This window comes from Dokdonella fugitiva (assembly GCF_004342425.1).
GTDB classification, from domain to species: Bacteria; Pseudomonadota; Gammaproteobacteria; order Xanthomonadales; family Rhodanobacteraceae; genus Dokdonella_A; species Dokdonella_A fugitiva.
On the sequence record NZ_SLWQ01000002.1, the window covers coordinates 396406 to 453314 of the forward strand.

Here is a 56909-nt window from a genome sequence, read left to right on the forward strand (position 1 = left end):
CGGACGAACCTGCTTGGGTATTGCGCCGGCGTTGCCACCGCCGGTTTGTTTCCATGGCGGCCGTCCCGGGCCGGTGGCTGCATCCCACCTCGCGATTCCGTTCGCCGTTTTCCTGCAAGCCGAATCCGCTCCGGCGGATTCGTCGAACCGGTCGTACCCGGGTGGTTCGATCCATCCCGGCAACCGCTTCGCACTCGATCGATGGTGGAGGGAGGTGGATTCGAACCACCGAAGGCGTAAGCCAGCAGATTTACAGTCTGCCCCCGTTGGCCGCTTGGGTATCCCTCCGTTCACGGAGCCGCGCATTTTCCTTGCATGGGGCTGCCAGTGTCAAGGCGCTTGGACACCGAAAGAGCGGGCGCCGCGCGAATCCGTCGAGCGCGGGCCGGCTCAGGGGGCGGCTGCCGGACGAAATCGCGAAACTTCGGCTTCCATCGACTTGGACAACGCGATCAGGCGCTGCGCGTAGTCGGCGAGCCGCCGATCCTCCTCGCTGGTCGGCTGCCAGGCCGGCACCGGGGCCGGCTTGCCGTCCGGCGCATCGAGCGCGACGAAGATGATCACGCAACTCGTCGCGACGCGTTCCGCGGCGGTCTTGAGGTCGCGCGCAATGACGTCGACCGCGAAATGCATGCTCGAGGTGCCGGTATGGATGAGCTTGCAACGGACCGTGACGAGGTCGCCGATGAGAATCGGCTGGACGAACTGGATGCCGCCGACCGCGACGGTCACGCAATAACGCCCACTCCAGCCGACCGCCGCGGCGTAACCGGCCTGGTCGATCCATTTCATGACCATCCCGCCGTGCACCTTGCCGCCGAAATTGACGTCCCCGGGTTCGGTCAGGAACCTGAATTCCACTTCGCGCTGCTGGCCCGGCATCGGCGTCTCCCCTCGCAATCCCGTTAGCCTACCGCCCCGCTGCGCGCTTGTGTGACCGGCGTCGCGCAAGGCGGTGCCGCCGATCCCTAAGCTGGACCGCAATCGCGGCGATCAGGGGAGCGACGATGCGCACGACGGTCTGGCTGGGTCTGGCCCTGGCACTCGCCGGCAACGCCGGCGCGAACGAAGTCACGATCAAGAACGATTCCCTCACCGACTTCGGCGGCGCCGCGATCATCTGGGGCTTCGTCAGCGGGGAGATGGCCGGCTCGTGGCTGACCAGCCCGTGCGACGGCAACCTCGTCGCGGTGCAGATCTTCTGGCGTTCGCCGAGCGGCACGAGCGCCGACGTGATCGGCAGTGCGATCCACATCTATCGCAGCGGCACATTCCCCAATCCCGGCATCGAGGCGCAGACAGTCGGCGGGCCGGTCCTGCAGGACAACGCGCTCAACGAGTGGCGCTACCTCGACGAGAACAACTCGATTCCACTGGTCGTGCCGGTCACGATGAACGAAACGGTGGTGGTGGCGCTCGAGTTCGCCGATCCCCCGGTGGCCGGGACGGATCCCAGCGTCGTGCGCGACACCGACGGCAACACCCCCGGACACAATACGATCTATGCGGACATCGGTTCGTCGTTCGTATGGTTCGACAGTGCGACGCTGGGGGTCACCGGCGACTGGGTCATCCGCGCCGTCGTCAATTGCACGACCGTCTCCACCGATGCGGACGTCTCGGTCAGCATGAGCGCGACGCCGGACGCGTATACCGCGGGCAGCGCGCTGCAATACACGATCGTCGTCGCCAACGCGGGGCCCGCGTCCTCGCCGAACACGACCCTCGTCGACACCTTCCCGGCCGCGCTGCAGGCACCCGCCTGGACCTGCACGGGCAGTGGCGGCGCGACCTGCCCCGCGGACAGCAGCGGCCACATCATCGGCCAGGCCGCACTGCCGGCCGGCAGCCATATCACGTTTACCGTCGATGGCACCGTCGCGCCGGGCACGACGGGCACCCTGACCAATTCGATGACCGCGGTCGTCAATGCACCGGCGACCGACCCCGCCGGCACGAACAACACCGCGACCCTCGACCTCGAGGCCGCCGTCAGCGACGTGATCTTCGCCAATGGTTTCGACGGCCCGCCCTTGCTCGTGCGTCCGCTGCCCGCCCGCGCGACGGGCCGGCCACGGCGTTAGCGCGCCGCGCGGCGCGTGAAGGTGATCGTGCCGAGCGGCACTTCCTTGCCGCTCCTGGGGCCGATCGCGGTCATCGTCAGCACGCGCGTGCCGCCGCGGAACTCCTCGGTCATGCGGTATTTCGCCGGCGGGTGCGGCTCGGGCTGGCGCAGTTCCGCCGTCCACGTCATCGTCTTCGAAGCGGCATCCCACACGCCTTCGTCGAGCCGGATGTAGTCCGTGTTGCTGTCGACCCAGATGCCGACGTAGCGCTGCTTCCTCGGGTCGTAGCCCCAGGTGCCGTGGCCGCCGTATTTCGCGTCGACCTCGAAATCGTTGCGGATCCAGCGCTTGCCGGTCACGAACGTATTGGTCTGCACGCCGGTCGCGCGCGTCGGCTTTTCACCCGGCTTGGCCGGCGGGAATTCGATCACCGCGTCCCAGACGCCCTCTTCGAGCGCGAGCACGTCGAGTTCGGGGGCGCTGGCCGGCGCGGGTTCCGCTGCCCGCGCGCCGGCGGCGGCGAGCATCAAGGTGACAGCAAGGACGATGCGCATGGATTCTCCGACAGCAGCCGCGGATGCGGCGCTCGTCCAGGAGAACGCGATCGGGCGCCGGAACCTATCAGGCCCGCCGCCGGCGCACGATGCATGCGCCGGACGATCGCCGGTCAGACGTTGAAGCGGAAGTGCAGCACGTCGCCTTCCTGCACGACGTACTCCTTGCCCTCGAGGCGCAGGCGGCCCGCATCGCGCGCACCGGCTTCGCCCTTGTACTTGATGTAGTCGTCGTAGGCGATCGTTTCGGCGCGGATGAAGCCGCGTTCGAAGTCCGTGTGGATCACCCCGGCGGCCTGCGGCGCGGTCGCGCCCTTCTTCACCTGCCAGGCGCGCACTTCCTTCTCGCCGGCGGTGAAGTAGGTCTGCAGGCCGAGCAGCTTGTAGCCGGCGCGGATCACGCGGTTGAGGCCGGGCTCGTCGAGGCCGAGGTCCTTGAGGAATTCGTCGCGGTCGGCGTCCTCGAGCTGCGCCATCTCCTCCTCGATCGCGGCGCACACCGGCACGACCTCGGCGCCTTCCGCGGCCGCGCGCTCGCGCACGCGGTCGAGGTGCGGGTTGTTCTCGAATCCGTCCTCGCGCACGTTGGCTATGTACATGAGCGGCTTGAGCGTGAGCAGGAACAGGTCGCGCACGAGCGCGCGTTCCTCCGCATCGAGGCCGAGACTGCGCGCGACGCGGCCTTCGTTGAGGCCGGCGGCGAGCTTCTGCAACACCGGCCGCTTCGCCAGCGCTTCCTTGTCGTTCGCCTTCGCCGCGCGCTCGACGCGGTTGAGCGCCTTGTCGACCGACTCGAGGTCGGCGAGCGCGAGTTCGGTGTCGATCGTCTCGATGTCGGCAATCGGGTCGACCTTGTTGGCGACGTGCACGATGTCCGGGTGCTCGAAGCAGCGCACGACGTGCGCGATCGCGTCGACTTCGCGGATGTGCGCGAGGAACTTGTTGCCGAGCCCTTCGCCCTTCGACGCGCCCGCGACGAGCCCGGCGATGTCGACGAACTCGATCGAGGTCGGGATGATCTTCAGCGGCTTGGCGATGCCGGCGAGCGCGGCGAGGCGCGGATCGGGCACCGGCACGACGCCCACGTTCGGCTCGATCGTGCAGAACGGGAAGTTCGCCGCGGCGATACCCGCCTTGGTCAGCGCGTTGAACAGGGTCGACTTGCCGACGTTCGGCAGGCCGACGATGCCGCATTTGATGCCCATGGACGCGTAATTCCGTGATTGGTGATTCGTGATTGGTGATTCGGACGCATCGGACCTGGAGGGTGCAACCGGCTCGAATCACCAATCACCAATCACGAATCCCTGCCGTTGGTGTGCAACTTCTTCATCGCCGCCTCGAACTCGCCGGCCACCGCGAGCGGCAATACGTCGAGCGAGCGCGCGATCGCGTCGAGCATGAGGTCCTCGTCGACCTTCGACGGCCGGCCCAGTACCCAGCCGCTGACGCGGTCTTTGTGGCCCGGATGGCCGATGCCGATCCTGAGCCGGTGGAACCTGCCATGGCCGATGTGCGCGAACAGGTCGCGCAGGCCGTTCTGGCCACCGTGGCCGCCGTCGAACTTGAGGCGCGCGGTGCCCGGCGGCAGGTCCAGGTCATCGTGCACGACCAGCATCTCGTCGGGCTCGATCTTCCAGTAGCGCAGCGCCGCGCCGACCGATGCGCCGCTCGCATTCATGTAGGTGACCGGCTTGAGCATCCACAACGGCTTGCCGCCGAGTACGATCTTCGCAGTCTCGCCGCGCAGCTTCGATTCCATGCCGAAGCGCGCCGACTCGCGCCCGGCGAGCGCGTCGACGAACCAGAACCCGGCGTTGTGCCGGGTCCTCAGGTGTTCGGCCCCGGGATTGCCGAGGCCGACGATGAGGCGCAGGCCGGCCATGTGGCGGATACGCACGCACGCTGCCCGCGCGGACGCGGGCAGCGAAACGCAGCCTCGTTACTTCTTCTCGTCCTTCTTCGCCGGTGCCTTGGCCGGCGCGGCAGCGGCAGGAGCCGCGGCGGCCTCGCCCTCGGCCGGAGCCGCTTCGATCTCTTCCCTGACTTCCTTGGCGATGACGATCGCGTTGTCGTGTTCCTTGCCCAGGCGCAGCTCGGGGATCTCGACGCCCTTGGGCAGCTTGAGGTCGGACAGGTGCACGATGTCGCCGGTCTTCAGCTCGCCCAGATCGACCTCGATGTATTCCGGCAGGTCCTTCGGCAGGCACGAGACTTCGACTTCGTTGAGCTCGTGCGTGATGACGACGCCCGACGCCTTGCCGGCCGGCGACGATTCCTGGTTCAGGAAGTGCAGCGGCACGCGCAGGCGGATCGCTTCGTTCTCGTTGATGCGCTGGAAGTCGAGGTGCAGCACGATCTGCTTGAACGGATGACGCTGCATGTCGCGCAGCAGCACCTTCTGCACGTCACCGCCGAGGCTGAGGTCGAGGATCGACGAGTAGAACCATTCGTTCTGGCTCGCGTGCCAGACGTCCTTGTGCTGGATCTGGATGCTGACCGGCTTGAGTTCGCCGCCGTAAACGATCGCCGGGACGTAACCAGCGCGACGCAGGCGGCGGCTCGCACCCTTGCCCTCGTCGTTGCGCTTTTCGACGTTGATGATGTGTGTGGTTGCCATTTGTGTGTTGCCTTCTTGCAATGATGCCGCCCTGCGGCGGCGATGGCCTCTCCCGCGACCAGGAGAGGGTGAAAAAGCGGGGAATGGGGAATGGGGAATGGTAAAAGCAGGTTCGCGTCGCCTATTCCCTATTCCCTATTCCCTATTCCCTATTCCCTATTCCCTATTCCCCATTCCCGCTCTAATCCACATACAACGAACTCACCGATTCGCCGTAGGCGATGCGGCGGATCGTCTCCGCGAGCAGTTCCGCGACCGACAGCTGGCGGATGCGGTTGCAACCGCGCGCCGCGTCCGACAGCGGGATCGTGTCGGTGACGACGAGTTCGTCGAGCGCGGAGCCCTCGATGTTCCTGATCGCCGGTCCCGACAGCACCGGGTGCGTGCAGTAGGCGACGACCTTGCGCGCGCCGTTCTTCTTCAGCGCCGCCGCCGCCGCGCACAAGGTGCCCGCGGTGTCGACGATGTCGTCGACGAGTACGCAGACCTTGTCCTTGACCTCGCCGATGATGTTCATGACGGTCGCCTCGTTCGCCCGCGGACGACGCTTGTCGATGATCGCGAGGTCGGCGTCGTCGAGGCGTTTGGCCAGCGCGCGCGCGCGCACCACGCCGCCGACGTCGGGCGACACCACGATCAGGTTGTCCGCCGCGTAGTAGCGCCAGATGTCGGCGAGCAGCACCGGCGAGGCGTACACATTGTCGAGCGGGATGTCGAAGAAGCCCTGGATCTGGTCCGCGTGCAGGTCGACCGTCAGCACGCGGTCGGTGCCGACCACGCCGATCATCTGCGCCGCGACCTTCGCCGTGATCGGCACGCGTGCCGAGCGGGGCCGGCGATCCTGGCGCGCATAGCCGAGGTACGGGATCACCGCGGTCACGCTCGCCGCCGAGGCGCGCTTGAGCGCGTCGACGAGGGCGAGCAGTTCCATGAAATTGTCCGCGCTCGGCGCACAGGTCGGCTGCACGACGAACACGTCCTGCTTGCGCACGTTCTCCTCGATCTCGACCTGCACCTCGCCGTCGCTGAACCGGCCGACGAGCGCCTTGCCGAGCGGCACGTTGAGCTCGGCGCAGATGGAGGTCGCGAGCGCGCGATTGGCATTGCCGGCGAAGACCAGCAGGCCGGACGTATCCATGTTGGGATCCACGAGTCTGCTCCGCTGCGCCATGCCGGCGGACACCATGCTCGCCGGACCCTGCATTCCTTCAACCGAACCCGCGCGCGCACGCGCCACGCGGAGTGGCTGGGGCGGCAGGATTCGAACCTGCGAATGCCGGGATCAAAACCCGGTGCCTTACCGCTTGGCGACGCCCCACCATGAGCCAACTGGCATCCCGCCCTTCTGCACGAAAACCGTCGCAGCCAGGCCGCGCCGGGTTTCCACGCCGCGTCGCTCCGCGACGCGCGGCGGTGCGTCCTGCACGCCGAAAGGCCGATCTCAGGTGCCCCGCCCGTCCCAGCCGCGGCGCTGCGCGAGCAGTGGCGATTCCACCACGCCTTGCGCAGGCCACGCCCGCATTCCCGGCGGGCATTCCCTCGCGATCGCTTCCGCGGCTTCGCGCGACGGCGTGGCGACGAACACGCAACCACCGCTGCCGCTCAAGCGCGCCCTTCCGTGGCGCGCCAGCCAATCCAGCGCGGACGCGACCGCGGCATGGCGTTCGCGCACGACCGGCTCGAACACGTTGACCGTGGTGGCGCCCGAAAGAAAGAGCGGGATTGTCAGATGTGCGGCATCCCGTGTCAATTCAGGCGCCTGGAACAGCGCGGCGGTCGGCACGCTCACGCCGGGGTCGACGACGACGTACCAGCTGGGCGGCAGGTCGATCGGAACGAGGCGCTCGCCGACGCCTTCCGCCCAGGCGCTTCGACCCCGCACGAACACCGGCACGTCCGCACCGAGGCCAAGGCCGAGCGCGGCGAGACGGTCCTCGCCGAGCCCGCAACCCCAGAGCGCGTCGAGCCCGACCAGGGTGCTCGCCGCGTCGGAACTGCCGCCACCGAGCCCGCCCCCCATGGGAATGCGCTTGTCGACGGCGATGTCCGCGCCCAGCCGTGTGCCGGTCGCGTCCTGCAACGCACGCGCCGCGCGCACCACGAGGTCCTGCTCCACCGGCACCCCGGGCAGCGGGGCGACGCGGCGGATTTCGCCGTCGCCGCGCAAGCGCAGGCGCACCGTGTCGCCGCGGTCGAGCAGTTGGAACACGGTCTCCAGCAGGTGGTAGCCGTCGGCGCGGCGGCCGACGATGTGGAGGAACAGGTTCAGCTTCGCCGGCGCCGGCCATTCGCTCCAGCCGGCTGCGGCGGCCGCTGGCGCCGTCATGGCAGGGACCAGTCGCGAATCGCGAGGCGCACCTTGTAGTCACCGCGGCTCGCGAACACCTTGCTCGGCAGTGGCGGATCGTGCGTGGTGTCCCAGGCGAGGTAACGGACCTTCCAGCCGTCCTGCTCGATCTGCGCGGGCAGGCCGTCAGCGCGGAATTCGATGCGCGCCTCGCCGGGGGTACGCAGGCCACGCGCCCAGTACGGCAATTGGGCCAGGGGCACCTTCCAGCCGAGTTCGCGCTCGAGCAGCGCCGTCGCGTCGTCGCCCTCCACCGCGTGCTCACGCAGGCCTTCGAGCACGGCGTGGCCGCGCCCGCCGCTGAGCACCCAGGTCTTGCCGGTGACCGGCGCATGCACGCTGAAGCGGAAATCCTCGCCCCGCTGGCGCCACTCGAGCGAACCGCTGCCGCTGTCGCGCGCGTCGGCGACGCCGAGGCGGCCGTGCAGTGTCCAGCCGGGGGACATCGCGAGCGCAGTCTCGCGCGCGGCCTGGCGCGCGAGCGCGTCGGCATCGGCGGGCGGCGGTCGCACGCGCGGACCGGCGCACGCGGCGAGGACGAGCAAGCCGCACAGTAGCGCGAGGCGCCGCAGGACCGGCGCGCTCATTGCGTCATGCGCCGGATCGTTTCGAGCAGAGCCTTGTTCTTCGCGTCCTTCTTGCGCCCTTCGTCCCAGATGCGCCGTGCCTCGTCGTGCTGGCCCTGCGCCCACAGCACTTCGCCGAGGTGCGCGGCGATGTCCGCGTCGGGCTGCTTGGCGTAGGCGCGACGCAGTTCCTGCACCGACGCATCGAGCTGGCCGAGCCGGTAGCGCACCCAGCCGAGGCTGTCGATGATCGCCGGCTCCTCCGGCTTGAGCTTGAGCGCGCGCTCGATGAGCTCCAGCGCCTCGCGCTGGCGCGGATCGCTCGCGGAGCTGCGGTCGGCGAGCGTGTAGCCGAGTGCGTTGAGCGCCTCGGCGTCGTCGGGCCGCAGCTCGATGACGCGGCGCAGGTCGCGCTCGCCTGCAGCGAGGTCGCCCTCGTCCACCGCGAGCAGGGCGCGTGCGTAGAGCAGGCGGGCATCGTCCGGCAGGTTGGCGAGCGCGCGGTCGTAGACGGCCAGCGCATCCTTCTGGCGCTGCCGTCGCACGAGCAGCTCCGCCTCCGCGAGCCAGGCCGTACGCTGCTGCTCGCTGTCGCCCGCAGCCATTTCGACGAGCCGGTGCAACTGGTCGAGCGCCTTCGGCAGGCGGTCGAGCTGGTCGAGCACGAGCGCGACCCGCATCTGCGCATCGAAGCCGTGCTCGTCCTCGAGCGGCACCTCCCGGTACCAGCCGAGCGCCGCCTCGAGCTTGCCCGTCAATTCGGCGATCTGGCCGAGCAGGTAGAGCCGCTTGGGCGTGCGCTCCGTCTTGTCGGATTCGACCTCGCGGTAGAGCGCGGTCAACGCGGCCTTGTCGACGGCGCGCGCGGCATAGGCTGCGCGTGCCGCGTAGGTCGTGTCGTCCTGCGGCCCCGCCACGAGTGCGCGCGCGGCGGCGGCGTTGTCGCCGCTGTCGGCGAGCAGCGCGGCGTAGCCGCTGCGCAGGCGCAGGCTTTGCGGTTCGCGTTCGAGGCCCTCGGCATAGATCCTTCGCGCCATTGCCTTGTCGCCACCGTCGATCGCGAGGCGCGCGCTCCAGGCGTAGGCGTCGACGCCGTGGAAACGCGCGACCGCCGCATCGACGATGCGGCGCGCGAGCGCCTTGTCACCGAGCTTGTATGCGAGCTGGCTGAGCGCGACCTGGTTCGATTCGCTGGCCACCGCCGCCGCCGATCCCAGCAGGCCATCGAGCAGCGACAGAGCCGCGGGCTTGTCGTCGGCGTTCAGCAACAGCTGCGCGACCAGGCGCCACGACGCGTCGCCACCGCGCATCGCCAGCGCGGACAGTTCGCTGCGTGCGGCGTCCATGCGCTTCTCGCCGAGGGCGATCCACGCGCGCGCCTGTACGACGCCGGCGTCGCCGGGGGCGAGTTGCTGCCAGCGTGCGAGCGCGCGCGTCGCGAGCGGCCAGTCCTTCTGCGACAGCGAGAGGCGGGTCGCTTCCTCCGACAGCGCCGGATCATCCGACAGCAGTGCCGCATCGGCGAACCCGCGCGCCGCCGCGGCGAGGTCGTTGTCCTGCAATGCGAACTGCGCCGTCAGCAGTTTCAGCATGAGGTCGTGCTCGGGAGCGACCGGCGCCACCGACCCAGTCGCGGGCAGGGGTGCGACAGCATGCCGCGGCGGCGGCGCCGCGCACGCCGCGAGCCCGGCGCACAGCATGAAAGGAAGCGCCGCGCGCAGCGCGGGAAGTCGATCGATGGACATCGTGAATCGCATGCAAAGCCTTGTCTTGCTTGATATCGCGGTAACGCGCCCGCACAATTCGCGGCGCGCCAACGCGGCGCAGGCCGCACCGGGTTAGCTTAGCCGATCCTGGCGCCTCGTTCGGGACGCAGACGACCCTTTCCGAGGCGGAAACCGCGAACCCTTCGACCCTTCCACCATGGCGCTGATTGCCCTCGGACTCAACCACCTGACCGCGCCGGTCGCCCTGCGCGAACGCGTCGCCTTCCCGCCGGAAGCGACCGCAGGCGCCCTGGCCGGACTCGCGGCGGAACCGGGCGTGCGCGAAGCGGCGATCCTGTCCACCTGCAATCGCACCGAGCTCTATTGCACGGTCGAACCCGGTGCCGAGCACGTACCGGCCGGCTGGCTGCACCGCCACCGTGAGTTGACCAGCGCTCGCGTGGACGAGTTCCTTTACCGGCACCATGACGCGGACGCGGTGCGCCACCTGTTCCGCGTCGCGACCGGGCTCGAGTCGATGGTGCTCGGCGAACCGCAGATCCTCGGCCAGGTCAAGGACGCGTATGCGTATGCGCGCGACGCGCACACGCTCAAGGCACCGCTCGAGCGCCTGTTCCAGAACACCTTCGCGGTCGCCAAGCGCGTGCGCTCGGACACGCGCATCGGCGCGAACCCGGTATCGGTCGCGTTCACCGCCGTGCGCCTCGCCGAACGCGTGTTCGCCGACCTCGGCGAGGCCTGCGTGCTGCTGATCGGCGCGGGCGAGACGGTCGAGCTCGCCGCGCGCCACCTCGTCGAAGCCAAGGCGCGTCGCCTGATCGTCGCCAATCGCACGCTCGACAACGCGCAGGCACTCGCGACGCGCTTCGGCGGCTACGCGATCTCGCTGTCGGACATCGAGAAGCATCTGGCCGAAGCCGACGTCGTGATCGCTTCGACCGCGAGCCGCGAACCGGTGCTGCTGCGCGACCAGGTCGCCGCGGCGATCGCGGCGCGCAAGCGCAAGCCGATGTTCATCGTCGACATCGCCGTGCCGCGCGACGTCGAGCCGAGCACGGCCGAGATCGAGGACGTGTACCTCTACACGATCGACGACCTGCGCGAGATCATCGACGACAACCTGCGTTCGCGGCGCGAGGCCGCGCGCGAGGCCGAGGCGATGATCGAACTGTCGGTCGAGCACTTCATGGGCTGGTGGCGCGCGCTCGACGCGCGCAATCCCGTCGTCGACCTGCGCCGCGTCGCCGAAGCGAACCGCGACGAAACGCTGGCGAAGGCACAGGCGCTGCTCGCGCGCGGCAAGTCCCCCGAGGAAGCACTCGCGTTCCTCGCCAACACGTTGACGAACAAGCTGCTGCACGCGCCGAGCGCGAATCTGCGCGCGGCCGCGCTGCGCGGCGACGACGAGCTGCTGCGCGCGGCGGAACGGCTGTTCGACACCGCCCCCGCAGCGTCGGCCGAGCGCGAACGTTAGCTTCGCGCGCCACAGGCGGCCCCCGCCGCCGCTTCCCGCTCACGCGCCATCCGCCCGCCGGGTTGCCGCGCCACCCCCACCGAACCGCCAGGCCCCATGCAAGCCAGCATCCGCCGCAAGCTCGAACAACTCGTCGAGCGCCACGAAGAACTCGAACACCTGCTCGCGAGCGCCGAGGTGCTCGGCGACGCCAGGCGCCTGCGCGAGGTCTCGCGCGAACATGCGCAGCTCACCCCGCTCGCCGACGCGCTGCGCGCGTACGACGAGAACGCGAGCGCGCTCGAATCGGCGCAGGCGATGCTGCGCGACCCGGACCTCAAGGGCCTCGCCGGCGAAGAGATCGAGCTGCTGCATGCCGAACGCGCCCGCCTCGAGGATGAACTCAACCGCCTGCTCATCCCCGGGGATCCGCGCGACGAAGGCAACCTGTTCCTCGAAATCCGCGCCGGCACCGGCGGCGACGAGGCAGCCATCTTCGCCGGCGACCTCCTGCGCATGTACCTGCGCTACGCCGAGCGCCGCCGCTGGAACGTGGAAATACTGTCGGCGAGCGACGGCGAGCACGGCGGCTACAAGGAGGTGATCGCGCGCGTCGAAGGCCACGGCGCGTACTCGCGCCTGAAGTACGAGTCCGGCACGCATCGCGTGCAACGCGTTCCGGAAACCGAATCGCAGGGGCGCATCCACACCTCGGCGGTGACCGTCGCGATCCTGCCCGAACTCGACGAAGTCGACGAGATCGAACTCAAGGACGCCGACCTCAAGATCGACACGTTCCGCGCCTCGGGCGCGGGCGGCCAGCACGTCAACAAGACGGACTCGGCGATCCGCATCACCCACCTGCCGAGCGGCATCGTCGTCGAGTGCCAGGACGAGCGCAGCCAGCACAAGAACCGCGCGCGCGCGCTGTCGCTGCTGAAGGCGCGCCTGCTCGACGACGCGCAGTCGAAGCAGGCCGCGGCGCAGGCCGAATCACGCCGCCTGCAGGTCGGCTCGGGCGACCGCAGCCAGCGCATCCGCACCTACAACTATCCGCAAGGGCGCGTGACCGACCACCGCGTGAACCTCACGCTGTACCGCCTGCCGGAAATCGTCGCGGGCGACCTCGACGAACTCGTCGACACGCTCACGCGCGAGGACCAGGCCGACCAGTTGCAGATGCTGACCGCCGCGGGCTGAGTCAGAGCACGCTGCCGATCACATCGCTGTCGAGCCGTGCGACCGGATCGAGGGCGACGGCGTCGCTGCTGCCCTTGGCGCGGTGCGCAGATTCTTCCATTCGCAGTCCCGCGGGTTCAGGCCATTGAGCCGGAAGCACAGCGGTATCGCGGCTTTCCCTGCGAGCGGGTCGAGGCCACCGGCAGGATGCCACCACGCGACGATCGCCTTCATATGCCCGTTCCAGCCGGAATCACAGTGCGTGTCCGATCACGTCGCTGAGCAGCTTCGCCGCAGGCTGTAGCGCGTACGCGCTGCCATCACCGACGCGAGTGCGCGTGCCTGCCGGCGTCCATGTGCAGTCGAAATCGGGCGCGTGCAGGCCACGCGTAACCGTGAAACAGATCGGCACCATGACGCTCGAAGCGACGCCATGGCCACCGACGCGCTCGGGCACGACGGTCCAGCGCTTGACTGCGTTCACCGTCGCCCGCTCGAGCGACGGCAGCGAATTGATGCCCTCCTCGCGTTGCGGCTCGACCGAGACGATGCGGCCGTCGCCGTCGTACTCGGCCTTCACCACGACCCGCGCGACGAGCCCGATGCGCACCGCATCGCGCGGGATGCGCGGCGGTGCCATCTTGCCGGGCTTGAAATCGATCGTGCCGCCGACGCGGGGCGTCGTCGACATGCGCGACGTAGTTGCCGTCGGGGGCCGCATGGAAGGTGACGTCGAGGGTGAGCGTCGTTTCGGTCGGCGCGGGTTCGCCCGCGACACGGCCGGGCTCGAACTCCCACCGCCGGATCGCCTGTTCGAGCGGCACGCGGATGGCCGGGTCCAGTTCCCGATCGCCGTCGAGGCTGGCGACACGCCCGGCCGCGTCGAGCGACAACCGCCACGAACGCGTGAGGTGCAGCGGCTTGCCGGTTTCCTCGGCGCAAGCCTGCCCACCCAGGAGGGCAAGCAGCAGGATGGGAATCGATCGACGCATGGAAGCCCCTCCTTGTGCACAATGCGCCCAACGTATCGCACACCCGGCGCGGCGTCAAAAGCGCTCGAAACTAGCGACCGCCCAGCATCCTCGCTGCAATCGCCCCGTACAGCGCGGGCAAGCGCTCGAGTTCGTCGAGCGCGACGTGTTCGTCGACCTTGTGGATGCTCGCATTGCACACACCCAGTTCGACCACTTCCGCGCCGAGCGGCGCGATGAAGCGGCCATCCGAGGTACCACCACCCGTGCTGAGTTCGGGTTCGGCGCCGCACGACTCGCGGATCGCCGCGAGCGCGGCCGCGCGCAGCGGCCCGGCCGGCGTCGCGAAGGGTTCGCCCGAGAGCCACCAGTCGAGCGTGCCCGCGCCGGCGCCGAGGTCGACGCCGTGGCGGCGCAGGATCGCTTCGGTGCGCTCGCGCAGTGCCTGCGCGGTACTCGCTGTGCCGAAGCGGAAGTTGAACACCGCGTGCAGTTCGCCCGGGATCACGTTGTCGGCACCGGTGCCCGCGTCGAGGTTGGACAGCTGGAACGAGGTCGGCGGAAACGCGTCGTTGCCTTCGTCCCAGCGTTCCGCGACGAGTGCGGCCAGGGCGGGCGCGAACGCATGGATCGGATTGTTCGCCTTTTCCGGATAGGCGACATGTCCCTGCACGCCGCGCACGGTGAGCCGCCCGGTCAGCGAGCCGCGTCGGCCGATGCGCACGAGGTCGCCGAGGCGCTGCTTCGACGATGGTTCGCCGACGACGCAGGCATCGATGCGTTGGCCGCGGCGGCGGAACTCGTCGGCGACGCGGCGCACGCCGTCGATCGACGCGCCCTCCTCGTCGGACGTCACGAGCAGCGCGATGGTGCCGGCATGCTGCGGCTGCGCGCGCACGAATTCCTCGAGCGCGACGACCATCGCCGCGACGCCGGACTTCATGTCGGCCGCGCCGCGTCCGTACAGGCGATCGTCCCGCACGACGGGTTCGAACGGCGGCGATGTCCAGTTCGCGGCCGGTCCGCTCGGCACGACGTCGGTATGTCCGAGGAAGACGAGCACGGGCGCGCCGTCGCCGTGCGTCGCCCACAGGTTGTCGACGTCGCCGTAGCGCAGGTGCTCGATCGCGAAGCCGGCGCGGCCGAGGCGCTCGCCGATCAAGGCCTGGCAACCGGCGTCGTCGGGCGTCACCGATGCGCGGCGCATCAGCTCGCAGGTGAGTTCGAACACCGGCGACGGCATCGTCACGCTTCCGCGAGGAAGAGGCGCTTGAACAGCGCGTCGCTGAATCCCTGGTACACGCTGCCGTCATCCATGACGATGAGCGGGCGGCGGATCAGCGCCGGATATTCCCTGATGAGCAGCGTCCATTCGGCGGCGCTCCCCGGCGACTTGCGCGCCTCGGGCAACGCGCGCCACGTCGTCGACGCGCGATTGACGAACTTCTCCCATCCGCCGAGCGCAGGCGCCCACTCCTTCAGCAATGCGGCCGGAATCGGCTGCGCACGGTAGTCGACGAACTCGTAAGGCTCCTTGAAGCGGTCCAGCCAGTTGCGTGCCTTCTTGCACGTGTCGCATTTGTCGAGGCCGTAGATGCGGGTGGTCATGGCGAGGTCTTTGGGCTGTGGCTGTGGGCTGGAGCGTAACGCGGCGCGACCGCATTTTCCGGGGGAGCAACTGTGCCGGAATGCGCGACATGGAGCACGCGAAGCGGCGGAGTCGAAGCGCCCCTCGAGGACGACGGCCCTTCGACTCCAGTCCGCGGCCTGCGTCCGGGGCGAACGGATGAGGTATGTCCCTCCCCCACACGCCAGACTACGCGCGCAGCAGTTCGTTGATGCCGGTCTTCGCCCGCGTCCGTGCATCGACCTTCTTGACGATGACGGCAGCGTACAGGCTGTGGCTGCCGTCCGCCGCGGGCAACGTGCCGGCGACGACGACGCTGCCCGCGGGCACGCGCCCGTACGAGACCTCACCGGTCGCGCGGTCGTAGATCTTCGTCGACTGGCCGAGGAACACCCCCATGCCGATCACGCTGCCGCGCTCGACGACGACGCCCTCGACAACTTCCGAACGCGCGCCGATGAAGCAGTCGTCCTCGATGATGGTCGGATTCGCCTGCAGCGGCTCGAGCACGCCGCCGATGCCGACGCCGCCGGACAGATGCACGCGCGCGCCGATCTGCGCGCACGAGCCGACGGTCGCCCAGGTGTCGACCATCGTGCCGGCGCCGACATGGGCTCCGATGTTGACGTAGCTCGGCATGAGCACGGCGTCCTTCGCGACGTGCGCGCCGCGGCGCACGAGCGCGCCGGGCACGACGCGCGCGCCCGCGGCCTGGAACGCGGCTTCATCCGCGCCGGCGAAACGCAGCGGCACCTTGTCGAACGCGGCCATCGGACCGCCGTCCATGACGCGGTTCGCGTTGATGCGGAAATACAGCAGCACGGCCTTCTTGAGCCATTGATGCACGTGCCAGCCGCGGCCGTCGGGTTCGGCCACGCGCGCGCGGCCCGCCTCGAGGTCGTCGAGCACCTCTTCGAGCGCGGGACGCAGCGCGGCCATGTCGGCGTCGGTGAGTGCAGTGCGACGCTCCCAGGCGTCGTCGATCCGGGCTTGCTGGGAAGGCATGGGTCTACTCTCGAATGGTCAGGGCGAATCGGCGCCGAGTCGTTCCAGCAGGCGCGCGCGCAGTCGCTGGCGCGCCGCCTCGGTGAGCACGGCGTCGGTCTCGTCGGTCAGGACGAAGAAGTCTTCCACACGCTCGCCGAATGTCGCAATGCGCGCGTCGTGCACGCGCACGCGTGCCTCGCGCAGTGCCTGCGCGACTTCGGCGAGCAGGCCGGGACGGTCGCTGCAGACGAGCGCGAGCTGGGTCGCACCCTCGACGTCGGCGAACTCGACCTGCGGCATGCGCTGGAAGTGGCGCAGCCGGCGCGGCAGGGTGCGACGCGCGACGCGCGTGACCAGCTCGCGCGCCTCCAGCACGCGCCGCAGCGCCGTCTCGAGTTCGCGCGCACGCGCCGGCGCGAGTGCATTGCCGGACCGCTCGTCGAGCAACTGGAACGTGTCGAACACCCGCCCGCCGGCGCCGACGAGCAGGCGCGCGTCGACGACCCCGAGGCCCTGGCGATCGAGCGTCGCGGCGATCGCGGCGAACAGGCCGTCGCGATCGGGCGCGCAGACGAACAATTCGCTGCCGCCGCGCGCCGACTGGGGATTGACCGCGACGACCACGCCGTCCGGCCCGGCCGCGGCGATCGCGCGCGCCTGGCGCGCGAGCTGCGCCGGCCGGTGGCGCAGGAAGCTCGATTGCGGGAACGCATCGAGCCAGCGTTCGGCCTCGGCGGGACCGGCACCGCCCTCGACGAGCAGCTCGCGCGTGCGCGCGCGACAGTCGGCAGCGCGCTCGCCGGCATTCGAGGGCCGGCCGAGGTCCGCGCGCAGCACGTAGCGCGCCGCCATGTGCAGGTCGGCGAGCAGGCGCGCCTTCCATTCGTTCCACAGCTTCGGATTGGTGCCGGCGATGTCGGCGATCGTGAGCAGGTAGAGGTGATCGAGATGCTCGCGGTCGCCGACTTGCACCGCGAAACGATGCACGACGTCGGGGTCGGTGATGTCCTGGCGCTGCGCGGTCACGCTCATGAGCAGGTGCCAGCGCACGAGCCAGGCAACAAGGTCGACGTCGGGCTCGGGCAGGCCCAGGCGCGCGCAGAACGCGCGCGCTTCCACCTCGCCCAGCTCGGAATGGTCGCCACCGCGACCCTTGGCGATGTCATGGAACAGCGCCGCGAGCAGCAGCAGTTCGGGCTTGTCGAGCGAGGCGAAGACCTCGGCGGCGAGCGGCATCGCCGCCGCGCCTTCGGGGTCCGCGTAGCGCGCGATGTTGCGCAGCACGCGCAACGTGTGTTCGTCGACCGTGTAGACGTGGAACAGGTCGTACTGCATGCGGCCGACCACGCGGCGGAACGTGGGCAGGATCGCCGCCAGCACGCCGTGGCGGTTCATGCCCGCGAGCGCCTCGACCGCCCGCGCACCGCGACGCAGCAGCGCGAGGAAGGCGGCGAGGACGTGCGCATCGGCGGCGAAGCCGTCACCGTAGTGGGCGAGCGCCTGCTGCAGGCGGCGCATCGTCTCGGCCGAGAGACCACGCAGCTCGGGATGGTCGAGCGGCACGACGAACACGTCGACCATCGCGCGCGGCCGGCGCAGGAACAGGTCCGGGTCGCGCAGTTCGATGCGCGGACCGAGCGCGATGAAGTCGCGGTCGAGTTCGCGCGGCGGGCCTGCCGCCGGCTCGAGCGATTCGGTGCATCGTTCGAGGAACTGCACGCCGAGCCGTTCGGCGATCGTCGCGGCGCGATAATAGGCCTGCATGAACTGCTCGACCGCGAGGTTGGTCGCGTGTTCGTCCCGGTAGCCGAACTCGCCCGCGAGCCGGCGCTGGTAGTCGAACAGCAGGCGTTCCTCGGGCCGGCCGGCGGCGAGGTGCAGCGCGTAGCGGTAGCGCCACAGCGTCGCCTGCGCGCGTTCGAGCGCGGCGCATTCGGTGCGGTCGAGCAGACCGCGCCCGGCCATCGCCTCGAAGTCGCCCGCGCCGGCGACCCGCCGCCCGAGCCAGCACATGAGATCGAGCGTGCGCAAGCCGCCCGGCCCGTCCTTGAGGTTGGGTTCGAGGTTGTAGGCGGTGTCGTCGTAGCGCGCGTGGCGCGCGCTCTGCTCGGCGCGCTTGGCGGCGAGGAATTGCCCGGGCGGCCACAGGGCGGGATCGGCGACGAGCGCGGCGAGGGCGTCGGCCAGGCCCTGCTCGCCCGCGAGCAGGCGGGCATCCATGAGCGACGTGTAGACGCTCACATCCGCGGCGGCGAGCGCGCGGCAATCGGCGGGCGTGCGCACCGCATGCCCGGGTTTGAGGCCGATGTCCCACAGGCAGGCGAAGAACGCTTCGAGCGCGCGCGCCTGGCGTGCGAGCGCATCCATGCCACCAAGCACGAGCAGGTCGACGTCGGACTGCGGAAACAGCACGCCGCGCCCGAACCCGCCGACCGCCAGCAGCGCGCACTCGCCCGCTTCGCCCACGCACGATCGCCAGGCGTGCACGACGATCGCGCCGACCGCACCTGCACGCAGTTGCACGAGCGCGGCGACGTCGGCGCCTGCATGGAAGGCGTGGGCGAGCGCGCGCTCGTTGTCGCCGAGGACCTGGCGCAGCGCGAGGCGCGCTTGCGCCGATACGCCGCTGCGTGGCAGTGCCGCGGGAAGCCGCGGCAGGTCGGGCAGGCGCGCGTCGATCGCGTCGCGCGCGTCCATCGGACTAGGCGGCGCTCGGCCAGGCCGTGAGGATCTCGTAGCCGTCGTCGGTCACGGCGATCGTGTGCTCCCACTGCGCGGACAGCGAATGGTCCTTGGTGACGACGGTCCAGCCGTCCGGCAGCAGGCGGGTGTGCGGCTTGCCGGCATTGATCATCGGCTCGACCGTGAAGGTCATGCCCTTCTGCAACTTGAGGCCTGCGCCCGGCTGGCCGTAGTGCAGCACCTGCGGGTCCTCGTGGTAGATCCGGCCGATGCCGTGGCCGCAATATTCGCGCACGACCGAGAACCCCTGCGCCTCCGCATGCTTCTGTATTGCATGGCCGATGTCGCCCAACGTGGCGCCAGGGCGCACCTGGGCGATGCCGCGCAGCATCGCCTCGAGCGTGGTGTCGACGAGGCGCTTGGCGAGCACCGACGGCGTGCCGACGCAGTACATGCGGCTCGTGTCACCGTGCCAGCCGTCCTTGATGACGGTCACGTCGATGTTCACGATGTCGCCGTCCTTGAGCACCTTGCCCGGATGCGGGATGCCGTGGCAGATGACGTGGTTGACCGAAGTGCAGAGCGTCTTCGGGAAGCCCTTGTAGCCGACGTTGGCCGGCACCGCCTTCTGCTTGTGCACGATGTGCTCGTAGGCGAGCTGGTCGAGTTCCTCGGTGCTGACCCCGGGCTTGACGTGCGGCACGAGCATTTCCAGCACTTCGGCGGCGAGCCGGCCGGCGACGCGCATGTTTTCGATCTGCTCGGGGGTCTTGACGGTGACGGGCATGGTATCCGGGTAGTTGACTGGCGTGGACGCGCGGAGCGGGCTATAATTCTATGGTTTCACCAGCCGACTTTCGTAAGTCGTTGGCGGTGAAACGAAAATATGCGGCCGACCGGGCAATCCGCAAGGCCGCTACGGCAATCGTGCCGAATCCGCACACGTATCGTCACCGCGTTCGGGGTGCTCCGCAAGGAGTCGCACGCGGCGGGTACGTGGAGGTCCAACCCCGGAATTGGTTCGCGAGTCCGCTCGCGAGGGCCGGCACGTTCGCGTGCAGGCTGCTCGTGGCGAAACGCGCCCCGGTTCCCTTCTTCGCAAGGAATACCTGCAATGCCTCAAGTCACGATGCGCCAGATGCTCGAAGCCGGCGTGCATTTCGGCCACCAGACCCGTTACTGGAACCCGCGCATGGCGCCGTACATCTTCGGCGCGCGCGGCAAGATCCACATCATCAACCTCGAGAAGACGCTGCCGCTGTTCAGCGACGCGATGAACTTCATCTCGGCGATCGCGCAGAAGCGCGGCACGATCCTGTTCGTCGGCACCAAGCGCTCGGCGCGCGAGGCGGTCAAGGAAGAAGCGGCGCGCTGCGGCATGCCGTACATCTCGCAGCGCTGGCTCGGCGGCATGCTGACCAACTTCCGCACGGTCAAGCAGTCGGTCGCGCGCCTGAAGGAACTCGAGACGATGGCGACCGACGGCAGCTACGAGCGCCTGGTCAAGCATGAAGTGCTCGGCCTCGTGCGCGAGCGCGAGAAGCTCGAGAAGTCGCTCGGCGGCATCAAGGACATGAATCGCCTGCCCGACGCGCTGTTCGTGATCGACATCGGCCACGAGGACATCGCGATCAAGGAAGCCAAGAAGCTCGGCATCCCGGTCATCGCGGTGGTCGACACCAACTACGACCCGGCCCTCGTCGACTACGCGATCCCCGGCAACGACGACGCGATCCGCGCCGTGCAGCTGTACGCCAGCGCCGCGGCCGACGCCGTGCTCGAGGGCAAGGCTGCCGCCCCGGCGATCGTCGCCAGCGAGAAGGACGACTTCGTCGAACTCGACGCCGACGGCAACCCGATCGCCAAGAAGGACGCGCGCGAGCGCGACGACCGCCGTCGTCCGTCGGGTCCGCGCAAGCCGGGCGGCGACAAGCGTCCGCCGGCCGGCCGCCGCGGCGCCGCGCCGCGTGGGGGCAAGGGCGAAGCCCCGGCCGCCGAGTAAGCCGCATCCGGGCCGCGTCCGCGCGGCCCGGTTCCGGATGCGTCGCGACGCGCCTGCAGGGCGCGCGACCGACGTACGGGCCCGCCCCGGGCCCCGCATTGCGGGCATCCACTGATTTGCCGCGCGCGCCTGCGCGCGGCGATCGCAGTTTCAACGGGCGGCGCGATCACGCGCCGCCGCAGCAGCCATCGAGGACACCATGGAAATCACCGCTACCCTGGTCAAGGACCTGCGCGAGCGCACCGGCGCCGGCATGATGGAGTGCAAGAAGGCACTCACCGAAAACAAGGGCGACATCGACGCCGCGGCCGAATGGCTGCGCAAGCAGGGTCTCGCCAAGGCCGACAAGAAGGCCAGCCGCGTCGCCGCCGAAGGCCGCATCGCGATGGCGCAGGACGGCGGCAAGGCCGTGCTGGTCGAGATCAACTCCGAGACCGACTTCGTCGCCAAGGACGAGAACTTCCTGAAATTCGCCGACGCGGTCGCCAAGGCCGCGCTCGCCTCCGGCGCGAAGGACGTCGAAGTGCTCAAGGCAGTCAAGCTGCCGAGCGGCGAGACCGTCGAGGAAGCGCGCGCGGCGGTCATCGCCAAGGTCGGCGAAAACGTGCAGGTGCGCCGCCTCGTCGCGTCCGATTCGGCCAACAACGTCGCGGCCTACGTGCACGGCGGCCGCATCGGCGTGCTGGTCGAGGTCAAGGGCGGCGATGCCGACTTCGCGCGCGGCGTCGCGATGCACGTCGCGGCGATGAACCCGCCGTACAACAAGGCGGCCGACGTGCCGGCCGATTTCCTCGCCAAGGAGAAGGAAATCGAACTGGCGAAGATGAGCGAGAAGGACAAGGCCAAGCCGGCCGAGATCCTCGAGAAGATCATCGGCGGCAAGGTCGCCAAGATCGTCAACGAGGTCACGCTGTACGGCCAGCCCTACGTGCTGAACACCGACCAGACGGTCGAGGCCGCGGCGAAGGCCGCCGGCGCCGACGTCGTCGCGTTCCAGCGCATCGCGGTCGGCGAAGGCATCGAGAAGGTGGTCGAGGACTACGCCGCCGAAGTCGCCAAGGCGATGCAGGTCTGAGGACCTCGCGCCATCGGGATCGGAACGAGGCCGCGGTTTTCCGCGGCCTTTTTCTTTGCGTGGGCACCGCCCGTCTCCGACGCGCGCGCCCGGCACCGATGCGCCGAGGCGAACGGTGGCCGCGCCGCGCCGAGACGCGCCTGCACGGCGCCGAATCATCCTATGATCCCCGGATGGGTCCGAGCCGCCGCCGCCAGCCGCATCGATGATGAACCGCCAGCGCCAGTTCTGGTTGCTGCAAACCGGGGCGTGGACCGCCTATGGGCTCGAGAGCTTCCTGTCCGAGATCGGCTACGGCCGGCCGCTCGACATGTGGCGGCTCAACGCCTACGACGCGCTGTGCGGATTCCTGCTCACGCTCGGCATCCGTGCCGTGCTCAAGGCGACTTGGACGCACGCGCCCGCCCAGCGCGTGCGCTGGGGCATCGGCGCGCTCGTCGTCGCCTCGATCGTCGGCGGCTACCTCTGGTGGATCGCCGTGTCGAACATGTGCGCCGAGTGCAAGCCGCCGAAGAGCTGGCTCGGCTACCTCTCCTATTTCTTCGGCTGGCTGCAACTGCTCGTGGCGTGGACCGGTGCCTACGTCGGCATCAAGCTCGCGCGCCAGCTGCAGCACGAGAAGGAGACCGCGCTGCAGGCGACGGCAATGGCGCACCAGGCGCAGCTGCGCATGCTGCGCTACCAGCTCAATCCGCATTTCCTGTTCAACACGCTCAACGCGATCTCCACGCTCGTGCTCGACGGCCGCGCCGAGCAGGCGAACGGCATGGTCGGAGCGCTGTCCGGCTTCTTGCGCTATTCGCTCGACAGCGATCCCGAGCAGAAGGTGTCGCTGGACCAGGAGATCGGTTCGATCCAGCGCTACCTCGCGATCGAGCAGGTGCGCTTCGGCGACCGCCTCAAGGTCGGCATCCTCGTCACGCCGCCGGCCGGCGAGGCGCTCGTGCCGAGCCTGATCCTGCAGCCGATGATCGAGAACGCTGTCAAGTACGGCATTTCCAAGCGCGAGGAAGGCGGTCGCATCGAGATCATCGCGCGCGTCGTCGACGAGGGCGTGCTCGACATCGTGCTGCGCGACAACGGCCCCGGCAGCCTCAGCTATCGCCCCGAGCGCGCCGACGGCCAGGGCGTCGGCATCACCAATACGCGCGAACGCCTGCGCGTGCTGTACGGCGACCGCCAGCACTTCGAGATCGTGCGCCTGCAGCCGCAGGGCACGGAAGTGCGACTCCAGTTCCCGTTCGAAACCGCCAGCGAAAACCGCAACCGATGAGCATCCGCACCCTGATCGTCGACGACGAACCCCTCGCCCGCCGCGGCATCGCGCTGCGCCTCGCGCGCCACCCCGACATCGAGGTCGTCGGCGAGGCCGCCAACGGGCGCGAGGCGTTCTTCGCGATTTCCGAACACCTGCCGACCCTGATGTTCCTCGACGTGCAGATGCCGGGCGTCGACGGCTTCGAGCTGCTGCGCGCGGTCCCGCTCGCGCAGCTGCCGCTGACGGTGTTCGTGACCGCCTACGACCAGTACGCGCTGCAGGCGTTCGAGGCCAACGCGATCGACTACCTGCTCAAGCCGATTGAGGACGCGCGCCTCGACGCCGCGGTCGAACGCGTGCGCCGGGCGCTCGCCGCGCGCGACGCGGATGACCACTGCGCGCGCCTGCTGCGCCTGCTCGGCAACGTCTCGGGCAAGCCCGATCTCACTCTCGACGAAGCGCTCGTCGATGCCGACCGCCTGGCGCAGCCGGTCGAGGAGCGCCTCGCGATCCGCGACGCCGGCCGCATCCTGCGCGTGCCGGTCGAGGAGATCCTGTGGATCGATGCGGCTGGCGACTACATGTGCGTGCACACCGGCAAGGACACCCACGTGTTGCGCGCGACGATGCGCGAACTCGAAAGCCGCCTCGACCCGCGCCGCTTCCAGCGCATCCACCGCTCGACGATCGTCAACGTCGGCCGCGTCAAGGAACTGCGCGCGCACCTCAACGGCGAGTATTTCCTCATCCTCGACTCCGGCCAGCAGCTCAAGCTGTCGCGCAGTTACAAGGACAAGGTGCGGTTGTTGCATTGATTGAGGGCGACGACGGCGGGAGTCGCTGCCGGGCGGCTCGACCCGCCCCGCGGGTGTAGGGCTGAGGGGCCGGGGCCGAAGAGCGCGGAGCGCAGGTGCCGGCCGCAAACGCCATGCCTCGAAGGCGAAGGCAACGCTGGCCGCGCCGACAACCTGCTTTTCAGCCCCGGGCCCTCAGCCCGGGGTACTCGAACGAAAGCCGTCACGCCTCGTCGCCCCGTACGCACGGTTCGCCGAAGCCGACGCAACCTTCGTTACTCCTGGCGCATCCATTGCGCACGACGACGGCGCACGCTGGCGTCGAGCCGGGAGCCCGCCATGCGCCTGATCCAAGCATCGATCCGCAATCCCATCGCGGTCTGCGTCGCCGTCCTGCTCGTCTGCCTGTTCGGCGGCATGAGCCTCGTCAAGCTGCCGCTGCAGCTGTTCCCGGACATCGACCGGCCGAACATCACGATCTTCACGAACTGGCGCGCGGCCTCGCCCGAGGAAGTCGAGGCGCAGCTGCTCGAACCCGAGGAACAGGTCCTGCAGGGCCTCGCCGGCGTCGAGCAGATCGAAGGCAATGCGAACACCGGCGGCGCGTTCATCAACCTCGAATTCGCGATCGGCACCGACATGCGCTCCGCGCTCGTCGACGTGATCGGCCGCATGAACCGCATGCGCCCGCTGCCGCAGGACGCCGATCGCCCGGTGATCCAGCTCGGCGGCGGCGGCAACGACTCGAACAGCTCGCTGTCCTGGTTCTTCGTGCAGCTACTGCCCGGCACGCCGGGGCCGATCGAGAACTACCGCCGCTACATCGAGGACGTGATCCGGCCGCGCATCGAGGCCGTGCCCGGCGTCGCCTCGGTCAACGTCAACGCCGGCCCGCCCGACGACGTGCGCATCACGGTCGATCTCGCCAAGGCCGCCGCGATGGGCATCGCGATCCCCGACATCGCGCAGAAGGCGGCGAGTGCCAACGATGTCTCGGGCGGCCAGGTCGAAGTCGGGCGACGCCAGTATCAGTTGCGCTTCACCGGGCGCTACAAACCGGAGGACCTCGGTGACCTCGTGCTGGCCTGGCGCGATGGCAGGCCGATCAAGCTCGGCGACGTCGCGACGATCGAGCGCAAGCCGCCCGAGCAGCAGTTCTTCGTCTACCAGAACGGCAATCCGGCGATCGGCCTGCAGGTACTGCGCGCACCGGGCGCGAACGTGCTCGGCACGCTCGAACAGGTCAAGAAGGTCGTCGCGGAACTGCGTGACGGGCCGCTCAAGTCGCGCGGCCTCGGCATCGAGCAGAGCTTCGACTCGGCGCTGTTCATCCACCGCGCCGTGAACCTGCTCACCGAGAACCTCATCGTCGGCGCGCTGCTCGCGCTGCTGTGCGTGTGGTGGTTCATGCGCGACTGGCGCGCGACCATCCTGATCGCGAGCGCGATCCCGATCTGCCTGCTCGCGACGTTCGGCGCGCTCGACCTCGGCGGCCGCAGCCTCAACGTGATCTCGCTCGCCGGCCTCGCGTTCGCGGTGGGCATGGTGGTCGAGGGCGCGATCGTCGTTTCGGGCAACATCATCCGGCTCAAGGAAGCCGGCATGACGCCGCTCGAGGCCGCACGCGAAGGCACGGCGCAGGTCGTGCCCGCGCTCGTTGCCTCGACGATCACGACGATCGCGGTGTTCCTGCCGGTGCTGTTCCTGCGTGATGTCGAAGGGCAGATCTTCGCCGACCTCGCGCTGACGATCTCGATCGCGGTTGCGTTGTCGATCGTCGTCGCGATCACCGTGCTGCCCGCCGCGGCCGGCGCGCTCAAGGCGAAGAAGCTCAAGTCCGGCTACGGCGACGGCTGGCCCGCGCTGACCGAACGCATCCTGCGCTGGACCGACACGCGGGCCAAGCAGCTCGGCTGGGTCTTCGGCCTGCTCGTGCTGCCGCTCGCCGCGAGCTGGTATTTCCTGCCCAAGCTCGATTACCTGCCACCGGTGAAGCGCGCGGCGATCGACGCGTTCTTCAGCTTCCCGCCCGGCATGAGTCCGGAGAAGGTCAACGACGAGATCGGCGGGACGCTGATCGAGCGCCTCACGCCGTACATGAAGGGCGAGAAGCAGCCGGCGCTGAAGAACTACTACATCTGGCTGTGGCCGGGCGGCGGCACGATCGGCGCGCGCGTCGTGGACGAGACGCGCATCGGCGAGCTCGAGCGGATCATGCGCGAGGAGATCACTGTCGGCTTCCCGGACACGCGTGCGTTCGCCACCGAAGGCGAGCTGTTCGGCGGCGTCGGCGGCTCGGCGCGCTCGGTCGCGATCCATCTGCAGAGCGACGACGCGGAGACGCTCAACCGCGTCGCCGAGGACGGCCGCAAGCTGCTCGAGCAGAAGTTCCCCGGTGCGAACGTGCAGGCGAACCCGGCGACCGACCAGACGACGCTCGAACTGCATGCGATCCCCGACGACCGGCGCATCGCCGAAGCGGGCTGGGATCGCGCCTCGCTCGGCACGATCGTGCGCGCGCTCGGCGACGGCGCCTGGCTCGGCGAGTACTTCGACGGCCAGACGCGCCTGCCGATCATCCTGCGCGCGGACCGCCGCGAGACACCCGAGTCGCTCGCCGAAGCACCGCTGGTGACGCCGACGGGCCAGGTCATCCCGCTCGGCGACGTGATCCGGCTCGAAACCGCGCTCGGCCCGAACCAGATTCGCCGCCTCGACCATCGCCGCACGGTGACCCTGACGATGGATCCGCCGCAGACGCTCTCGCTCGAGGACGCACTGAAGACGATCCAGCAGGACGTCGTGCCGGCGCTGCGCGCGAAACTGCCCGCCGACGCGAACATCCGCCTCGCCGGCAGCGCGGACCGCCTCGAGGCGACCGTGTCGACGATGGCGAAGAACTTCGTGCTCGCCCTGCTCGTGCTGTTCCTGCTGATGGCGGCGATGTTCCGCTCGGTGCGCGATGCGCTCGTCGTCGTGCTGACCGTGCCGGTCGCGCTGGTCGGCGGCGTGCTCGGCCTGCGCGTGCTCGGCTTCGTCGCGTTCCAGCCACTCGACCTGCTGACGATGATCGGCTTCATCATGATGGTCGGCGTGATCGTCAACCACGCGATCCTGCTCGTCGACCGCACGCGCGATGCCCAGGACCATGGCCACACGCTCGAGGAATCGATCCGCCTCGCGCTCAACCAGCGCCTGCGCGCGATCCTCGCGAGCACGCTGACCGGTGCGCTCGGCGCACTGCCGATGGCGATCAATCCCGGCCCCGGCAGCGTGATCTATCGCGGCCTCGCCGCGGTGAATGTCGGCGGCGTCGTCGTCGCGATGGTGTTCTCGCTGCTGCTGTTGCCGAGCCTCATGCGCCTGACCACGCGCGAGCGCAAGGCCGATGTGCAGGCGGGGCCGACCCCGTCGGGCGAGCAGCACCCCGCCGTCGCGCGCGCGGCATGAATCCGACGGAATCCACTCGCAATCGCATACGACCGGAGGTCACCATGCACCGCCCGCACCGGACCCGCTTCCTTCTGCTCGAGCTCGCGCTCGCCCTGCCCGGCTTCGCGACCGCGCAGGCGCCGGCCGCGCCGGCGACGATCGTCGAAGTCGCCAAGGCGGACGTGGCCGAGATCGCGCCGCGCCGCTGGGTGCCGGGCAGCGTCGTCAGCCGCGACGACGCCAGGCTCGCGACGAGCGCCGCGGGCCGGCTCGAGTACGTCGCCGAAGTCGGCACGCGCCTCGAGGCCGGCGAGCGCGTCGCCAAACTCGAGGACGAAGCGATCCGCCTGCACCTCGAAGACGCGCGCAGCGAAGTCGAGCGCATCAAGGCGCAACGCACGCTCGCGCAGCGGCAGAGCGAGCGCTACGAGCGGCTCGCCGAGAACCGCAGCATCGCGGCCAACCAGGTCGACGAGGCGCGCGCGCAGGTCCAGCAATACAGCGCGCAACTGCGCCAGGCGGAGGCGCGCGTGCGCACCGCGCAGTACGAGCTCGGGCAGACCGAAGTGCGCGCGCCGTTCCCGGGCGTGGTCACCGAACGCCTCGCCCAGCGCGGCGAGTTCGTCGCGACCGGCGCGGCGATCGCGCACCTCGTCGACACGGGGCGCCTCGAGGCACGCGTGCAGGCGCCGCTCGCGCTCGCGGAGATGCTGAAGGCGGACATGGAATTGCCGGTCCGCATCGGCGACGAGACGTCGAAGGCGCGCGTACGCGCGGTCGTGCCGGTCGGCGAGGAACGCTCGCGCCAGTTCGAACTGCGGCTCGCCCTGCTCGGCACGCAGCCGCTGGTCGGCAGCGCGATCGAAGTCGCCCTGCCCGAGCGCACGCCCGTGCGCGCGATGGCCGTGCCGCGCGATGCGCTCGTCGTGCGCGCCGACGGCAGCTACGTGATGCGCATCGGCGGCAACGGCACGAGCGAGAAGGTCGCCGTACGCACGGGCGCGAGCGACGGCGAGTTGACCGAAGTCGAAGGCGCGCTCACCGCGGGCGACCTCGTCGTCGTGCGCGGCGCGGAGCGCCTTGGCGACGGCCAGAAGGTGCAGGTCGCCTCACGCAGCCAGGTCGTCGCCGGCGTCACCTCGACGGCTGCGAAACCACCAGGTTGATCCCCGGGGCGGAGCAGCTTCAAAGCCGAAGATTGAAACACGGAGCACACAGAGGAAGAGCTTTTCAACGTCTGTTGCTCTTCCTTCTCCGTGTGCTCCGTGTTTCAGGATGTTGTCCGATGCGACCGCGCGAAATCAGTCGGTGAGGACGCGGTAGCACGGCACGTAGCGCGAGCCTGGCAGCTTCATGCGCTGCTGCACGACGAAGCTCGCGAGCAGGGCGTCGAGGGCCTGCATGATGTCGCGGTCGCCGTGGATCTCGAACGGGCCGTGCTGCTCGATCGCACGCATGCCCTCCTCCTTGACGTTGCCGGCGACGATGCCGGAGAACGCCCGGCGCAGGTCCGCGGCGAGGCGGTGCGAAGGCTGGTCGCGGTGCAGGTTGAGCGCGCGCATCGCCGCGTGGGTCGGCTGGAACGGCACCTGGAACTCGCGCTCGATGTGCAGCGCCCAGTTGAAGAAGAACGCGTCCTGGTTGTCGAGGCGGAACAGACGCACGCGCTCGATGCCCTTGCGCACCTGCCGCGCGACCTCGGCGGGGTCGTCGACGACGATCGAATAGTGCCGGGCGACATCGTCGCCGAGCGACAGGCGCAGGAAGCGGTCGATCTGCTCGAAGTATGCAGCCGACTCGGCCGGACCGGTGAACACGAGCGGGAACGGCAGCAACGCGTTCTCGGGGTTCAGCAGGATGCCGAGCAGGTAAAGGATTTCCTCGGCCGTGCCGACGCCGCCGGGGAACACGATGATCGCGTGGCCGATGCGCACGAATGCCTCGAGTCGCTTCTCGATGTCCGGCATGATCACGAGGTTGTTGACGATCGGGTTGGGCGATTCGGCCGCGATGATCCCTGGCTCGGTGATGCCGATGTAGCGATTGCTGTGGCGACGCTGCTTCGCGTGCGCGATGGTCGCGCCCTTCATCGGCCCCTTCATCGCGCCGGGTCCGCAGCCCGTGCATATGTCGTAGGCGCGCAGGCCGAGCTCGTAGCCGACCTTCTTGGTGTACAGGTATTCGTTGCGGCCGATCGAGTGGCCGCCCCAGCAGACGACCAAGTTCGGGTCGGTGTTCGGGCGCAGCACGCGCGCGTTGCGCAGGATCTCGAACACCGCGTGCGTGATGCCCGGGGAACTCTCGAGGTCGAACGCGCCCGCTTCGATCTGGTTGGACACGTAGACGATGTCGCGCACCACGGCGAACAGCAGCTCGTTGACGCCATGGATGAGGTGCCCGTCGACGAACGCTTCGGCGGGCGCATTGTTGAGTTCGAGCTTGACGCCGCGGTCCTGCTGCAGGATCTGGATGTCGAAGTCCGGATAGCGGTCGAGCAGCGCGCGTGCGTCGTCACTGCCGCTGCCCTGGGTCAGCACGGCGAGCGCGCAGCGGCGCAGCAGCTCGTGCAGGCCGCCTGCCCCGGCGTCGCGCAGGCGCGCGACCTCGTGGCGCGACAGGACGTCGAGCCCCGCGACCGGCGAGATGCGTGCGCTGAAGGTGGCGGACTTGGTCGGGACAGGCTCCATGCTCGTTGTTTCCTCGTTTTCGTCTTTCGTTGGATCGCTAGCAATGCCACCACGCGCCGCCGCGGTCAAGCGATCCCGCAAAAGCGAACGGCCGGCGCAAGGCCGGCCGTTCGGTGCAGCGGTGCAGCGTTGGTCAGAACGTGTAACGCAGGGTGACGAGCACCGACCAGCGCGACTGCGCGACCGCGTCTTCCCTGATGTACTGCGGCGCATTGAAGTGGCCGTCGCTCGTGGTCGGCAGCGAGTAGATGTACTGGCCCGTCGCCGGATCGATGCCACGGAAGTTGGCGATGCTGCGGGTGAAACCACCGGCGCTCGCGAACGGCACGTCGTAGATCTGGCCCCACTTCTTGTTCAGCATGTTGCCGAAGTTGAAGATGTCGAAGCGCAGCTCGCCCTTGTGGTCCTTGAAGAAGCCCGGGACTTCCTGGCGGAAGCTCAGGTTGATCTGGTTGATCCACGGCGAGGTCGCGCCGTTCTGGCCGACGACGCCGCCCTGGTGGTGGCGCAGGTAGTCGTTGCCCTTGATGAACGCGTAGAACTCGTCGATCGCGGTCTGCGAGGCACCGACGAACTGCACGTCGCCCGGCTTGGGCACGAACAGCAGGTCGTTGTTGGCGATGCCGTCGCCATTGGCGTCGTTGCCGTAGACGAAGCTGTACGGCTGGCCGCTGTGGCCGTCATAGAACGCCGACACGCTGGTGACGTAGTCACCGAAGAACTTGTGCTGCCAGGTCAGCGTGCCGAGGATGCGCGCCTTGACGTCGTAGTTCGAGCGGTACGCGACCGCCTCGTTCGGGTTGTACGTCGCGCGGCCGCTGAAGTTGCTCGAGGCCTGGCTCGACGTGCCCGGATTGACTTCGGTGGCACGGCCGATCGTGAGGCTCGTGCCGCCCGAGAAGCCTTCTTCCTTGAACGGCGTCTGCAACGACAGGGTCAGCGAGTTCGACTCGCCCTTGCCCGTGTTGGTCAGGTACGTCGAAGCGCCGCCGAACGCCGGGTTGTTGCCGAAGCGCTGGAGGCCCGAATATCCGGCCGGCGTCGTGCTGCCGGCCCACGCGGCCGGATCGGTGCTGCGCCAGTAGCTGATGCGACCATCCGGCAGCGTGCCGTTGCCCGGGCCGAGGTTGATTTCCTGGTACCACAGGCCGTGGCGCACGCCGACGTGGGCGAGTTCCGCGGTCGCGACGAGGCCCCACCACGGCAGCTCGCGGTCGAACGCGAGGCTCGCCTTGAGCACGGTCGGCAGCTGGAAGTTCTTGTCGACGGTGTCGACGGTCTGCTGCGCGTTGGGTGCCGTGTTCGGTGGCACCTGGTGGTACGGATCGGCGATGAAGCCCGAGCCGTTGGTGCCGAAGTACGTCAGCGTGCTGAGGCCGTTGTTCGAGTACGGGTTGCTCAGCCACACGCCCGGCGTCATGCCTTCGCTGATGCCCATGCCACCGCGCAGCTGCGTCTTGTACTCGGTGTCGAACGTGTAATTGAACGACGCGCGCGGCTCGAGCACGCTGTTGCCGTCGATCGTGCCCTGGTTGGAGTAGCCGAACGCCTGGCGGAAGGACGCGTTGTACGGCGGCTTGTCACCCGTCTTCGGGATGTCCCAGCGCAGGCCGTACTGCAGCGACAGCTGCGGGGTGACCTGCCAGACGTCCTGCGCGAACAGGCCCCACTGGTCGAGTTCCCAGTCCGCGGCGATGCTGTTGATGTTGCCGTTGGCCGGCTGGTACAGGCTGTACGAGGCCCAGTTGCCCTGCGCGAAGTCGTCGATCGTGTTGAACTGGTAGGCGCCGAACTCGGTGCGGCCGAACAGGTTGAAGAACTTGTCGCGCTGGAAGTCGAAGCCGGCCTTGACCGTGTGGTCGCCGAGGAACCAGTTGCCGGCGAAGAACGCGTTGTACGTCTTCACGCCGAGCACGTTGTAGTGGCGGAACTGGTCCGTGCCGAGGAACAGCGACGGCTTGTTCGAGGCGCAGCCGTCGATGCAGACCTGCACCTGCGGCTGGTCGGCGAGCGTCTGCGACACCGCGTCATACTTGCCGTACGACACCGACGCTTCGGTCGAGAACGTATCGGTCCAGTCGTCGTACAGGTTCAGCACGTAGCTCTCGAGGTTGCGGTTCTGCACGTACGAGTAGCTGGACAGGCTCAACGTGTTCGCGTTGAACGTCTGGATGATCGGCTGGTCGCTCTTGGTCTTGTTGTAGCGGAAGCTCGCGCGATGGCCATCGGCGATGTTCCAGTCGAGCTTGCCGAGGTAGAGCTTGTTGTCCTGGTTCGCGTCGGACGCACCGAGCGTGCCAGGGGTCATGCCGTAGTCGCGGGCGATCTGCGTGATGCGGTCGATCTGCTCCTGCGTGATGTTGACCGTGTTGGTCGCGCCGGAACCGATCGGGCCGAAGGTCGGGCCCGGGGCGAGCGTCTTGGACTCTTCGTAGCTGAGGAAGAAGAACAGCGTGTCCTTGATGATCGGGCCGCCGAGCGTCGCGCCGTAGGTCTTCTTCGCGTCGTAGCCCTTGAAGTCGTTGGGCTCGTCGCTCGTGAGGTCGTCCGCGTTGGTGTACGCGTAGTAGACGTCGCCATGGAACTCGTTGGTGCCCGACTTCGTCACGATGTTGACGTTGGCGCCGACGGCGCGCTTGTTCGTCACGTCGTAGTTCGCGGTCGAGATGTTGTATTCCTCGATCGCGTCGAACGACAGCGGCTGGTTCAGCGAGGGCAGGCCATTCGGCTCGAGGCCGAACGAGTCGTTGGTCGGCACGCCGTCGATCGTGATGTTGTTGTAGCGGCTGTTCTGGCCGAGCGCGGAAATCTCGCCGCGCGCGACGTTGGTGATCGTGATGTGCGGATCGGTGCGCGCGATGTCCTGGATCGAACGACTCGGGTTCGGCAGGACCTTGAGCTCGCGCTGCGAGACGTTGCTGCTGAGGCCCTTGTTGTCCGCCTGGAAGGTCGCGCCCGGCGCGATCGCGGTGACGGTGATGCCTTCGAGGGTCGACGCGGCGGCGCCGACCGTCAGGTTGAGGGTCGTTTCCTCGGCGAGCTTGAGGTAGACGTCCGGCTTGTCGGCGCTTTCACCGTGGTCACCCGACGCCTTCACTTCGAACGGGCCGCCGACGCGCAGGCCCTGCGCGCTGTAGCGACCGTTCTGGTCGGCGATGACCGTGCGCGACGTGCCCGACGGCACGTGGATGATCTCGACCGTCGCGCCGGCGACGGGTGCGCCGCTCGCGTCGACGATGCGACCGCTGATCGACGACGACGTGTTCTGCGCGAAGGCGCTCGACGCCGCGAAGAGCGAACCGATCACCCACGGCAACAGCCGCATGCGAAGTTGCTTGTTCATTGCTGCCTTTCCCTCGTAACGTGCGAAATGTCGGACATAAAAGGCCGCGGCGCACGTCCCGCGGGACGTTGCGGATGCGGCTGGGCGTTTTCTTGTATGGGACCGCCCCTGGACGGCCAGGACCCGCCGGCCATACGGTCGCGCATCCTTAACCCTAGTTTAACAGGGTTCGGTGACGGATTTGTAACATCGCGTCAAGGCGGCCCCCTGCCATTTCGCCGCAGGCGGCGGGCTGAGTGCCCGGGGTGGCCCGTCGAGTTGCAGCCAGCCGATCCGGCGCCGCGGGACGCGCCCGTCCGGTTCAGCGAACGGGATGCAGGTAGGCGACGACGCCGTCGAGGAACATCTGCACCGACAAGGCCACAAGCAGCATGCCCATCAGCCGCTCGATCGCGGTCAGCACGCTCGAGCCGAGCCAGCGGTAGAGATAGGTCGAGGACAGCAGGATCACCGCGGTCGCGAGCCAGGCGACGAACAGCGCGACGCTCCAGTCGACCGTGCGGCCCGGATTGCTGTTGGCGAGCAGCATCACCGCCGCCATCGCCGACGGGCCGGCGACGCCGGGGATCGCCATGGGCACGATGAACGGCTCGCCCTGGCTGTCACCGAACACCCCGCCTTCCTTCGGCGGAAAGATCATGCGCACGCCGATCAGGAACAGCACGATGCCGCCGGCGATGCCGACCGATTCCTGCTTGAGCTGCAGCACGTGCAGCAGGTACTGGCCACCGAACAGGAACACGAACAGCACGACCAGCGCGATGATCATCTCGCGCACGAGCACGAGACGGCGCCGCTCCGGCCGCACGTTGCGCAGCAACGCGAGGAACAGCGGGATGTTGCCGAGCGGGTCCATGATGAGGAACAGCAGCATCCCCGCCGAGACCGTGCTCATCGAACTTTCCATCGGGTTCCCCTGGACTGGCTGCTGCTGGCGAAAAAGCTACGGACAGAAGCGCAAAGATCGAAACACCGGGCACACCGGGCACACGAAGAAAGACAAGGACTGCCCGGGCCTCCCTGCCCGGACTCCGCGCCCGGTGTTTCAGCGCAGGTCGAGCACCTTGCCGCGCACGCCGATCGCGGCGGCGCCGAGCAGCCAGGCCACCGCCTGCGCGGCGCCGCCCGGATCGGGGCGGGCCATCGTGTCCTCGCCATAGTACGCCGCGCGGCGCAGGGTGGTGCGCATCGGCCCCGGCAGCAGCGCATGCGTGCGCACGGTGGAGCTCTCCGTTTCCTCGTGCACGATCGAGGCGAGTCCCTGCAGCGCGAATTTGGAAACGCCGTAGCCACCCCAGTACGCATTGCCGACGCGCGCGCCATCGTCGAACACGAATACGAGCGCGGCGTCCGGCGCGCGCCGCAGCAGCGGCATGCACGCCCGGGTGAGCAGGAATGGCGCGGTCACGTTGACCTGCAGGTTGCGGTTCCACTCATCGGGCGCCTGCTGCTCGAACGGTTGCAGCGAATCGAAGTGGGCGGCCGCGTGGACGATGCCGTCGAGGCGGCCGCATTCGCGTTCGACCGCGGCGGCGAGGTCGGCATGGTCCTTCGGCGTCGCGCCCGCGAGGTCCATCGGATAGATCGCCGGCGCCGCGCCGCCGAGGCGTTCGATCTCGTCGTACAACGCTTCCAGCGGCCGCACCTTGCGCCCGAGCAGCACGACGGTCGCGCCGCTGGCGGCAGCGGCGAGCGCGCTGGCACGGCCGAGCCCGCCGGTCGCGCCGGTGACGAGCACGACGCGCTCGCGCAGCGAATCGGCGGCCGGCACGATGGCCCCGGCCGCGGGTTGCACGGGAGCGAGCATCTCAGGCCTTCCGCGTGTCCTGCACCAGGCGCTCGAGTTCGCCCGACTCGTACAGTTCGAGCGTGATGTCGCAGCCGCCGATGAGCTCGCCGTGGATGAACAGCTGCGGGAACGTAGGCCAGTTGGAGTAACGCGGCAGGTTCGCGCGCACTTCCGGATCCTCGAGCACGTTGACGGAATGGAAGTCGGCTCCGACCGCCTTCAATGCCTGCGCCGTGCGGCTGGAGAAGCCGCACATGGGAAATTGCGGCGTGCCTTTCATGAAGAGCACGATCGGGTGATCGGCGAGGGTACCCTTGATGCGTTCGATGACGTCCATTGCTGGCCTTCGGATGGATCGGCGCGTGCTGCGCGCAATCCCGTATGGTACCACCGCGCTCCCGCCGGTTCGGCGAGCGACGCCTGCGCGGCGTCGCGCGGCAGCGGCCTGCAGCGGGCCGCATCGGGGTGGGGATTCAGGACATCCTGCTAGACTGGTGGGCCCTACCCCATCGGCAAGGAGTGTTCCATGGCGATCGAACTGCCCCCGCTTCCGTGGGCGCGTGACGCGCTGGCCCCGCACATCTCGGCGGAGACCATCGACTATCACTATGGCAAGCACCACCAGACCTATGTCACCAACCTCAACAACCAGATCAAGGGCACGGAGTTCGAAAACCTCCCGCTCGAGGAGATCATCCGCAAGTCGTCCGGCGGCATGTTCAACAACGCCGCCCAGGTCTGGAACCACACGTTCTACTGGAACTGCCTCAAGCCGAACGGCGGCGGCGAGCCGACCGGCCGCCTCGCCGACGCGATCAACAAGGCCTTCGGCGGCTTCGCGCAGTTCAAGGACGAGTTCACGAAGACCAGCGTCGGCACGTTCGGCTCCGGCTGGGGCTGGCTCGTGCAGCGTCCGGACGGCAGCCTCGCGCTCGCGAGCACGGCCAACGCGGGCACGCCGATCACCGGTGCGGACCGCCCGCTGCTGACCTGCGACGTGTGGGAACACGCGTACTACATCGACTACCGCAACGCGCGCCCGAAGTATGTCGAGGCGTTCTGGAACCTCGTCAACTGGGATTTCGTCGCCAGCCAGATGGCCTGAGCCCACGGCGATCACGCAAAGAAAAAGCCGCTCACCCGAGCGGCTTTTTTCATGCGCGGATGCCGGTGCCCGGCCCGCTCAGCCGAGCGCGGCGATCACCGGCGCGACCTGTGCCTCGCGGCCGAGCGCGGCGCCGATGCGCCGGAGACGGTCGCGCATCTCCGCCGCGTCGTCGGCGCAGAACGTCGCGTGGCCGACCTTGCGACCGGCGCGCGGACTCTTGCCGTAGTCGTGCCAGTGCGCGCGTGGCTCGGCGAGCACGGGATCGGCGGGCGGCAGTTCGCCGACCCAGTTGAGCATCGCGTTGATGCCGAGTGCACTGGTGTCGCCGAGCGGCATGCCGAGCACCGCCCGCACGTGGTTTTCGAACTGGCTCGCGGGCGAGCCTTCGATCGTCCAGTGGCCGGAGTTGTGCACGCGCGGCGCCATCTCGTTGCCGAGCAGGCGGCCGTCGCGCACGAACAGTTCGAGCGCGAACGTGCCGACGTAGTCGAGCGCCTCGGCGATGCGCCGCGCATGCGCGAAGGCGATCGGCGCGAGCGTTTCGGCGTGCGGCGCGGGCGCGAGGCTCGCCGACAGGATGCCGTCGGCATGCCAGTTCTGGGTCAGCGGCCAGGTGCGGAATTCGCCGTCGCGCGCGCGCACCGCGACCACCGACAGCTCGCGCTCGAACGGCACGAATGCCTCGAGGATCGATGGCGCGCCGCCGAGCGCCTCCCACGCCGCGTCGACGTCGGCCACCGACTTGAGGCGGAACTGGCCCTTGCCGTCGTAGCCGAGGCGGCGCGTCTTGAGGATCGACGGCGTGCCGATCGTTTCGACCGCGCGCGCGAGGTCGTCGCGCGAATCCACCGCGGCGAACGCGGGCGTGTCGAGGCCGATTTCGCGGAACAGGCTCTTCTCGGCGAGGCGATCCTGCGAGGTCGCGAGCGCACGCGGGTTGGGGAATACCTTCGTGTGTTCGGTGAGCCAGTGCGCGGTGTCGGCCGGCACGTTCTCGAAATCGAAGGTCGCCACGTCGATGCGCCGCGCGAAATCCGCGAGTGCGTCGAAGTCGCGCCAGTCCGCGCGCAGCATCGGCGCGACCTGCGCCGCACACGCGTCCTCGGCGCTGTCGACGACGAGGAAGCGCAGGCCGAGCGGCGCACCCGCGAGCGCGAGCATGCGCGCGAGCTGGCCGCCACCGAGCACGCCGATCGTTCGTCCGGAGTGGTTCATCGGCGTGCCACGCAGACAGGTGCGCGGCGCTGCGCGCGCGGGGAGTCGTGACGCGCGCTCATGCCGGCGTGCGCGGGTCGGGGTGGGCCAGCACGCTCGCGGTCTGCTCGTGGCGGAACGCATCGAGGCGGTGCGCGAGCGGCGCATCGGTCGTCGACAGCATCGCCGCGGCGCACAGGGCCGCATTGATCGCGCCGGCGCGGCCGATCGCGAAGGTCGCGACCGGGATGCCGGCGGGCATCTGCACGATCGACAGCAGCGAATCCATGCCGTTGAGCGCCTGCGACTGCACCGGCACGCCGAGCACCGGCAGGCGCGTCTTCGCGGCGAGCATGCCCGGCAGGTGGGCCGCGCCGCCGGCGCCGGCGATGATCGCGGCGAGGCCGCGCTCGACCGCCGTGGCCGCGTAGTCGAACAGCAGGTCCGGCGTGCGATGCGCGGACACCACGCGCACTTCGTGCCCGATGCCGAGCCGCTCCAGGGTTTCGACCGCGTGGCGCATCGTGTCCCAGTCCGACCGGGAACCCATCACGACGCCGATGCGGGGCTGTCCGCTCGCGCTTTCTGTCATGGCCGTCGTCAGCCTAAATCGCTATTGTACGCGCATCCGGCCGCATCCGGCCCTCCCGCTTCCGCGCATGGACAAACACCTGCTCGACATCCTCTGCTGCCCTGCCACGCACGTGCCGCTGCGCCTGCTCACCGAGGGCGAGCTCGCCGCGCTCAACCGCGCGATCGCGTCGGGGCCGGTCCGCAACGGCGCGGGCGCGACGGTCACGTCCGCGTTCAGCGCCGGCTTGATCACGCGCGACCGGCATACCATCTACCGCATCGACGACGACATCCCGGTCATGCTCGCCGACGAGGCGGTCGCCACCGCCCAGCTGGGTGACTTTCCGGACCACTGATACCATTTGCCCCAGTCGAGTGTGATGCCAGTCACATTCCAGGAACGATACCCCTTTAAGCTAGGCCACAGGCCGGCGCATGCGCGCGCAGCGGGGTTCCGGCGCCCTACGGAAAGCTTTCAATGACCGCTCCCAAAGACAATCCGAACGTCGTCGACCTGCAGCAGCGCCAGCCGGGCACGGCCGCGACCGATCGTCTGGGCGACCTGCTCAAGCTCGTGCGCGGCGTCTCGTTGAAGCGCATCAACGCGCTCGTCGGCACCCTGTTCGAGAACGTCGACGACGCGCTGTTCGACCTCGCCGAGCGCGCCGGCAGCAATGCGGTGCAGACCGAATATTTCGACGGCATGCGCGAGGTGCGCAAGAAGCGCCAGCTCGTCGAGCGTCTGTTCCAGGACCAGGCGACGAAGGCTTTCACCGATTTCGCGGACGGCAAGCTCAAGGCGGCCCGCACGGAAGTGTCGCCGCAACCGGCGTCGGGTGGCCTGTCGCTCGTCGACGACACCGAACTCGAGGAATCGCTCGCCGTGACCAGCATGGTCGCGAAGGCGGAGAACCGCCTGCAGCGCGCGCTCTACCAGGTGAACCAGCGCCTGTCCGTCATCATCGGCGGCGGCAAGGTCGAGGACAACAACAATCCGATCGGCCCGGCCGTGCTCGGCAACGCGTTCCGCAGCGCGATCCGCGAGTTCGAGGTCAACGTCCAGGTCAAGCTCATCATCTACAAGCTGTTCGACCGCTACGTCATGACCGGCCTCGAGCCGATCTACGACGAAGTCAACGTCGAGCTGATCCGCGCGGGCGTGCTGCCGCAGGTGCGCCACGTGGCGCCGACGAACAAGCAGCCCGCGCCCGCAGCCGGCGTGCGACTGCCACCCGGCGCCGCGGCTCCCGCCGCGACGACCAGCGCGCCCACCTACTACGACCCCGCCGCCGACCAGCTGCAGGCCGAGATCTACCACACGCTGCGCTCGCTGCTCGCCAACCGCCATGGCCCCGAAGGCCATGCCGGTGACGGCGCGGTCGGCGGCATCGGTTTCAGCCCGACCGACCTGCTCAGTGCATTGACGATCCTGCAGAGCCAGTCGGCCGTCGCGCAGGCGCGCGCCGAAAGCGTGGCGGACGCGGCGCAGGCGGTGCAGCAGATCAAGCGCGAGCTGCTCGACCAGGTCAACAAGCTGTCCGGCGACGCCAAGGACAAGCGCGTGTCGAGCGCGGACGAGGACACGATCGACCTCGTCGGCATGCTGTTCGAATACATCCTGCAGGACCGCAACCTGCCGGCGCAGATGCAGGCCTTGTTCGGCCGCCTGCAGATTCCGTACCTCAAGGTCGCGATCCTCGACAAGCACCTGTTCGCGCAGAAGTCGCATCCGGCGCGGCGCCTGCTCGACCTGCTCGCCGACGCGGGCAAGAGCTGGTCGGAGGAATCCGACCGCGACCATCGCCTGTACGAGCGGATCAAGGCCTGCGTGGAGACCGTGCTGCGCGATTTCGACGACGACGTCGGCGTGTTCGAACGCGAACTGGCCTCGTTCGGCGATTTCATCGACCAGCACAAGAAGCGCGCCGAACTCGCCGAGCAGCGCGCGGCCGACGCGACGCGAGGCCGCGAGAAGCTGCAGGCGGCGCGCCGCACCGCCGCGCGCGAGATCCTCAAGCGCATCGAGGACCGCAACCTGCCGCCGGTCGTGCACAGCGTCCTGTCACGTCCGTGGGCGAACTACCTCGTGCTCACGGTGCTGCGCCAGGGCGAGGAATCGGACGAGTGGAAGAACGCGCTGCGCTTCGCCGACGAGTTCGTCTGGAGCGCGCAGCCGAAGACCACCGAAAGCGAAGTGACGCGCCTGCGCGCGCTGTTGCCGCAGCTGGAGAAGGCGCTGCGCCACGGCCTGGCGACGGTCGCCTACCACGACAGCGACGTGAAGCAGCTCATGGGCGAGCTGTCGCTGTTCTACAAGCGCCTGCTCGACGGGCAGAAGATCGAAACCAAGACGGTCAAGGAAGTCATCGCCGAACAGGTCACGCCGGCGACGCCGGGCGAGGACGCCGAGGCCCCCGCTCCGGCCGTGGCGGCGACGCAGAGCCCGGTCGAGGAGATCGTGCTCGGCTCGTCCGACGCCGAGGGCACGGCGGAGTCCGAGCCCGCGGAGCCCGTCGAGGAAGACGAGTTCGTCCAGGCGGTACGCGCGATCAAGGTCGGCACGTGGATCGAGTTCATCGACGAGAACGAGCAGCGCGAGCGCGCGAAACTGTCCTGGATCAGCCCGATCAGTTCGAAGTACCTGTTCGTCAACCGGCGCGGGCTCAAGGTCTGCGACAAGACGGTCCACGGCCTCGCCGCCGAGCTGCGCCGCGGCAGCGCGGTGGTGCTCGAGGAGGTGCCGCTGTTCGACCGAGCGCTCGACGCGATCGTTGCGCGCCTGCGCCACGCCGGCGACGAGGCCCCGGCGACACCGCCCGCGCCGCAGGCAGGCTGAACACCACGCGCCGCATCGCTGCTTGCTATCCTGCGCGCCCGCCCACCGCAGAAGGCAAGAGCACGTGACGACTCCGGCACTGGTTCCGCCGCGCGACGCAATCGCGCGCGACGTACGGCGCGCCCTCGAGGAAGACATCGGCAGCGGTGACGTGACCGCCGACCTGCTGCCGGAAGGCTCGCACGGCCGGGCCCGCGTGATCACGCGCGAAGCGGCGACCCTGTGCGGGCGTGACTGGTTCGAGGAGTGCTTCCGCCAGCTCGATCCCGCGGTTCGCTTCGAATGGTTCGCCGCCGACGGCGACAGGGTCACCGCAGGCGCCCTGCTCTGCCGGATCGAAGGGCGCGCACGCGCGCTCGTGACGGCGGAGCGTTCCGCGCTCAATTTCCTGCAGACGCTGTCCGCCACCGCGACCGCCACCGCGACGTACGTCGAGGCGGCGCGCGGGACGCGCACGGCGATCCTCGACACGCGCAAGACGCTGCCCGGCCTGCGCCTCGCGCAGAAGTATGCGGTGCGCGTCGGTGGCGGCGTCAACCACCGCATCGGCCTCTACGATGCCGTGCTCATCAAGGAAAACCATATCGCCGCGGCGGGATCGATCCACTCCGCGGTCGCGCGGGCGCGCGCGTTGCACCCGGGCGTGCTGGTCGAAACCGAAGTCGAGAATTTCGCCGAGCTGCGCGAGGCGCTCGCGGCCGGCGTCGACCGCATCATGCTCGACGAGTTCGAGCTGCACGAGCTGTCGCAGGCGGTCGCCGAGGTCGGCGGGCGCGTTCCGCTGGAAGTCTCGGGCTCGGTGTCGCTCGATCGGGTGCGCGCGATCGCCGACACCGGCGTCGACTTCATCTCGGTCGGCGCGCTGACCAAGCACGTGCGCGCGCTCGACCTGTCGATGCGCGTGGAACTGGTCGACGCCGTCCCCTGACGGCGCCGGCCGCGGCGGTCAGAACATGCCGGCGAAATGGAGGACCGCGGCGAGCACGACCGCCGCGACGACCACGCCGATCGCGATCATCGCTCCGCTCGAACCACCCTTGCGGCCCTTCGGTTCCTCGACGCGTGCGCCCGCGGACTGCTGGCGTGCATCCATGCCCGGCGTGATGAGCAGGAAACGCACCGTGTCCAGGCGCAGTTCCTCGCCCGGCTTCAGCAGCCCGCTCTGCGTGCGCTTGTCGTTGATGTAGGTGCCGTTCGCCGAGCCCATGTCCTCGACCAGCACGCCCTCGGCCGTGACCTTGAGGCGCGCGTGATGGCGCGAGACCTCTTCGGCGGGAATCGGGATGTCGCAATCGGGCTGGCGACCGATGACCGCGTTGTCGGTCACCGCGAACGTCTTGCCGAGCGTCGCTCCGGACACGCCCCTCAGCAGGTAGCGCGGCAGGGCCGTGCGCACGCGCGTGCGGTCGTCGACCGGCTCGTGCTTGGCGGCCGGCGCGACGGCCGGCTTGCGCTCGCCGACGACCGACACGCCGACGCGACCGAGCACGAGCAGGTCGCCGTCCTTGATCGGGGTCGCGGCCGTGACCTGCCGGCCATTGAGTACCGTCGCCGCCTGCGCGTCGAGCGGCCGGATGCTCGCATTGCCGGCCTTGACGAGCACTTCGCAATGGCGCGCCGCGACACCTTCGCCCTTGAGCACGATGCTGCAGTCGCTGCCGCTGCCGAGCGTGCGCGCGCCGTCGGTGAGTTCCACCGGAACGTGTTCACCGCCAGGAAACACGAGTTTCATCCTCTCCCCCCATTGGAAGCCGAGCGTCGGCGGATTGTACCCGTGCCCGGCCCGTTGTCGCTGGGCATCATTCCGCAGGCATGCGGAAGGCAGGTGCACGGCAGGGCTTGTCGCGTCGCCCGCTCATCCCCACACTGTCGCGATGATCGGCACCTGGTTGTTCCTGCTCGCCATCGCGGTCGCCGTCTGGGCCTGGATGGACATCCTGCGCGCGCGCGAACTCGCGATCGCGCACAGTCGCACGCTCTGCCGCGAGGCAGGCGTGCAACTGCTCGACCAGACCGTCTCGCTCAAGCGCCTCTCGCTTGCGCGCCGCGACGGGCTGCCGACGGTCGTGCGCCGCTACGGCTTCGAGGTGAGCCTCGACGGCAGTGATCGCCATCGCTGCCACCTCGACCTCGCCGGCCGCCGGCTGGAAGCCTGGAGCCTGCCGCTCGGCGAAGAAGCCCGAGCGCGCCTGGAGCGGCCGACGCGGCTCCATCTCGTGCAGTAGCCGGACCGGCGCCGCGCCCGCTGCCGAAGGGGCCGGTTGACCTTCGGGCGAAGCCGGCGCAGCCGTCGTCGGAACGCCACCCGGAATGCGAATACCCTGGGTCGCCCGGGCCCGGCGAGGCGTCGTGTTACTTGATCACGCGCAGGTGCGGGCGCTTCGGCGCTTCGTCGGGCGGCGGTGCGCCCGGCGGTGGCTCGGCGGGTGCACCGTCGGCCTGGAACATCATGCCCTGCCCGTTCTCCTGCGCGTAGATCGCGAGCACGGCGGCCATCGGCACGTACACCGAATGGCTGATCCCGCCGAAGCGCGCGAGGAACTGCACGCGGTCGTTGGCGATCTCGAACTGGCCGACCGCGCGCGCGGCGACGTTGAGCACGATGCGCCCGTCCTTGGCCGCTCCGGGCGGCACGCGCACGCCTTCGGCGGCGGCGTCGACGAGCAGGTACGGGGTGAGGCCGTTGTCGCTGATCCACTCGTAAAACGCACGCAGCAGGTACGGGCGGTTCGACGTCATCGCCGGTGCGTTCACAGCGGTTCTCCGTGGAGTGGCGCGCAGCAGCGATGCGTCACGGGCGCAGGCCCTTTTCTTCCGCGGTCAGGCTGCGCGTGAAACCCTGGCTGCGGAAGATGCGCTCGCCGTAGTCGATGATCGCCTGCGCCTCGCGCGGCAGCTGGACGCCGAGAGAATCGAGGCGCCAGACCAGCGGCGCGAGCGCGCAATCGGCAAGGCTGATCTCGGGGCTGAGGAAGAAGCGCGACGCCTTGAACGCGCCTGCATTCTTGACGAGGTCGTCGCGCAGGGCGCGGCGCGCGGTCTCGGCCGCGCGCCCGCCCGCTTCGATCTCGTCGACGAGGGTGAGCCAGTCGTTCTCGATGCGCACGATCGCCAGGCGCAGGCGCGCGCGGGACAGCGGATCGACCGGCATCAGCGGCGGGTGCGGATAGCGTTCGTCGAGGTATTCGCAGATGACCGAGGTGTCGTACAGGACGAGGTCGCGATCGACGAGGGTCGGCACCGAGTTGTAGGGATTGAGGTCGATCAGGTCCTCGGGCGGGTCGTTCAGGTCGACCAGCACATGGTCGTAGGTCACGCCCTTGGCCGCGAGCGTCATGCGTACCCGATGGCAATGCACGCAGTTGTGGGCTGAATACAGGGTCAAGACGGTACGCGAACGCTGGTTCAAGGCCATGCTGGATCCCCTACTCCCTTCGAAGCGAGCCCTTCGCCGGCAATGTACTACGCGGCGGCAGCGGCCGCCTAGGAGCGGGGAAATGCGCGCCGGGACGCGGGTTCCCGGCGTGGACACCGCGCTGGCGAAGAAGCCGGCGCGGCCGGACCGGCGCGATCCCGGCCCGCAGGCGGGGCGGCGGTGTCGCCGCCCCGGGGCTCGCGTCAATGCACGTCCTTCCAGAACTCGTGCTTGAGCAGGTAGGCGAGCAGGGTGAACAGGGCAAGGTAGAGCAGCACCCACACGCCCATCGACTCGCGCTGCAACGCAGCGGGTTCGCCGACGTATTGCAGGAACGTCGCTATGTCGCGCGCGGTGCGGTCGAACTCCTCGGCGTTCTGCCGGCCCGGCGTGTGCACCTCGAGCTTTTCGATGACCGCGTCCTGGCCTTCCGCGGCCGGCTTCGTCACCGCGGTCTGGATGCCCTGCAGCTCCCACAACGCATTCGGCATCGACACATTGGGGAACAGCGTGTTGTTCCAGCCGGTCGGGCGGCTCGGGTCGACGTAGAACGACTTGAGGTAGTTGTAGATCCAGCCTTCCGGCTTGGCACGCGCTTCCAGCGACAGGTCCGGCGGCGCCTTGCCGAACCACGCGGTGCCGTCGGCCGGCGGCATCGGGCTGATCACCGGGTCGCCGATCTTGCCGCCACCGAACATGAAGTTCTGTTCGACGTCCTTCGGATCGAGCTTGAGGTCCTCGGCGATGCGCGAATAGCGCATGAAGCGCAGCGAGTGGCAACCCGAGCAGTAGTTGAAGAACAGGCGCGCGCCGCGCTGCATCGAGGCGACGTCGTCGAGCCGGATGTTGGCCGGCGCGAGGCCGCCTTCTTCGGACGCGTGCGCGACGCCGACGCCGATCAGGCCGGCCACGAGCAGGGCTGCAATCTTGCGGAACATCGCGGTCCTCGGAGTGTTGGTCGTGGCCTTAGTCATGCGTGGTCACCCGTTCCGGCACCGGCCTGGTCTTCTCGAAGCCGAACTTCGTGTAGACCCAGATGAAGACGAAGTAGCCGAAGTAGACGAACGTCCAGAACCGGCCGAACAGGTTCTCGATGAAGGTCGCGTCCGCCTTCTCGCCGAACCACTCGGGGATCTTCTCCGCGGTCACGCCCGCGCCGACCGCGGCGAGCATGATGAAGGACAGCGCGAACAGGCCAAGCGCGACCTTGTAGCCGAGGCCGCGGTAACGCACCGACTTGACCATGCCCTTGTCGAGCCACGGCAGCAGGAACAGCAGCACGATCGCGCCGAACATCGCGATCACGCCCCACACCGCGGTGCCGAAGAACGACGGGATCATGCGCAGGATCGCGTAGAACGGCGTGAAGTACCACACCGGCTTGATGTGCGTCGGCGTGGCCAGGTTGTTCGCCGGCAGGAAGTTGTCGTGCTCGAGGAACCAGCCGCCGAAGGTCGGCGCGTAGAAGATGATGAACGCGGCGATCAGCAGGAAGAAGCCGGTGCCGAAGATGTCCTTGACCGTGTAGTACGGGTGGAACGCGATGCCGTCGAGCGGCGTGCCGTCCGGCTTCTTCTTTTGCTTGATCTCGACCCCGTCCGGGTTGTTCGAGCCGACCTCGTGCAGCGCGCCGAGGTGCAGCACGACGAGCAGCAGCAGCACCAGCGGCAGCGCGATCACGTGCAGCGCGAAGAAGCGGTTGAGCGTCGCGTCGGCGGGCAGGTAGTCACCCATGATCCACTCGACCAGCGAATCGCCGATGAAGGGGATCGTGCCGAACAGCGAGATGATCACCTTCGCGCCCCAGAACGACATGTTGCCCCACGGCAGCACGTAGCCCATGAACGCCTCGGCCATCAGGGCGAGGAAGATCAGCATGCCGAGGATCCACACCAGCTCGCGCGGCTTCTTGTACGAGCCGTACATGAGGCCGCGGAACATGTGCAGGTAGACGACGACGAAGAACAGCGAGGCGCCGGTCGAATGCATGTAGCGGATCAGCCAGCCCCAGCTGACGTCGCGCATGATGTACTCGACCGAGGCGAACGCGGCCGAGATGCCCGGCGCGACGAGTTCCGCGCTCGGCTTGTAGTGCATCGTCAGGAAGATGCCGGTGAGGATCTGGTTGACCAGCACCAGCAGCGCGAGCGAGCCGAAGTAGTACCAGAGGTTGAAGTTCTTCGGCGCGTAATAGCCGCCCGTGTGCGCGTTGAGGAACGAGAGCACCGGCAGGCGGTCCTCGACCCAGGCAAGCACGCGGTTCTTCGGCTGCAGGCGCGTCATCGTGGTGCCCATTACGCTGCCCCCTTGTCCGGATCGACGCCGATCAGGATGTGCGTGTCGTCGACGAAGTGGTACTTCGGCACCGCGAGGTTCGCCGGTGCGGGCACGCCGTCGTAGACGCGGCCGGCCATGTCGTAGCGCGACTTGTGGCACGGGCAGTAGAAGCCGCCCTTCCACTGCGGGTCGAACGGCTCGGGCTTGAGCTCCGGGAAGAAGTCCGGCACGCAGCCGAGGTGCGTGCAGATGCCGGTCACGACCAGCCACTCGGGCTTGATCGAGCGGTATTCGTTCTTCGCGTAGTCGGGTTGCTGCGCCGTGTTGTCCGACTTCGGATCACGCAGGCGCGCATCGACCGACGCGAGCGTGTCGAGCTGCGCCTTGGTGCGGTTCACCACGAACACGGGCAGGCCGCGCCACTCGAACGTGACCTTCTGGCCCGCCTCGATCTTGCCGATATCGGCGAGCACCGGCGCACCGGCGGACTTCGCCCGCTCGCTCGGCTCCCAGGACTTGACGAAGGGGATCGCGGCCAGCGCGACGCCCGCACCACCGACGACCGAGGTCGTCGCGGTCAGGAATCGACGGCGCCCCTTGTCCACCACAGCATCGTTTGCCATCAGCACTCCGCTGCAAAGCTGAAAAAAACCACGGGAACCGCATCGCCCGCGTCGATGACCGGCCGCGCCGATCGCGCCGCCAGGCTCGGCCGCGCAGGCGCGTCTTCGCGAAGAACCGGCGTCGCGCGGCCCGCGGCCGGGCCCCAAAATCGTGGTAGTTTAACGAACGCCCCCGCACCGCACAATCAAAGCGGTGCCCTTTACGTATCGCCGCGGCAGCGCGCGGCCACCGGAATCCATGCAGAGCCGCCGCTACCACGACATCGCCGTCTTCGTCCTGCGCAGCGTCGTCGTCGGGCTCGCCGCGGCGTTCGTGCTGACCGTGTTCGCGCCGGGCCTGGTCGAACGACTGCGCGGCTCGCCGGGCGTGACGGCCGGCGCCGAAACGAGCTACGCACGCCGCGGTCCGGTCTCGTACGCGGAGGCGGTCGGTCGTGCGTCACCCTCGGTCGTCAACATCTACGCGAACCGCATCACCACCCTGCGCCGCGCCTATCCGGTGCCCGATCCGATCAACCAGCGCCTGCTCGGCTACGTGGCCGGCCCGCTGATCCAGCGCCGCGACCAGAGCCTCGGTTCCGGCGTGATCTTCAGCGCCGACGGCTACGTGCTCACCAACAACCACGTCATCACCGGCGCCGACGACATCCAGGTGCTGCTCGACGACGGCCGCGTCGCCCAGGCCCAGGTGACCGGCACCGATGCCGAGACCGATCTCGCGGTGCTGAAGATCGACGCGAAGGGCCTCCCCGCGATCGACGTCGCCGACGACGCCCCGCCGACCGTCGGCGACGTCGTGCTCGCGATCGGCAATCCGGCCGGCTTCGGCAAGACCGTGACGATGGGCATCGTCAGCGCGACCGGGCGACAGCTCAACCTGTCCGCCTACGAGGACTTCATCCAGACCGACGCGGCCATCAACGCGGGCAATTCGGGCGGCGCGCTCATCAACGCGCTCGGCGAACTCATCGGCATCAACACCGCGGTGTACAACAAGCCGATCTCGACCGGCCTCGGGCGCGCGCAGATGCCCGAAGGCATCGGCTTCGCGATCCCGGTCACGACCGCCAAGACCGTGCTCGACCAGATCATCAAGCACGGCCACGTGATCCGCGGCTGGATCGGCGCCGAATACACCGATATCCCGCCCGTTCCGGGCGCGACCGGGCGGCAGCCCGGCGTGATCGTCATGCGCGTGCTGCCGGAAAGCCCGGCGGCCCAGGCGAACCTGCAGCCGGGCGACCTGCTGCTGAAGATCGATGGCGTCGCCATCGCCGACCAGGGCGACCTGCTCACGCGCGAGGCCGCGTTCGCACCCGGCACCAAGGTGCGCCTGGAAGGCCTGCGCGGCAACATGCCTTTCGCGGTCGACCTCGTGCTCGTCCAGCGCCCCGCGCCCAGCACGACGGGCGCCTAGCAAGGCGGCACCCGGCCCGGCTCCGCGCTCCCGGCCCTCAGTCCCCCGCCCCCAGAACACTACAACGCCTTCGCATACCGATCCCGCAGCGTCGCCACGCGCTCGACGTACACCTGCGTCTCGTCGTATGGCGGCACGCCACGGTACTTCTGCACTGCGCCGGGCCCCGCGTTGTAGGCGGCCGTCGCGAGGCGCGCATCGCCGTTGAAGTTCTTCAGCAGCATCGCGAGATAGCGCGCGCCGCCACGGATGTTCTGCGCCGCGTCGAACGCGTCGGCGACGCCCATGTCCGTCGCCGTGCCCGGCATCAGCTGCATGAGGCCCTGCGCGCCCTTGTTCGACAACGCCATCGGGTTGAACGCCGACTCGGCGTGGATCACCGCGTGCAGCAACGCGCTGTCGAGGCCGAATTCGGCCGCCGCAGCCGCGATCTCCGCCTTGTACGCGTCGAGATGCAGCGCGGTGCGTGCGAAATCGATCTTCGAATGAAGGTCGCAGGCGACGCAGGTCGCGATGTAGGTGAACAGCACCGCGAAGGCGCCGCCGCTCGGCCTGATGTTGGTGTATTCGGTGATGCCGTCCTTGCGCTGCACGCGGTAGACCGCGCCGCGCAGGACGCGCGGACCCGCCGGCGCTGCAGCGGTTTCGCGCGGCTCGGCCCGGGCGACGGCGCGCGCGCGGTTCGGCGACGGGCGATACGGCGAGGCGATGAACAGCGGGTTGCCGACCGTCGTCGCGGTGCTCGCGACGTCGGCGAGCACGGTCGAGAAATCCTGCGGCACGTACACCGGCGCGCTGCTGGCGACATCCGCCACGACGCGACGGAAGTCCGCGCGCACGATCGACGCAGGCTCGCTCACGACCGCCGCCTCGACGCCGGAGAAGTCCGCGACGTTCTCGTCGTACGTCCAGCCCGTCTTCGACGGCGCTTTCGGCGCAGCGGCCGTCGCGTGCGGCGCCGCTGCAGGCGCCTTCGCCTTCGGCGGGTCGGCGAATACCGAGATCGCCTTGCAGTGGGTGTAGCCCTTGGTCGTGCTCGTATAGGCGATGCTGCCGTCGGTCGTATCGCACTTGTACAGCACGCTCGCGCGCGCGCCTGCCGGACCGAGCAGCAGGAGGGCGATCCCGATGGCAGTGGCGGGAATGCGGGACGGCAACATGGATGACATTCAATCCTATTCGACTCAACAGTTTCCGCTGCATTGTTCACGTTGCCAAGCGCAAAACGTGATGCGCCGCACCATGCAGCCGGGATTTACAGACCCCGCCATACCGTCGCGGTTCCCGGACCGCTAAGCCCTTGCCCGGCAATGCTAAACTGCTCGGTCCATGACGCACCCGCCCCGACCATGACCGGCAAGCTCTACATCAAGACCCACGGTTGCCAGATGAACGAGTACGACTCGGCCAAGATGGCCGACGTGCTGCGCGCATCGCACGGCCTGGAGCTGACCCAGGACGAGGCGGAAGCCGACGTCATCCTCGTCAACACCTGCTCGATCCGGGAAAAGGCGCAGGAGAAGGTGTTCAGCCAGCTCGGCCGCTGGAAGCAGCACAAGCAGGACGGCAAGCCCGTGCTGATCGGCGTCGGTGGCTGCGTCGCGAGCCAGGAGGGCGACGCGATCGTCAAGCGCGCGCCGTTCGTCGACCTCGTGTTCGGGCCGCAGACCCTGCACCGCCTGCCCGAGCTCATCGAGGCGCGCCGCGCCACCGGCAAGCCGCAGGTCGACATTTCCTTCCCCGAGATCGAGAAGTTCGACCGGCTGCCCGAGCCCCGCGCCGAAGGACCGAGCGCGTTCGTCTCGATCATGGAAGGCTGCTCGAAGTACTGCTCGTTCTGCGTGGTGCCGTACACGCGCGGCGAGGAGATCAGCCGGCCGTTCGACGACGTCGTCGCCGAGATCGCGACGCTCGCCGAACAGGGCGTGCGCGAGGTGAACCTGCTCGGCCAGAACGTCAATGCCTACCGCGGCGCGATGCACGACGGCTCCATCGCCGACCTCGGTCTGCTCATCCACGCAATCGCCGAGATCGACGGCATCGGCCGCATCCGCTTCACCACCTCGCACCCGCTCGAGTTCTCCGACTCGCTGGTCGAGGCCTACGCCAACGTGCCACAGCTCGCGAACTTCCTGCACCTGCCCGTGCAATCGGGCTCGGACCGCATCCTCGCCGCGATGAAGCGCGGCTACACGGCGCTCGAGTTCAAGCAGAAGATCCGCAAGCTGCGCGCGGTGCGCCCCGACATCTGCATCTCGTCGGATTTCATCGTCGGTTTCCCCGGCGAAACCGACGCCGACTTCGACAGGACGATGAAGCTCATCGACGACGTCGGCTTCGACCAGAGCTTCTCCTTCATCTACTCCAAGCGGCCCGGCACGCCCGCGGCGAACCTCGCCGACGACACGCCCGACGCGGTCAAGCACGCCCGCCTCGAACGCCTGCAGGCGGCGATCAATGCGAACGCGAAGGCGATCAGCGAGGCGATGGTCGGCAGCGTGCAGCGCGTGCTGGTGGAAGGCCCGTCGCGCAAGAACCCGAACGAACTCACCGGCAAGACCGAGAACATGCGTTCGGTGAACTTCCCCGCGCCCACGCGCCTGATCGGCCGTTTCGTCGACGTCGTCATCACCGAGGCACTGACCAATTCGCTGCGCGGTCGCGTGCACCTCGACGACGGGCTCGCCGCGTCGGCCGCGTGACTGCCCCGCTCGCCATCCGCGAGATCGGCGCGGGCGGCTTCGCGCGGGCGTGGCCGATCTTCCATGCGGTGGTCGCCGCGGGCGACACCTACAGCTACCCGCCCGACATCGACGAAACGCAGGCGCGCGCGATGTGGACGACGCCGCCGAGCCGCTGCTTCGTGGCCGAGCGCGACGGCGAGGTGGTCGGCGTCTACATGCTGCGCCCCAACCAGCCCGGCCTCGGCGACCACGTCGCCAATTGCGGCTACATGGTCGCACCGCACGCACGCGGCCAAGGCATCGCCTCGGCAATGTGCGGACACTCGCTCGACGAAGCGCGTCGCGCCGGCTTTGCCGCGATGCAATACAACTTCGTCGTCGCCAGCAACGAGACCGCGGTACGCCTGTGGCAGCGCCACGGTTTCGCGATCGTAGGCCGCGTCCCCGGCGCCTTCCGCCATGCGCGCCTCGGGCCGACCGCCGTGCTGGTCATGCATCGCGCGCTCTAGCGCACCCGGCCACTCCCCCATGCCACAATGGCCCCGCCGTCCGGCACGGCGCCCGACGGCTCTACCTGGGGAGATACCGTTATGGGATACAGAACGATCGGCTCGTTCCTGCTTGCAACCTTGGCGTTCGCTGCACCCGACGCATCCGCGCAGGCATCGCTGTCGTCGATGTGCGCGGCTCTGTCCAACAGTGCGTTGCGTGAACCGGACTGGTACGCGCAGGCCTGCCGCCCGTCCCTGCACGCCAACCCGTTGCCGACCGCTCCAGTCGGCCTGGGTAACCTCGCCTATCAGTTCAACATGCGTGCCGGCGACGGTCCGACGTTCGACTCGTTGCAAAGCTTCATCCTGCCGGACGCCGCCACCGCGACCGTCATCGGCCCGCAGACGGGAAACATCTACGGCCTCGAATACGATGACGCGACAGCGACGCTCTGGGGCGTCGACGACTTGCTCCAGCTCGGCACCCTCGACACGACGACCGGCGCGTTCACGCCTTCGGTGACGATCACCGGCACGGGCACCGGCGAGAACCCCACGGGAATCACGTTCGTCGACCCCGCCTCGGCGTTCTACCTGTCCACGGCGGACGGAACCGACTCATTCCTCTACACGCTCGATACCAACACCGGCGCGGCGACGCTGGTCGGCCCGATGGGCGTCGCGCTGATGATCGACATCGCGATCAATGCACAGGGCGAGATGTACGGCCACGACATCGATACCGACAGCATCTACTCGATCGACACGTCGACGGGCGCGGCCACCTTGATCGGCCCGACCGGATTCGCGGCGAACTTCGCCCAGGGGATGGAGTTCGACAAGACGACCGGCGTGCTCTACGCGTGGCTCTACCAGGGCGGGGGCGTCAACACGTTCGCGACGATCGATCTCGCCACTGGCGCCGCCACGAGCGTCGCCACCCCGCTCGCCGGTGAATACGAAGGCGCGATCACGGGGTCGCCGCCGGTCATCGACCTCATTTTCGAGAACGGTTTCGACGGCGCGCCGCCGGAGCCGAGTTCGGTCCAGGCGACCGGCACGGGCACCGGCTCGATTCCGGACGGCGTTACCTGCGGGACACCCGGCGAGCTGCTGACGGTGAGCTTCGACGTGTCGGGCGTCACGAGCGACGTTTCCGGCGTCCGCGTGAACGTGACCGGCACGCACACGTGGGTGGGTGACGTCGCACTCACGCTCGCCGCACCCGGTGGCAGCCCGAGCATGCTGCTGTTCGCGAAGACCGGCTCGACGACGCCGGCGGGTGTCGGCGACAGTTCCGATTTCGCCGGTCCGTACGACTTCGCCGACGACGCGACGGGCGACTGGTGGGCGCAGGCCTCCGCGACGGGCGCAACGGCGCCGATCCCGGCGGGCGCGTATCGCACCAGCCAGACCGGCGGCACTGCGACGGGCGGCGGCACGCCAACCTCGCTCGCGGCGACGTTCGGCGCCTTGCCGGCCGCTGCCGCGAACGGGACCTGGACGCTGACCGCCACGGACCAGTGCCCGGCGGACACCGGCTCGATAGACGCGGCGACACTGACGGTCGAGTTCTTCGAACCGTAACGCATCGGCGACGCGCAACGGGGGCACCGCCCCCGTTGCACCTTCAATCGAGCCGCTTGTGGAAGCGCAGGATCGCCGCGCCCATCATCACGGCGGTGAACGCCAGCAATGCGGCCACGTCAATCCACATCTCGGCGAGCCCCGCCCCGCGCAGCATGATGCCGCGGATCAGGCGCAGGAAATGCGTGAGCGGCAGGACCTCGGCGAGCCATCGCACGACCTGGGGCATGCCGGCGAACGGGAACATGAAGCCCGACAGCAGGATCGATGGCAGGAACACGAAGAAGGTCATCTGCATCGCCTGGAACTGCGACTGCGCCTTGGTCGAGATCATCAGGCCGAGCGTGAGATTGGCGAGGATGAGCAGGCCGGCGGCGAGATAGACGTCGAGCACGCTGCCGCGCACCGGCACGGTGAACAGCCAGAGGCCGAGCGCGAGGATCACCGTCGTCTGCACGAGGCCGATCGCGATGAACGGCAACACCTTGCCGACCATGAGCTCGGTGCGCGACAGCGGCGTCGCGATGAGCAGCTCCATGTTGCCGCGCTCGCGCTCGCGCACGATCGAAACGCCCGTGAACAGCACCATCGTCATGGTCAGGATCACGCCTATGAGCCCGGGCACGATGTTGACCGCGGAGCGTCGCTCCGGGTTGTAGAACGCGACGACGTCGATCGGCGCCGCGGGCGGCGTGCTCGCGAGTGGCGCCTCGCGCAGGCGCGCCGACCCGTCGAGCGGCATCTGCGCGAGCTGCGCCGCGGCGCCCTGCACCGACGTATCGCTGCCGTCGACCATCACCTGCACCGCTTCGCGCCCCTGCGCCTTGCGCTGCTCGAAGTCGGGTGGCACCGCGATGCCTACGCTGATCTCGCCACGCCGCAGCAGCGCGACGAGTTCATCCGGGGTGCGCGTCTCGACGACCGGGGCGACGACGCCCGTCGCGAGCAGGTCCATCACCGCCGCGCGCGAGCCGGCGGTGTTCGCCTGGTCTGCGATGCCGGCGGCGAGGCCGCGTACGTTGAGGTTGATCGCGTAGCCGAACAGCACGAGCTGCATGACCGGGATGCCGACGATCATCGCCAGCGTGATGCGGTCGCGGCGCATCTGGCGCAGCTCCTTGAGGACGACGGCCCACAGGCGGCGCAGGTTCATGCGGCACGCTCCCGCTCGCCGTCGTGCGTCGCCGAGACGAACACGTCCTCGAGATTCGGCGTGGTTTCGTCGATGCCAGCCTTCTGGCCGGAGCTCGCGAGCGCATCGCCGACGCGTTCGCGTGCATCGCCAAGGTCGTCCGCCGTCAGCACGCGCAGGCTGTTGCCGATCTGCGCGACGCTGAGCACGCCCTCGACGCCGACCAGCGCGCGCTGCGCGTGGCGCGGGTCCTCGGCCGTGACGAGCAGCGTCCGGCCGGCGAGGCCCGCGGTGAGTTCGGCGGGCGTGCCGTCGGCGACGAGCACGCCGCGGTCGAGGATCGCGATGCGATGGCAGCGTTCGGCCTCGTCCATGTAGTGGGTCGACACGAGCAGGGTCGTGCCCGCATCGGCGAGTTCGAACAGCTTCTCCCAGAAGTCGCGCCGCGATTCCGGATCGACCGCGCTGGTCGGCTCGTCGAGGAACAAGAGTTCCGGTTCGTCGATGACCGCGCAGGCGAGTGCGAGGCGCTGCTTCTGCCCGCCGCTCATCGTGCCGGCGAGCTGCTTCTGGCGGTCGGCGAAGTGGTACTGCTCGACGAGTTCGTCGATGCGCCGTTTCGCCCGCGCACGCGGCACGCCCTGCACGTCGGCGAGGAATTCGAGGTTCTCGCGCGCGGTGAGATCCTCGAACAGCGAGAACTTCTGCGTCATGTAGCCGATGCGCTTGCGCAGCGCCTCGGCCTGCGCGGGAATCGCCAGGCCGAGCACGTCGATCTCGCCTTCGCTCGGCGTGAGCAGGCCGCACAGCATGCGGATCGTCGTCGACTTGCCCGAGCCGTTGGGACCGAGGAAGCCGTACACGTTGCGACGTGGCACCGCGAGGTCGACGTGGTCGACGGCGACCAGCGCGCCGAAGCGCTTGGTGAGCCCGCGTGCACGGATCGCGAGCTCGCCTTCGGCCGGCGTGTTCATTTCGCGGCCCCGCCGAATTCGACGCGCACCGGCAGGCCCGCGGGCAGCGCCGCGGCGTCGCTGCCGAGCGCGACTTCGGCAAGGTAGCTCAGGCGCGCGACGTCTTCGCCGATCAGGGCGTAGTACGGCGTGAACACGGGCTCGCTGCGGATCATGCGCACGCTGCCCTCGTACGGCTTCGCCGGATCGCCGACGAGGACGCGCACGCGGTCGCCGACCTGCACGCCCGTGCGCAGCGGCTCGGGCACGTAGATGCGCGCGTACGGCGCGTCGCCGGCGAGCAGGATCGCCAGCGCGGCGCCCACCGGCGCCTGGTCGCCGAGCCGGTACGGCAGGCTGTCGACGCGCGCGGCGCGCGGCGCGACCACCGCGAGCTTGCCGAGCAGCACGCGCTGCGCCTCGACCTCGGCGAGCGCGGCGGCGAGCGCGGCCTCGCCCTGTGCGACCTGTTCGCTGCGCGTGCCGTGCAGCAATTCGTCGAGTGCGGCGCGCGCCGCGTTCACCTTGCCCTCGGCATCACCGGCGGCCGCGCGCGCGCGGTCGAGGTCGGCTGCGGCGACGTAGTTGCGGTCCTTCAGCGGCAGCAGGCGCGCGTAGTACGCGCGTGCCTCGCGCGCATGCGCCTCGGCCGCGGCGAGGTTCGCACGCGCCTGCGCGATGTCTTCCGCGCGCGGCCCGGCTTTCAGTTCGGCGAGCACATCGCGCGCACGCTGCGCGCCCGCTTCGGCCGCCGCGAGCTGCGCCTTCGTATGCGCGGGGTCGAGTTCGAGCAGCGGCTGCCCCGCGGCGACCTGCTCGCCCTCGCGCACGTCGATGCCGATGATGCGCTCGGCCGCCGGCGCCGGCAGGCTTACGCGATCGAACTCCAGCGTGCCGACCGCCTGCGGCGGCGACTTCGCGCAGGCACCGAGCAGCAGCAGCGAAGCGAACACCGCGAGGCGCGGCGCCATGCGACGGAACGGGTCGGACGTGGTCATGGATGCTCCTAGCCTGCACCGAAGCCGCGATCGAGCAACGCGATCGTGTGCGCACGCAGCGCCTCGGCATCGATGTCCGACGCCTGGAACAGGCTGCGCCAGATCGGCGCGCTCGCGGCGGGAAAGAAGGTGAGCCCGACCAGCGAGACGACCGCGAGGCGCGGGTCGAGATCGGGATTGAGTGCGCCCTCGCGCTGCGCCTGCGCGAACCGCTGCGCGAGCAGCACCGGCAGCTGCGGTCCGACGCGCTCGAGCAGCAGGCCGCGCAACTGCCCGCCCTCGCAGAGCACCTCGCGCACCCACAGGGCGGGCAGCCACGGGAACCGTTCGACCAGCCGCGCCACGCCGCCCACGAACGCGGCGACCAGCGCAGCGATGTCGCCGGCTTGCGTCGGCAGCGATTCGCGCAGCACGCCGACCGCAGGCAGCACTCGCTCTTCGACGACGGCTTCGCGCAACTGC

The 56909-nt window shown here is 69.0% G+C and carries 51 protein-coding genes and 2 tRNA genes (1 of these 53 running past the window's edge); 18 read left to right on the forward strand and 35 right to left on the reverse strand.

Going from position 1 to position 56909, the window contains the following annotated elements:
* Positions 1-202: 202 nt before the first annotated feature.
* Both EV148_RS06075 and EV148_RS06080 read right to left on the reverse strand, forming a co-directional pair.
* Positions 203-288 (reverse strand) — tRNA-Tyr (locus EV148_RS06075).
* A gap of 102 nt (positions 289-390) precedes the next feature.
* A complete protein-coding gene (locus EV148_RS06080; protein WP_131995020.1) occupies positions 391-882 on the reverse strand; it encodes an acyl-CoA thioesterase in 492 nt (163 codons plus the stop codon).
* 125 nt (positions 883-1007) lie between these two features.
* Here EV148_RS06080 and EV148_RS06085 point away from each other — a divergent pair, with 125 nt between their 5' ends.
* On the forward strand, positions 1008-2084 hold the full coding sequence (locus EV148_RS06085; RefSeq protein ID WP_131995022.1) for a DUF11 domain-containing protein: 1077 nt from the start codon (positions 1008-1010) through the stop codon (positions 2082-2084).
* On the opposite strand, the gene EV148_RS06090 is transcribed toward EV148_RS06085, so the two are convergent.
* The 9 genes from EV148_RS06090 to EV148_RS06130 form a co-directional block, all read right to left on the reverse strand.
* A complete protein-coding gene (locus EV148_RS06090; protein WP_131995025.1) occupies positions 2081-2620 on the reverse strand; it encodes a DUF1579 family protein in 540 nt (179 codons plus the stop codon). The two genes, EV148_RS06085 and EV148_RS06090, sit on opposite strands and share 4 nt — an antisense overlap.
* A gap of 113 nt (positions 2621-2733) precedes the next feature.
* On the reverse strand, positions 2734-3825 hold the full coding sequence (gene ychF / locus EV148_RS06095) for a redox-regulated ATPase YchF (RefSeq protein ID WP_131995028.1): 1092 nt from the start codon (positions 3823-3825) through the stop codon (positions 2734-2736).
* A 92-nt stretch (positions 3826-3917) separates the two neighbouring features.
* The gene (gene pth / locus EV148_RS06100; protein WP_131995523.1) at positions 3918-4505 is read right to left on the reverse strand and encodes an aminoacyl-tRNA hydrolase; all 588 of its coding nucleotides are present in this window, start codon (positions 4503-4505) and stop codon (positions 3918-3920) included.
* Between the two features lie 57 nt (positions 4506-4562).
* Positions 4563-5240, reverse strand: a complete 678-nt coding sequence (locus EV148_RS06105) for a 50S ribosomal protein L25/general stress protein Ctc (RefSeq protein ID WP_131995031.1) — start codon at positions 5238-5240, stop codon at positions 4563-4565.
* A gap of 181 nt (positions 5241-5421) precedes the next feature.
* Positions 5422-6378: a ribose-phosphate diphosphokinase gene (locus EV148_RS06110; RefSeq protein WP_131995034.1), complete on the reverse strand. Its 957-nt coding sequence runs from the start codon at positions 6376-6378 to the stop codon at positions 5422-5424.
* A gap of 105 nt (positions 6379-6483) precedes the next feature.
* Positions 6484-6558: transfer RNA gene (locus tag EV148_RS06115), tRNA-Gln, on the reverse strand.
* A gap of 123 nt (positions 6559-6681) precedes the next feature.
* A complete protein-coding gene (gene ispE / locus EV148_RS06120) occupies positions 6682-7566 on the reverse strand; it encodes a 4-(cytidine 5'-diphospho)-2-C-methyl-D-erythritol kinase (protein ID WP_131995037.1) in 885 nt (294 codons plus the stop codon).
* A complete protein-coding gene (gene lolB, locus EV148_RS06125) occupies positions 7563-8174 on the reverse strand; it encodes a lipoprotein insertase outer membrane protein LolB (RefSeq protein WP_131995040.1) in 612 nt (203 codons plus the stop codon). Before lolB ends, ispE begins: the two co-directional genes overlap by 4 nt.
* Positions 8171-9745, reverse strand: coding sequence for a tetratricopeptide repeat protein (locus EV148_RS06130; protein ID WP_158287344.1), 1575 nt, complete (start codon positions 9743-9745; stop codon positions 8171-8173). The genes lolB and EV148_RS06130 overlap by 4 nt, the downstream gene beginning before the upstream one ends.
* A gap of 331 nt (positions 9746-10076) precedes the next feature.
* On the opposite strand from EV148_RS06130, the gene hemA reads away from it, so the two are divergent.
* Both hemA and prfA read left to right on the forward strand, forming a co-directional pair.
* Positions 10077-11354, forward strand: a complete 1278-nt coding sequence (hemA, locus tag EV148_RS06135; RefSeq protein WP_131995046.1) for a glutamyl-tRNA reductase — start codon at positions 10077-10079, stop codon at positions 11352-11354.
* Positions 11355-11450: 96 nt separating this feature from the next.
* Complete coding sequence (gene prfA, locus EV148_RS06140) at positions 11451-12533, forward strand: peptide chain release factor 1 (RefSeq protein WP_131995049.1); 1083 nt, start codon at positions 11451-11453, stop codon at positions 12531-12533.
* Positions 12534-12765: 232 nt separating this feature from the next.
* Here prfA and EV148_RS06145 read toward each other — a convergent pair whose 3' ends face one another.
* The 6 genes from EV148_RS06145 to map all read right to left on the reverse strand — a co-directional run bounded on the left by EV148_RS06145 (position 12766) and on the right by map (position 19566).
* Entirely contained in the window at positions 12766-13203 is a 438-nt protein-coding gene (locus tag EV148_RS06145) for an energy transducer TonB (protein WP_158287345.1), read from the reverse strand.
* A 371-nt stretch (positions 13204-13574) separates the two neighbouring features.
* On the reverse strand, positions 13575-14726 hold the full coding sequence (gene dapE, locus EV148_RS06150; RefSeq protein WP_131995055.1) for a succinyl-diaminopimelate desuccinylase: 1152 nt from the start codon (positions 14724-14726) through the stop codon (positions 13575-13577).
* A 2-nt stretch (positions 14727-14728) separates the two neighbouring features.
* Positions 14729-15091, reverse strand: a complete 363-nt coding sequence (locus tag EV148_RS06155; RefSeq protein ID WP_131995058.1) for a Spx/MgsR family RNA polymerase-binding regulatory protein — start codon at positions 15089-15091, stop codon at positions 14729-14731.
* Positions 15092-15299: 208 nt separating this feature from the next.
* Complete coding sequence (gene dapD, locus EV148_RS06160; RefSeq protein ID WP_131995061.1) at positions 15300-16115, reverse strand: 2,3,4,5-tetrahydropyridine-2,6-dicarboxylate N-succinyltransferase; 816 nt, start codon at positions 16113-16115, stop codon at positions 15300-15302.
* 18 nt (positions 16116-16133) lie between these two features.
* On the reverse strand, positions 16134-18794 hold the full coding sequence (gene glnD / locus EV148_RS06165) for a [protein-PII] uridylyltransferase (protein WP_131995064.1): 2661 nt from the start codon (positions 18792-18794) through the stop codon (positions 16134-16136).
* A gap of 4 nt (positions 18795-18798) precedes the next feature.
* Positions 18799-19566: a type I methionyl aminopeptidase gene (gene map, locus EV148_RS06170; RefSeq protein ID WP_131995067.1), complete on the reverse strand. Its 768-nt coding sequence runs from the start codon at positions 19564-19566 to the stop codon at positions 18799-18801.
* Positions 19567-19893: 327 nt separating this feature from the next.
* Between map and rpsB the strand changes: the two genes are divergently transcribed.
* The 6 genes from rpsB (at position 19894) to EV148_RS06200 (ending at position 28506) form a co-directional block, all read left to right on the forward strand.
* Positions 19894-20781 carry a 30S ribosomal protein S2 gene (gene rpsB, locus EV148_RS06175; RefSeq protein ID WP_131995070.1) on the forward strand — a complete coding sequence of 296 codons (888 nt, stop codon included), beginning with the start codon at positions 19894-19896 and terminating at the stop codon, positions 20779-20781.
* A gap of 199 nt (positions 20782-20980) precedes the next feature.
* On the forward strand, positions 20981-21856 hold the full coding sequence (gene tsf, locus EV148_RS06180) for a translation elongation factor Ts (protein WP_131995073.1): 876 nt from the start codon (positions 20981-20983) through the stop codon (positions 21854-21856).
* A gap of 208 nt (positions 21857-22064) precedes the next feature.
* Entirely contained in the window at positions 22065-23129 is a 1065-nt protein-coding gene (locus EV148_RS06185) for a sensor histidine kinase (protein ID WP_131995076.1), read from the forward strand.
* Entirely contained in the window at positions 23126-23929 is an 804-nt protein-coding gene (locus tag EV148_RS06190) for a LytR/AlgR family response regulator transcription factor (protein WP_131995079.1), read from the forward strand. Before EV148_RS06185 ends, EV148_RS06190 begins: the two co-directional genes overlap by 4 nt.
* Positions 23930-24247: 318 nt before the next feature.
* Entirely contained in the window at positions 24248-27358 is a 3111-nt protein-coding gene (locus EV148_RS06195) for an efflux RND transporter permease subunit (protein WP_131995084.1), read from the forward strand.
* A 44-nt stretch (positions 27359-27402) separates the two neighbouring features.
* Positions 27403-28506 carry an efflux RND transporter periplasmic adaptor subunit gene (locus EV148_RS06200; protein ID WP_158287346.1) on the forward strand — a complete coding sequence of 368 codons (1104 nt, stop codon included), beginning with the start codon at positions 27403-27405 and terminating at the stop codon, positions 28504-28506.
* 135 nt (positions 28507-28641) lie between these two features.
* Here EV148_RS06200 and ppnN read toward each other — a convergent pair whose 3' ends face one another.
* The 5 genes from ppnN to grxD form a co-directional block, all read right to left on the reverse strand.
* Positions 28642-30027: a nucleotide 5'-monophosphate nucleosidase PpnN gene (gene ppnN / locus EV148_RS06205; protein ID WP_131995090.1), complete on the reverse strand. Its 1386-nt coding sequence runs from the start codon at positions 30025-30027 to the stop codon at positions 28642-28644.
* Between the two features lie 133 nt (positions 30028-30160).
* Entirely contained in the window at positions 30161-33370 is a 3210-nt protein-coding gene (locus EV148_RS06210) for a TonB-dependent receptor (protein ID WP_131995093.1), read from the reverse strand.
* Positions 33371-33671: 301 nt separating this feature from the next.
* A complete protein-coding gene (locus tag EV148_RS06215) occupies positions 33672-34265 on the reverse strand; it encodes a YhgN family NAAT transporter (protein WP_131995096.1) in 594 nt (197 codons plus the stop codon).
* Between the two features lie 150 nt (positions 34266-34415).
* A complete protein-coding gene (locus EV148_RS06220) occupies positions 34416-35177 on the reverse strand; it encodes an SDR family NAD(P)-dependent oxidoreductase (protein WP_131995099.1) in 762 nt (253 codons plus the stop codon).
* Between the two features lies 1 nt (position 35178).
* Complete coding sequence (grxD, locus tag EV148_RS06225) at positions 35179-35496, reverse strand: Grx4 family monothiol glutaredoxin (protein WP_131995102.1); 318 nt, start codon at positions 35494-35496, stop codon at positions 35179-35181.
* 189 nt (positions 35497-35685) lie between these two features.
* Here grxD and EV148_RS06230 point away from each other — a divergent pair, with 189 nt between their 5' ends.
* The gene (locus EV148_RS06230) at positions 35686-36264 is read left to right on the forward strand and encodes a superoxide dismutase (RefSeq protein WP_131995105.1); all 579 of its coding nucleotides are present in this window, start codon (positions 35686-35688) and stop codon (positions 36262-36264) included.
* Between the two features lie 78 nt (positions 36265-36342).
* Here the strand turns inward: EV148_RS06230 and EV148_RS06235 are convergent, their stop codons facing one another.
* On the reverse strand, positions 36343-37482 hold the full coding sequence (locus EV148_RS06235) for a 5-(carboxyamino)imidazole ribonucleotide synthase (protein ID WP_131995108.1): 1140 nt from the start codon (positions 37480-37482) through the stop codon (positions 36343-36345).
* 58 nt (positions 37483-37540) lie between these two features.
* Positions 37541-38053: a 5-(carboxyamino)imidazole ribonucleotide mutase gene (gene purE / locus EV148_RS06240; protein ID WP_131995111.1), complete on the reverse strand. Its 513-nt coding sequence runs from the start codon at positions 38051-38053 to the stop codon at positions 37541-37543.
* Between the two features lie 67 nt (positions 38054-38120).
* Between purE and EV148_RS06245 the strand changes: the two genes are divergently transcribed.
* The 3 genes from EV148_RS06245 (at position 38121) to nadC (ending at position 41798) form a co-directional block, all read left to right on the forward strand.
* The gene (locus EV148_RS06245) at positions 38121-38390 is read left to right on the forward strand and encodes a Trm112 family protein (protein ID WP_131995114.1); all 270 of its coding nucleotides are present in this window, start codon (positions 38121-38123) and stop codon (positions 38388-38390) included.
* Positions 38391-38512: 122 nt separating this feature from the next.
* Complete coding sequence (locus EV148_RS06250) at positions 38513-40870, forward strand: DUF1631 domain-containing protein (protein ID WP_131995117.1); 2358 nt, start codon at positions 38513-38515, stop codon at positions 40868-40870.
* A gap of 64 nt (positions 40871-40934) precedes the next feature.
* Positions 40935-41798, forward strand: a complete 864-nt coding sequence (nadC, locus tag EV148_RS06255; RefSeq protein ID WP_131995120.1) for a carboxylating nicotinate-nucleotide diphosphorylase — start codon at positions 40935-40937, stop codon at positions 41796-41798.
* An 18-nt stretch (positions 41799-41816) separates the two neighbouring features.
* Here nadC and EV148_RS06260 read toward each other — a convergent pair whose 3' ends face one another.
* Entirely contained in the window at positions 41817-42602 is a 786-nt protein-coding gene (locus tag EV148_RS06260; RefSeq protein WP_131995123.1) for an FHA domain-containing protein, read from the reverse strand.
* A 142-nt stretch (positions 42603-42744) separates the two neighbouring features.
* Between EV148_RS06260 and EV148_RS18405 the strand changes: the two genes are divergently transcribed.
* On the forward strand, positions 42745-43095 hold the full coding sequence (locus EV148_RS18405) for a DUF3301 domain-containing protein (RefSeq protein WP_158287347.1): 351 nt from the start codon (positions 42745-42747) through the stop codon (positions 43093-43095).
* 127 nt (positions 43096-43222) lie between these two features.
* Here EV148_RS18405 and EV148_RS06270 read toward each other — a convergent pair whose 3' ends face one another.
* The 5 genes from EV148_RS06270 to petA all read right to left on the reverse strand — a co-directional run bounded on the left by EV148_RS06270 (position 43223) and on the right by petA (position 47185).
* Positions 43223-43609, reverse strand: a complete 387-nt coding sequence (locus EV148_RS06270) for a ClpXP protease specificity-enhancing factor (protein WP_131995526.1) — start codon at positions 43607-43609, stop codon at positions 43223-43225.
* Positions 43610-43661: 52 nt separating this feature from the next.
* Complete coding sequence (locus EV148_RS06275) at positions 43662-44285, reverse strand: glutathione S-transferase N-terminal domain-containing protein (RefSeq protein WP_131995129.1); 624 nt, start codon at positions 44283-44285, stop codon at positions 43662-43664.
* Between the two features lie 203 nt (positions 44286-44488).
* A complete protein-coding gene (locus EV148_RS06280; protein WP_131995132.1) occupies positions 44489-45223 on the reverse strand; it encodes a cytochrome c1 in 735 nt (244 codons plus the stop codon).
* Between the two features lie 28 nt (positions 45224-45251).
* Positions 45252-46580: a cytochrome b gene (locus EV148_RS06285; RefSeq protein ID WP_241987995.1), complete on the reverse strand. Its 1329-nt coding sequence runs from the start codon at positions 46578-46580 to the stop codon at positions 45252-45254.
* A complete protein-coding gene (gene petA / locus EV148_RS06290; protein ID WP_131995135.1) occupies positions 46580-47185 on the reverse strand; it encodes a ubiquinol-cytochrome c reductase iron-sulfur subunit in 606 nt (201 codons plus the stop codon). Before petA ends, EV148_RS06285 begins: the two co-directional genes overlap by 1 nt.
* A 238-nt stretch (positions 47186-47423) precedes the next feature.
* Here petA and EV148_RS06295 point away from each other — a divergent pair, with 238 nt between their 5' ends.
* The gene (locus EV148_RS06295; RefSeq protein WP_131995138.1) at positions 47424-48602 is read left to right on the forward strand and encodes a S1C family serine protease; all 1179 of its coding nucleotides are present in this window, start codon (positions 47424-47426) and stop codon (positions 48600-48602) included.
* Positions 48603-48661: 59 nt separating this feature from the next.
* Here EV148_RS06295 and EV148_RS06300 read toward each other — a convergent pair whose 3' ends face one another.
* Complete coding sequence (locus tag EV148_RS06300; protein ID WP_241987996.1) at positions 48662-49762, reverse strand: lytic transglycosylase domain-containing protein; 1101 nt, start codon at positions 49760-49762, stop codon at positions 48662-48664.
* A 189-nt stretch (positions 49763-49951) separates the two neighbouring features.
* Between EV148_RS06300 and miaB the strand changes: the two genes are divergently transcribed.
* The 3 genes from miaB (at position 49952) to EV148_RS06315 (ending at position 53364) form a co-directional block, all read left to right on the forward strand.
* Entirely contained in the window at positions 49952-51304 is a 1353-nt protein-coding gene (miaB, locus tag EV148_RS06305) for a tRNA (N6-isopentenyl adenosine(37)-C2)-methylthiotransferase MiaB (RefSeq protein ID WP_131995141.1), read from the forward strand.
* Entirely contained in the window at positions 51301-51795 is a 495-nt protein-coding gene (locus tag EV148_RS06310; protein ID WP_131995144.1) for a GNAT family N-acetyltransferase, read from the forward strand. The genes miaB and EV148_RS06310 overlap by 4 nt, the downstream gene beginning before the upstream one ends.
* A gap of 81 nt (positions 51796-51876) precedes the next feature.
* Positions 51877-53364, forward strand: a complete 1488-nt coding sequence (locus EV148_RS06315) for a hypothetical protein (protein ID WP_131995147.1) — start codon at positions 51877-51879, stop codon at positions 53362-53364.
* Positions 53365-53407: 43 nt separating this feature from the next.
* Here the strand turns inward: EV148_RS06315 and EV148_RS06320 are convergent, their stop codons facing one another.
* The 4 genes in view from EV148_RS06320 to EV148_RS06335 are tightly spaced (at most 35 nt apart) and all read right to left on the reverse strand, a layout consistent with a single transcriptional unit that may run on beyond the window.
* Positions 53408-54517 (reverse strand): ABC transporter permease, encoded by a 1110-nt coding sequence (locus EV148_RS06320; RefSeq protein WP_131995150.1) that lies wholly within the window; start codon positions 54515-54517, stop codon positions 53408-53410.
* The gene (locus EV148_RS06325; protein ID WP_131995535.1) at positions 54514-55440 is read right to left on the reverse strand and encodes an ABC transporter ATP-binding protein; all 927 of its coding nucleotides are present in this window, start codon (positions 55438-55440) and stop codon (positions 54514-54516) included. Before EV148_RS06325 ends, EV148_RS06320 begins: the two co-directional genes overlap by 4 nt.
* Positions 55441-55466: 26 nt before the next feature.
* On the reverse strand, positions 55467-56420 hold the full coding sequence (locus tag EV148_RS06330) for an HlyD family secretion protein (RefSeq protein WP_131995538.1): 954 nt from the start codon (positions 56418-56420) through the stop codon (positions 55467-55469).
* A 35-nt stretch (positions 56421-56455) separates the two neighbouring features.
* Positions 56456-56909 carry the 3' portion of a TetR/AcrR family transcriptional regulator gene (locus EV148_RS06335; protein ID WP_131995153.1) on the reverse strand. It continues 260 nt past the right edge of the window, so the window shows 454 of its 714 coding nt (coding positions 261-714); its start codon lies beyond the right edge, outside the window; the stop codon is at positions 56456-56458.

Bases quoted from the DNA above. Each gene is read 5' to 3' on its own strand.
- EV148_RS06080 (WP_131995020.1), bottom strand. From the start codon at position 882: ATGCCGGGCCAGCAGCGCGAAGTGGAATTCAGGTTCCTGACCGAACCC.
- EV148_RS06085 (WP_131995022.1), top strand. From the start codon at position 1,008: ATGCGCACGACGGTCTGGCTGGGTCTGGCCCTGGCACTCGCCGGCAAC.
- EV148_RS06090 (WP_131995025.1), bottom strand. From the start codon at position 2,620: ATGCGCATCGTCCTTGCTGTCACCTTGATGCTCGCCGCCGCCGGCGCG.
- ychF (WP_131995028.1), bottom strand. From the start codon at position 3,825: ATGGGCATCAAATGCGGCATCGTCGGCCTGCCGAACGTCGGCAAGTCG.
- pth (WP_131995523.1), bottom strand. From the start codon at position 4,505: ATGGCCGGCCTGCGCCTCATCGTCGGCCTCGGCAATCCCGGGGCCGAA.
- EV148_RS06105 (WP_131995031.1), bottom strand. From the start codon at position 5,240: ATGGCAACCACACACATCATCAACGTCGAAAAGCGCAACGACGAGGGC.
- EV148_RS06110 (WP_131995034.1), bottom strand. From the start codon at position 6,378: ATGGATACGTCCGGCCTGCTGGTCTTCGCCGGCAATGCCAATCGCGCG.
- ispE (WP_131995037.1), bottom strand. From the start codon at position 7,566: ATGACGGCGCCAGCGGCCGCCGCAGCCGGCTGGAGCGAATGGCCGGCG.
- lolB (WP_131995040.1), bottom strand. From the start codon at position 8,174: ATGAGCGCGCCGGTCCTGCGGCGCCTCGCGCTACTGTGCGGCTTGCTC.
- EV148_RS06130 (WP_158287344.1), bottom strand. From the start codon at position 9,745: ATGCTGAAACTGCTGACGGCGCAGTTCGCATTGCAGGACAACGACCTC.
- hemA (WP_131995046.1), top strand. From the start codon at position 10,077: ATGGCGCTGATTGCCCTCGGACTCAACCACCTGACCGCGCCGGTCGCC.
- prfA (WP_131995049.1), top strand. From the start codon at position 11,451: ATGCAAGCCAGCATCCGCCGCAAGCTCGAACAACTCGTCGAGCGCCAC.
- EV148_RS06145 (WP_158287345.1), bottom strand. From the start codon at position 13,203: ATGTCGACGACGCCCCGCGTCGGCGGCACGATCGATTTCAAGCCCGGC.
- dapE (WP_131995055.1), bottom strand. From the start codon at position 14,726: ATGCCGTCGCCGGTGTTCGAACTCACCTGCGAGCTGATGCGCCGCGCA.
- EV148_RS06155 (WP_131995058.1), bottom strand. From the start codon at position 15,091: ATGACCACCCGCATCTACGGCCTCGACAAATGCGACACGTGCAAGAAG.
- dapD (WP_131995061.1), bottom strand. From the start codon at position 16,115: ATGCCTTCCCAGCAAGCCCGGATCGACGACGCCTGGGAGCGTCGCACT.
- glnD (WP_131995064.1), bottom strand. From the start codon at position 18,794: ATGGACGCGCGCGACGCGATCGACGCGCGCCTGCCCGACCTGCCGCGG.
- map (WP_131995067.1), bottom strand. From the start codon at position 19,566: ATGCCCGTCACCGTCAAGACCCCCGAGCAGATCGAAAACATGCGCGTC.
- rpsB (WP_131995070.1), top strand. From the start codon at position 19,894: ATGCCTCAAGTCACGATGCGCCAGATGCTCGAAGCCGGCGTGCATTTC.
- tsf (WP_131995073.1), top strand. From the start codon at position 20,981: ATGGAAATCACCGCTACCCTGGTCAAGGACCTGCGCGAGCGCACCGGC.
- EV148_RS06185 (WP_131995076.1), top strand. From the start codon at position 22,065: ATGAACCGCCAGCGCCAGTTCTGGTTGCTGCAAACCGGGGCGTGGACC.
- EV148_RS06190 (WP_131995079.1), top strand. From the start codon at position 23,126: ATGAGCATCCGCACCCTGATCGTCGACGACGAACCCCTCGCCCGCCGC.
- EV148_RS06195 (WP_131995084.1), top strand. From the start codon at position 24,248: ATGCGCCTGATCCAAGCATCGATCCGCAATCCCATCGCGGTCTGCGTC.
- EV148_RS06200 (WP_158287346.1), top strand. From the start codon at position 27,403: ATGCACCGCCCGCACCGGACCCGCTTCCTTCTGCTCGAGCTCGCGCTC.
- ppnN (WP_131995090.1), bottom strand. From the start codon at position 30,027: ATGGAGCCTGTCCCGACCAAGTCCGCCACCTTCAGCGCACGCATCTCG.
- EV148_RS06210 (WP_131995093.1), bottom strand. From the start codon at position 33,370: ATGAACAAGCAACTTCGCATGCGGCTGTTGCCGTGGGTGATCGGTTCG.
- EV148_RS06215 (WP_131995096.1), bottom strand. From the start codon at position 34,265: ATGAGCACGGTCTCGGCGGGGATGCTGCTGTTCCTCATCATGGACCCG.
- EV148_RS06220 (WP_131995099.1), bottom strand. From the start codon at position 35,177: ATGCTCGCTCCCGTGCAACCCGCGGCCGGGGCCATCGTGCCGGCCGCC.
- grxD (WP_131995102.1), bottom strand. From the start codon at position 35,496: ATGGACGTCATCGAACGCATCAAGGGTACCCTCGCCGATCACCCGATC.
- EV148_RS06230 (WP_131995105.1), top strand. From the start codon at position 35,686: ATGGCGATCGAACTGCCCCCGCTTCCGTGGGCGCGTGACGCGCTGGCC.
- EV148_RS06235 (WP_131995108.1), bottom strand. From the start codon at position 37,482: ATGAACCACTCCGGACGAACGATCGGCGTGCTCGGTGGCGGCCAGCTC.
- purE (WP_131995111.1), bottom strand. From the start codon at position 38,053: ATGACAGAAAGCGCGAGCGGACAGCCCCGCATCGGCGTCGTGATGGGT.
- EV148_RS06245 (WP_131995114.1), top strand. From the start codon at position 38,121: ATGGACAAACACCTGCTCGACATCCTCTGCTGCCCTGCCACGCACGTG.
- EV148_RS06250 (WP_131995117.1), top strand. From the start codon at position 38,513: ATGACCGCTCCCAAAGACAATCCGAACGTCGTCGACCTGCAGCAGCGC.
- EV148_RS06260 (WP_131995123.1), bottom strand. From the start codon at position 42,602: ATGAAACTCGTGTTTCCTGGCGGTGAACACGTTCCGGTGGAACTCACC.
- EV148_RS18405 (WP_158287347.1), top strand. From the start codon at position 42,745: ATGATCGGCACCTGGTTGTTCCTGCTCGCCATCGCGGTCGCCGTCTGG.
- EV148_RS06270 (WP_131995526.1), bottom strand. From the start codon at position 43,609: ATGACGTCGAACCGCCCGTACCTGCTGCGTGCGTTTTACGAGTGGATC.
- EV148_RS06275 (WP_131995129.1), bottom strand. From the start codon at position 44,285: ATGGCCTTGAACCAGCGTTCGCGTACCGTCTTGACCCTGTATTCAGCC.
- EV148_RS06280 (WP_131995132.1), bottom strand. From the start codon at position 45,223: ATGTTCCGCAAGATTGCAGCCCTGCTCGTGGCCGGCCTGATCGGCGTC.
- EV148_RS06285 (WP_241987995.1), bottom strand. From the start codon at position 46,580: ATGGGCACCACGATGACGCGCCTGCAGCCGAAGAACCGCGTGCTTGCC.
- petA (WP_131995135.1), bottom strand. From the start codon at position 47,185: ATGGCAAACGATGCTGTGGTGGACAAGGGGCGCCGTCGATTCCTGACC.
- EV148_RS06295 (WP_131995138.1), top strand. From the start codon at position 47,424: ATGCAGAGCCGCCGCTACCACGACATCGCCGTCTTCGTCCTGCGCAGC.
- EV148_RS06300 (WP_241987996.1), bottom strand. From the start codon at position 49,762: ATGTTGCCGTCCCGCATTCCCGCCACTGCCATCGGGATCGCCCTCCTG.
- miaB (WP_131995141.1), top strand. From the start codon at position 49,952: ATGACCGGCAAGCTCTACATCAAGACCCACGGTTGCCAGATGAACGAG.
- EV148_RS06315 (WP_131995147.1), top strand. From the start codon at position 51,877: ATGGGATACAGAACGATCGGCTCGTTCCTGCTTGCAACCTTGGCGTTC.
- EV148_RS06320 (WP_131995150.1), bottom strand. From the start codon at position 54,517: ATGAACCTGCGCCGCCTGTGGGCCGTCGTCCTCAAGGAGCTGCGCCAG.
- EV148_RS06330 (WP_131995538.1), bottom strand. From the start codon at position 56,420: ATGGCGCCGCGCCTCGCGGTGTTCGCTTCGCTGCTGCTGCTCGGTGCC.